The following is a 56,694-nucleotide window of genomic DNA, read 5'->3' on the forward strand; positions in this document are numbered from 1 at the left end:
GGCAACCTCTCTATCCGATGCCGGGCCGGTGTGGCGGGCTAGCGTCTGAATTTCCAGGGTGCAGGGGCCTTTGTGAGGTGCGGAGTGGCCGTTCGTGCGCTCTGGCGTTCACGGAGCAATCGACGAAGGGCCCGACATGTCCAACCACTTCACCGGCCTCAGCCTGGGAGCGCCGCTCGGCGACCAGCGGCTCGACTTGTGCGACCTGTACGCCTTTCAGGCACCCGGCGATTCGAGCAGGACCGTTCTCATCCTCAACGCCAATCCCAACGCCGATGCCCTTCACCCCGACGCCGTGTACCGGCTGAACATCGACAACGACGGCGATTACCTGACCGACGTCGCCTTCAGCTGGGTCTTCAGCCCGGCAGCGGCCGACGGCGCACAGACCTACAGCGTCTTCATGGCGACCGGCACGGAGTCCCGCAGGCCGGAGGCGATCGGCACCAAGATCGTGTCGGAGGCCGACGTGTCCTTCGGCCCCCGTGCCAACGTGGTCAGCAGCGGCGACTACAAGGTGGCCGCAGGCAGCCGCAGTGACGCTTTCTTCTTCGACTTCGACGGCATCACGAATCTGTTCGACACCAGCGGCAAGCGGAATTTCACGGCACCGCATCTGGACGGGAAGTCACCGTGGACCGGCGTGGACTCCAACACCACGGCCAACGTCTTCTCCATGGCCATCGAGCTGCCGACCTCGGAGCTGGCACCCAACCCCGAGCTGCGCGTCTGGGGCCGCTGCAGCGTCCTTCGTGACGGCGAACTCGTCCATGCGGACCGGGCAGGCCACCCCTCGGTCAGCAGCTTCTTCAACACCGACGACACCAAAGAGGAGTACAACGCCAGCGAGCCGGTCAATGACCGGCCCAGGTGGACGGACCAGTTCGTGCATCTGCTGGGCCACACCGGCGACTACTCGCGTGAGGAGTCGATCACCGCACTCGACGAGGAGGGCATCCTGCCGGACGTGCTCCACTTCGACCCGGCCAAGCCTGCCCTTTACCCCAATGGCCGGATGTTCACGGAAGACGTCATCGACATCCGCGTCGCGTTCCTCACCAAGAACGAGGCGCCTCCCACGGGTCTGAGCCCGCACACCGACATCCTGAACCGATTCCCGTATCTCGGCGATCCGCACCCGGCAGCCACCTCCTGAGAGCGCCTTCGGTGACTGCGCCGCAGGTGGGCCAAGGTCAGCGACGAGCGCGACCAGCCGCGTGGTGTGCTACGACCACCGGGACACCGGACGCTCGACCTGGTCCTTCGACGAACAGCCCTACGCCCTCACTGATCTGGCGGACTGGGTCACGCCCTTCCGGAGATCGCCGTCCCGCAGCTCGCCGAGGCGATTCTCGGCCACAGCGCGCCCCGGAGCAACCCGAAGTTCGGCCGCTCCGGCCCAGGTTCGCTCGCACGGAGCTCAACTCCGCCCCGCAGACGCACGGTTGCCCAAATGCCAGAGGCCGTCCCCCTCATCGGGGGGCGGCCTCTGATCTGCGTGGACGATACTGGGATTGAACCAGTGACCTCTTCCGTGTCAGGGAAGCGCTCTCCCGCTGAGCTAATCGTCCTTGGAGGTGGAGACGGGATTTGAACCCGTGTAGACGGCTTTGCAGGCCGTTGCCTCGCCTCTCGGCCACTCCACCGAGGTGGGAGTTGCATGAACTCCCACGCAGAGCGGACGACGAGATTCGAACTCGCGACCCTCACCTTGGCAAGGTGATGCTCTACCAACTGAGCCACGTCCGCAGGTGTTGTCGTCCGGGTCGGCTTACGCGTTCCCGGCAACGGGTTGAACTCTAGCTGATATCCCTGCCAGCTCAAATTCTGTTTGCCCTGCGTGACCGTCCGGTCGGCTCCGGCGAACAGCGCCGCGCCCCGTCCTCAAGCCTCCCCGGGGCGCTCCGAGGTGCCCGGCCGGGAGCCCCGCGGAACTCCGGCCCTCGCACCATAGACTCGGTCATGTGTACGCTCCGTCGCCCTTCGCCCGCTTCGGCTCTCTCCTCGCCACCGACCTGCGCGACGTCACAAGCGACCCCTCGGCCCTGGAATCCGCGGGGTGGTGGGCGGTCGTCGCCGACTTCGAAGGCCGGCTGCTGTGCGCGCGCTTCGGCGACGTACGGGAGACACCGAGGCCCGGCGCGACCGCGGGGACGCCGAACACCCCCGCGGCTTCGCGATGGCGGGGCCCGGCACCCGGTGCGTGGACCAGCTCCACGGACCGCGCCGCCTACACCGCCGGGGTACGGCGCATACGCGAGCACATCGCCGCCGGCGACGTCTACCAGGCGAACCTCTGCCGCGTGCTCAGCGCACCCCTGCCCGATCCGTCGCCGGAGACCTCCGACCTCGCAGGACTCTCGGCCCTGCTGGCGCGCGGCAACCCCGCCCCGTACGCGGGCGCCGTCCGTCTCCCCGCTCACGGCGTGGAGGTGGCCACGGCCTCCCCGGAGCTGTATCTGCGCCGCGAGGGCGGCACCGTCACCTCGGGTCCGATCAAGGGCACGGCCCGTACGGCCGAGGAACTGCTGGAGAAGGATCAGGCCGAGAACGTGATGATCGTCGACCTCGTACGCAACGACCTCGGCCGCGTCTGCGCACCCGGCTCGGTCACCGTGCCGGGCCTGTGCGAGGTCGAACCGCACCCCGGGCTCGTCCACCTGGTCTCCACCGTGCGCGGTGAACTGGCGGCCGGCGCCGGATGGCCGGATCTGCTGCGGGACACCTTTCCGCCGGGATCCGTCACCGGCGCTCCGAAGCTCAGCGCCCTGCGGATCATCGGCGAGCTCGAACCCACGCCGCGCGGCCCGTACTGCGGAGGCATCGGCTGGGTCGACGCCGACCGTGACACGGGTGAGCTGGCGGTGGGCATACGGACCTTTTGGATCGAACGTGGCACCCTTGCCGGAGGTGCCGGGGGGACCCGGACCGGCGGCAGCGCCGTGCTCCGCTTCGGAACGGGCGCCGGGATCACCTGGGGATCCGACCCGGAAGGGGAGTGGGAGGAGACGGAACTCAAGGCATCCGGGCTGCTCAAGGTAGCGTCGGACATGCGGCACCACCAGGTGCCCAGCCCCACGGCGACGAACGGAAGGGGAGCCCTGTGAGGATCTGGCTCGACGGCGGACTCCGGGACGTCGACGACGCACACGTCTCCGTTCTGGATCACGGACTGACCGTGGGAGACGGGGTCTTCGAGACGGTCAAGACGATCGACGGCACGCCCTTCGCCCTCACGCGGCACCTCGAACGCCTCGGCAGGTCGGCCCGCGGCATGGGTCTGCCGGAACCCGACCCCGACGAGGTGCGCCGCGCCTGCGTCGCCGTGACCGAGGCCGAAACGGTCCCGCTCGGCAGGCTCCGCATCACCTACACCGGCGGGCCCTCACCGCTCGGCTCCGACCGTGGCGATGTCCGGCCGACCCTCGTCGTCGTTCTCAGCGAGTCGCACCGGCGTCCCGACAGCACCGCCGTGATCACCGTCCCCTGGACACGCAACGAGCGGGGCGCGCTCACGGGGCTGAAGACGACCTCGTACGGCGAGAACGTCCTCGCGCTCGCCCGCGCACATCGGCAGGGCGCCGGAGAGGCTCTCTTCGCCAATACGCAGGGCCGCCTGTGCGAGGGCACCGGCACGAACGTCTTCGTCGTCCTCGACGGCGAACTGCACACGCCGCCGCTGGAGTCGGGCTGTCTGGCGGGGATCACGCGGGCCCTGGTCGCCGAGTGGTCGGGCGCGCGGGAGACCGACCTGCCGCTGGACGCGCTGGAGCGGGCCGAGGAGGTCTTCCTCACCTCCTCCCTGCGCGACGTCCAGGCCGTGAACCGCGTCGACGGCCGCGAACTGCCGGGCGCCCCGGGCCCGGTCACCCGTGAGGCGATGAAGCTCTTCGCCGAACGCTCCGCGGCCGACATCGACCCGTGACGAGCAGTACCCCTCCCGGTCACGGCCGACTCCACGGCGCGTGACGGGAAGCCGTCCGGCTGGGTAGAACACGAGCGTGACGACGACGCTGCGCCCGACCGGCCCCGATCAGTACGACGCCGACGGCGTCCGCTCCCGTTCGTACGACATCTGCGTCAACAGCCGCCCGGTCGGCCTCCTCCGGCTGACCGTCGACCCGAAGTACGGCCCCGTGACGGGACGGGTGGCACAGCTCGTCGTCGAAGAACGTGAACGGCGGCGCGGGCGCGGTGCGGTCGCCGCCCTCGCCGCGGAAGGGGTGCTGCGCGACTGGGGCTGCCGGGCGGTCGAGATCAGCGTCCCGGCGAAGGCCGGCGCGGCACTCGGACTGGCCGCGGGTCTCGGCTACGGCGAACGCAGCCGCAGCATGCTCAAGGAACTGGGGGAGGGGCCGCCGCTTCCCAGCGGCAGCACCGTTCGTCCCATGACTGACGCCGAGTTCCCCGCCTGGCGCGAGAGCGGACTGCCCCGGCTGCTGGAGACGATGACGGAACGGGGCATGCCCGCCGACGAGGCCGGGCGCAGAGCCGCCGCGTCGTTCGAGCAGCTGCTTCCCCGCGGGGCGTCGACGCAGGGCGCGGTCCTGCGCGTCCTCGTCCACGAAGGGACCGACGCCGGCCGGGTCTGGGTCGAACTCGAACGCAGCCCACGCCCGGACTGCGACGCCTACGTCTACGAGGTGGAGGTCGACGAGGAGATGCGGGGCCACGGCCACGGCCGCACCCTGATGCTCATCGCGGAGCGGGAGGCCCTGGCGGCCGGAGCGCACACGCTCGGACTTCACGTCCTCACCGCCAACACCCCGGCGATGCGCCTGTATTCGTCACTGGGCTACCAGGTGGCCGAGCACCACTTCCGCAAGCCGCTGCTCTGAGCGCACGCGAAGAACCCATCACTGCCGCGGGCAGACGGGACCGCAGAGGTCAGGCGCTGCCGGCGAGCAGACCGTCCGCGATCTCCTCGATGCGGGCCCTCAGCCCTTCCTGGCTCTTCCCGCCGTCCAGCAGCTTCCCTCCGATGACGTACGTCGGAGTGCCCTTGACCCCGATCGCCTTTCCCTCCGCCTGGTCGGCATCGACGATCAGCAGATGCCGCCCGTCGATCAGTGCGCTCTCGAACTCCCCGTCGTCCAGGCCTAGCTCACGCGCCACGTCCAGCAGCAACTCCTCACCCCGTTCGGCGAGTTCGGCATTGCGAGCCAGGACGGCCGCCGCGTAGGCGTCGCCCTTCCCCTGGGCGAGCGCCTCCTCCGCCGCCTGCGCGGCGGCGAAGGCGTACTTGTGCTTCTCCAGGGGGAAGTGGCGCAGCCGGATCTCCAGCCGCTCCCCGTACCTCTCCCGCAGCGTGGCCAGGTCCCCCTGGGCGCGGTGGCAGTCGGGGCACTGAAGCTCGCACCAGTATTCGAGCACGGAGCAGGAGGAGACATCGTCCATGGCGACAGTCTCTCAGCCGCGACCGGACGCGGATGACCCGGAGATCTCCCCTGAATCGGAGGACGGGCATGGCCTGTGACGTGCGCTCGTAGCAAGATGGTGCACATGCTGACCACGACCGTGTGCGCCGCACTCTCCGCAGCCGGCCTGGCCGTCGCCTTCCTCACGGCCTTCCGGCGGCGCTTCGCCGCCGCCGTCCGCATCGCGGCGTTCTCGCTCGTCCCGGTCGGGCTCGCCATGTCCGGCCTGATCGGGCTCGGCGGCAAGATCGTCAAAGCGGTCGGCACCTGGGCCGCGGACCTCGTGCTCAAGCCCTCCGTCTGGGCGGGGTTCGCTGTTCTTGCCGTGGCGTTCGTGCTGTACGTCATCGGCCGCGTCGCGAGCCGGCATTCACGCCGGAAGTCCCGCGAGGCGCCCCGTGCCACCCCGACGTCCCCGGGCCGTGCCGCCGCCTCCGGCACGGCGAACGCTCCCGCCCTCGGCTCCGGCACACCGGCACCTTCCGCCGGACAGGAGCGAAAACAGGCCGCCGGCAAGCAGGAGAAGGCCTCCTCCGGCGGTGACGCCGACGACTTCTCCGACATCGAGGCCATCCTCAAGAAGCACGGCATCTGACGCACCCGCCAGCGCACATCAGTACGTCGCAGCCGCGCCCACCGGGCGGTCGATTACCACGTTCTTCACCACGGCACCGGCTTACCCATGAACTCCACCGTGCCGTGGGCGTGTTGACCCTCGCCGGGGTGCCGGCTGCGTCATCATCACCGCGAGATGGACATGACGCCGAATCCCCCGGCCGAGCTCGCCGAGCCGCCCTCCGCGCCTGCCGCGACCGCCCAGCCCGTCCACGTCCCGGCCCTGCCCGAGGTGCCGCTGACGGAACCGAAGGGCTGCCTCTACGCCCTTTCCCAGCCGCCGCTGATGTTCTTCCTCGCTTTCATCGCCATGCTTCTCGCCATCACCGGCGCTCATGATCTCTTCCTGGACTGAGCGGCGCGGACGCGTCTGGAGGCCCGGAGGCGTCGCTCAGCTATGAGCCGTCTCCGCGGACTCCCGCTGGCGCGCGCGGTAGGCGGCGACGTGAAGCCTGTTACCGCAGGTCCGGCTGTCGCAGTAGCGCCGTGAGCGGTTCCGAGAGAGGTCCACGAAGGCCCGACGGCAGTCGGGGGCGGCGCACCTGCGCAGCCGGTCCCGCTCCCCGGAGACGATGATGAAGGCCAGAGCCATGCCGCCGTCGGCGGCCAGGTGGTGGGCCACCGAGGCGCCCGGCGCGAAGTAGTGCACGTGCCAGTCGTAGCCGTCGTGATCGGTCAGCTGCGGAGTCGTCCCTGCCTCGGCCACGAGTGCGTTGACCAGCTCGGCGGCCGTACGGACGTCGCTCGCGCCGAAGACCTCCGTGAAGCGCTCCCGCACCGACCGCACCGCGTCCAGATCCGCGTCGGTGAGCGTCCCGACGTCGCTGAGGCTGTTGCGCTCCACGTACGCCCTGAGGTGTGTCACCGAGACCAGCAGGTCGGGCTGGTCGCCGTCGGCTGCGGTGTTGAGCAGGTCCACGACGTCATCGAGTGCGCACCGGGTGTCGTGGTTGATCTGCACGGGTCGCTCCTCGGGTCAGCCCAGCGGGTCCGGTGCGCAGAGACTAACGCCTGGGACGCACGGCGACGCCGCCACCGCCGGAGCCCGCTGAAGACGGGTCCGGGGGCGACGGCGTTGCCGTGCGTGCCCTTCTGGGCCGAGGGAGGCGCAGCCGTCGCCCCGAGTCGGACGGCTGCGCGGGACCGGTGGACTCAGCTCTCGGCGAGGATGTGCGAGAGCTCTGTGTCGAGGTCGAAGTGTCGGTGCTCGGTGCCGGGCGGCACAGCAGCGTCGGTTCGCTTGAGGAAGGACTCCAGGGCCCGCGCCGGGGCCTCGAGCAGAGCCTCGCCCTCGGGAGAGCTGAGGGCGATGCAGACGACTCCCTGACCGTGGCTCCGGGAGGGCCATACGCGGACGTCACCGGTGCCTGTGGGCCTGTGCAGCCCCTCGGCGAGGAGATCGCGCGCGAAGACCCATTCGACGGTCTCCTCGGCGCCGGTGTGGAAGGTGGCGTGGACGGCATAGGGATCGGCCGTGTCGTACCGCAGCCCCGCGGGTACCGGCAGTGATGACTCGCTCGAAACAACGAGGCGCAGGTGCAGCTCGCAGCTGACCGTGGTGTTCATAAGCGCCAGGGCCTTTCGCTCAGTGTGCGCTCGGGGGTTCGCACGTCGGCGAAATCGACATGCCACGTACTCGTCGGTTGTAAACCCCTCTGACCGTTTTGCGAGTAATGCAGCCCTTGATATGGCCTGTGACGTTTTTTTGGCGTACGGCTATTCCGGTGACGCCGCCGAGTTCAGTTACGTTGGGGATATGTACGCAGAGAGTGACCAGCGACCGCTGGGGTCTCGGGCCCCGCGGTTCATCAAGGCATCGAGGCCCCTGCACCGAACCTGGCAGGTGCTGATCTTCGTTCTAGGTCTGGCGATAGTGGCCGGCGGGGTGGTGCTCCTTCCGCTTCCCGGTCCCGGCTGGCTGATCATCTTCGCGGGCATCGGTCTGTGGGCGACGGAGTTCCCCTGGGCACAGCGTGTGCTGCGCTGGACGAAGCGGCAGGTCCTGGAGTGGACGCACCGGTTCCAGGCCCGGCGGCACGAGCGACGGCGGCGCAAGGAGATCAAGGAGAAGCAGCACGTGCGGTAGGGGCGGGGAGCTCCCGCGAGGTCAGGAGCACGACTTCACATGCGGTAATCTTGTCCGCGCAGCGGGCGATTAGCTCAGCGGGAGAGCGCTTCGTTCACACCGAAGAGGTCACTGGTTCGAACCCAGTATCGCCCACCGCTTCATGCGGGGTCCGGGTGAAAACCCAGGGCCCCGTTCTTGTGCCGTCGCACGCGAGTGTTCCTGCCTTCTGTCCGCGCGCCCGTGGTGTTTCTCGTCGAAGTGGAGATACAGCGGGAATTCACTTCATCGGTAATTACGGATGGATGTATTCCGCAGAAGCCGGTCGGTGAAGTCCCGCCGGAACAGACGAATTCGGAGACCCGCACTTCGCGGGGACCGCACCGGCCGTGGTGACAGGATGCGGGGAGGGCCGCGGACCGCGGGCGCGAACGGCGGTCCGTGCGGAGGATCGTGAGGAGTGTGCCGATGACGTCCAGGCGCCACCGCTTCGTCTTCCGCAGCGTCTGGCGGCTCGACGAGTCCCCCGGAGCGGTCTACGCGGTGCTCGAGCGGGCCGGTGAGTACCCCGTCTGGTGGCCCCAAGTGCGGGAGGTGCACGCGCTGGACGGGATGTCGGGCACCGCGCGCATCCGTTCCGTCCTTCCCTTCGACCTGTGGATCACGGGCAGGGCGACCCGGCACGATCCCGACTCCGGCGTCCTGGAGATGGAGATCACCGGTGACGTGGCCGGATGGGCGCGCTGGACGCTGAGGAAGGACGAAGCCTCCCGCTCCGGCGGCACTGTCGCCGTGTACGAGCAGCAAGTGGAGGTCCGTAAGCCGCTGCTACGTCAGCTGGCGGTGCCCGCTCGCCCCTTCTTCCGGGCCAACCACGCGCTGATGATGCGGGCGGGGCGGCGAGGCCTGGAGCGGTGGCTCGAAGGGGGTTTGGATGATGACTGAGCCGCACTGTATGGTTCTGCACGTGCCGCGAGCGGGCGATTAGCTCAGCGGGAGAGCGCTTCGTTCACACCGAAGAGGTCACTGGTTCGAACCCAGTATCGCCCACGTGTTCAAGAGGCCGGTCCGTCATATCGACGGCCGGCCTCTTGTATGTGCTGCCCCGGGAGGCCCGCGTATCAGGCGGCGGTCATAGGCCGCAGCGGCCAGATGTGGTCCGCCGCCCGCCGTGCACCGCTGGTGAACCAGGCCGTGGGGCCGCCTGCTTCGGCGGCGAACCAGACCGCCTGGAGGGTGTGCAGGGCAGCAGGTGTGAGCCCGGCGAGCCGTGGCGCGAAGTGGCGGCCGAGCGCTCTCGCGAGCGCCAACGCCGCGGCAGCCTCGTCCTGAACGGTCTCGACCGGGGCGGAGACGCCATAACGGTCGCACAGCCGCGCGAGCCCGCGGTGCGGGTCAGTGGCTCCCGACGTGCGGTCGAGGCGCCGGTCGAGAAGCACCGGATCGAGCACGCACATGCCGCGGCCGCCGAGGCAGCTTGCGAGCGGCATGTTCCTGTGACGTCTCAACTCCCGGTCGAGCAGCGTCAGATCGTACGGAGCATTCATGACGACCAGAGGTCTGCCGACGGCGTGAGCTGCCAGGAAGCGCGCCACGCAGTCGGCCATCGGTCCCGCCGGGAGCCCGGGGACACCGGGCGGGATGTGCAGCTCCACCGGTGCTCCCGGCGCCTGCTGGGTGACGACCACGGCGGCACACAGACGGTCCCGTTCGGGATCGGCGCCCTCTGTCGTGCCCGGCTCCGGCTCGGGGTGGCGGGCCCGGAGCGCGAGTGCCGCGAGGGGTCCCTCGTACCACTGGGTCATGGCAGCACTCCTGTCGGTAAGGGCGCCCGCGCTGGTGATACCGCACTCCGCGGTACGTCAATCACGGTCGCCCGCCCGGGAATCGGCCCGGGGGAGCGGTCGCGGGCGCCGAGGAGCCCGTAACCGTTTCGCGGGAAGGGGACCGCTCTCGGTACGATTCCAGCGGCGCTCGACGCACGTCGGCCGCTTCGCGAAATGAGAGTCAGGAGAGACCGGTGACCGATGTCCGTGTGATCATCCAACGCGATTCCGAGCGGGAAGAGCGCGTGGTGACGACGGGCACGACTGCCGCCGCTCTCTTCGAGGGGGAGCGCTCCGTCGTGGCCGCACGTGTGGCGGGCCAGCTGAAGGACCTGGCGTACGAGGTCGCCGACGGCGACGAGGTCGAGCCGGTCGAGCTGACCAGCCAGGACGGGCTCGACATCCTCCGCCACTCCACCGCGCACGTCATGGCGCAGGCAGTGCAGGAGCTCTTCCCCGAGGCCAAGCTCGGCATCGGCCCGCCCGTCCGTGACGGCTTCTACTACGACTTCGACGTCCCGGAGCCGTTCACCCCCGACGATCTGAAGCTCATCGAGAAGAAGATGCAGCAGATCCAGAAGCAGGGGCAGCGCTTCTCACGCCGCGTCACCACCGACGACGACGCGCGCGAGGAACTGGAGGACGAGCCCTACAAGCTGGAGCTGATCGGCCTGAAGGGCTCGGCGGCCGAGGCGGCGGAGGGCGCTTCCGCGGAGGTCGGCGCGGGCGAACTGACCATCTACGACAACGTGGACGCGAAGTCCGGCGAGCTGTGCTGGAAGGACCTGTGCCGCGGCCCGCACCTGCCGACCACCAGGGCGATCCCCGCGTTCAAGCTGATGCGCAGCGCCGCCGCGTACTGGCGGGGCAGCGAGAAGAACAAGCAGCTGCAGCGCATCTACGGCACCGCGTGGCCGACCAAGGACGAGCTCAAGGCCCACCTGGAGTTCCTGGCCGAGGCCGAGAAGCGGGACCACCGCAAGCTCGGTGCCGAACTCGATCTGTTCTCCATCCCGGAGGAGCTGGGCTCGGGGCTGGCCGTCTTCCATCCCAAGGGCGGCGTCGTACGCAAGGTCATGGAGGACTACTCGCGGCGGCGGCACGAGGAGGCGGACTACGAGTTCGTCAACACCCCGCACATCTCCAAGGAGCAGCTGTTCGAGACATCGGGACACCTGCCGAACTACGCGGAGTCGATGTTCCCGCCGCTGGAGTTCGAGGGGCAGAACTACCGGCTCAAGGCCATGAACTGCCCGATGCACAACCTGATCTTCAAGGCGCGCGGCCGTTCCTACCGTGAACTGCCCCTGCGTCTCTTCGAGTTCGGCACGGTCTACCGCTATGAGAAGTCCGGTGTCGTGCACGGTCTCACCCGCGCCCGCGGCTTCACCCAGGACGACTCGCACATCTACTGCACCAAGGAGCAGATGGCGGACGAGCTGGACAGCCTGCTCACCTTCGTCCTGAACCTGCTCCGCGACTACGGGCTCAGCGACTTCTACCTGGAGCTGTCCACCCGCGAGGAGGGGAACCCCAAGTTCATCGGGGAGCCCCATGAGTGGGAGGAGGCCACCGAGGAACTGCGCCTCGCGGCAGGCAAGCAGGGCCTGGAGCTGGTGATGGACCCGGGCGGTGCCGCCTACTACGGGCCGAAGATCTCCGTGCAGGCCAAGGACGCCATCGGGCGTACCTGGCAGATGTCCACCATCCAGGTCGACTTCCAGCAGCCCAAGCGGTTCGCGCTCGAGTACACCGCCGCCGACGGCTCGCGTCAGCAGCCGGTGATGATCCACCGCGCTCTCTTCGGTTCGATCGAGCGGTTCTTCGCCGTGCTGCTGGAGCACTACGCGGGTGCGTTCCCGGCGTGGCTGGCCCCGGTGCAGGCCGTGTGCATCCCGATCGGCGACACCCACGTGCCGTATCTGGAGGAATTCGCGGCGGAGGCCGGGAAGAAGGGCCTGCGCATCGAGGTCGACTCGTCCTCGGACAGGATGCAGAAGAAGATCCGCAACGCGCAGAAGTCCAAGGTCCCCTTCATGATCATCGCGGGGGACGAGGACGTCTCCGCGGGCGCGGTCTCCTTCCGCTACCGCGACGGTACGCAGAAGAACGGCGTGCCGCAGAACGAGGCCGTGGCGGAGCTGCTGGAGGCCGCCCGCCCCAGCTCGTAGAGGCGCGGCGGCGCGTTCCGCCCGCGCGTGGACGTCGTGCGGGGCGGGGCTCCGGCGAGACCCTGGAGCCCTTCCCCGTACCTGGGAAGTCCTATGCTGGCCCGCATGACGAGCGAGCCGGAAGAGCAGATCGGGGTCGGGACGCCGGATGCGTTCCAGCGCCTGTGGACACCGCACCGCATGGCGTACATCCAGGGTGAGAACAAGCCCACAGGCCCCGGCGAGGCCGACGGCTGTCCCTTCTGCGCGATCCCGGCCAAGAGCGACGAGGACGGTCTGATCCTCGCCCGCGGCGAGCACGTCTACGCGGTGCTCAACCTGTACCCGTACAACGGCGGGCACCTCATGGTGATCCCGTACCGGCACGTGGCGGACTATCCGGGGCTGACGGACGAGGAGACCACCGAGCTCGCCGGATTCACCAAGCGGGCCATGAAGACACTGCGGGTCGTCTCCGCGGCGCAGGGCTTCAACATCGGCATGAACCAGGGTTCGGTCGCCGGCGCCGGAATCGCCGCGCATCTCCACCAGCACGTCGTGCCGCGGTGGGGCGGCGACACCAACTTCATGCCGGTCGTGGGGCACACGCGGGTGCTGCCGCAGCTGCTGGGTGAAACCCGCGTGATGCTGGCCGACGCCTGGCAGGACTAGCTGCTCACCTACGGACCCGGGCGTTGAGCTGAGGGCTCCGGCCCTTGCGAGGCGGCGCCATGCGATCCTGTCCACGCGGCAGGAGGCCGGATCATCTTCCTCAACGGCACGTCCAGTTCAGGGAAGTCGAGCATCGCCACGGAGCTGCTCGGCATCCTGGACGACGGTGTCTTCTTCCACCTGTCGGTCGACAGCTTCAATGCGATGCGCACGAAGCGGAGCCTCACGGAGGAAGACCTGGACACCGCTCTGCGGCGGACAAGGATGGGATTCCACCGCTCGATCGCGGCCATGGCCGAAGTGGGCAACGACGTCGTCGTCGACCATGTCCTCAGCGAGCCGTGGCGCCTGATCGACTGCCTGACCGTGCTGCGCCCGGAGGACGTGCTGTTCGTCGGTGTCCGCTGCTCACCGGCCGAACTGGCCCGCCGCGAAGAGGCCCGTGGCGACCGCCCGTCGGGCCTGGCGGCGCTTCAGTACGGCCTGGTCCATGAGCACGGCGACTACGACTTCGAATGCGATACGAGTACGGCGAGCGCGCGCGAATGCGCCGAGCTGATCAAGGAATTCCTCCCGCGGCGGCCTGCGCCCACGGCCTTCGCCCGTCTCCGCGCACGGTACTTGGCGGCCGGCCACGAACCAGCTGAGCGGGGACACACGCGATCCACGGAGGGCGGCGCACCCGGACGGAGTGCCGCCGTCCCGCCGCCTCATGCGTCGTAGGCGTCGGCCTTCCGGGGTTCGGCCCCCTGCACGAGGCCGCTGAGGATGAGGGAGCGGGCGCCGAACTGCTCGACGTCGCAGCCGTTCTCCTCGAGTACGCGCATCGCCGCCGCGTGAACGACACGCAGCACCGGAGTGGCCGCACGAAGCGCGTCGTCGGCCATGAAGCGGTGCCGCCACGGCTTGTCCGCCCAGGCGTGACGCAGGCCGAAGGGCTCCGGAAGAGTCAGCTTGCCGCCGAGGAAGTCCAGCACCGGGGGGAACCAGGTGAAGGGCGCGCGGGCCGAGAGCCGCACCACCTCCCGGGCCTCCACCAGGGGCAGGTTGACCTCCTTGGTCTCCCAGAACTTGACGCTCTTGGAGACCTCCTTGGTCTTCGCCTTGGGCTTCGTGGTGAAGAGCGGGTGCACGGGCCCGAGGGCGTGACCTGTGACCTCGATGCGCAGCGTGTGGTGGAGCACCGTCACGGTGATGAGCAGCGTGATCACCAACTGGCCGTCCCAGAGCACGAACTGGACGCCGAGATAATGCCTGTTGCCACTGCCGAACTGCTGCTCGTTGCAGATGCGCTGTATCTCGAAGTCCTTGATGCGGTACCCCTCGACCTCCTGGCCCTCGGGACGCGTGACCTCGGTGGCGCCCTCGCCGATGGGGGAGACGACCCAGTGCCGTATCGAAGGCTTGGGGAAGCCGCCGGTGTGCAGCGGGCCGCGCTCGAGCCGGCGCAACTGGTCGTGGATCGCGCGCACCACGTCCCAGCTGCGGAAGGGGTTGATGTCGGCCTCGGGGTCCTTGGGGATCAGCTCCTCGGCGAGCTGCCAGCTGCCCCAGCGGGTGCCCATGCCGAGTATCCCGCGGGGGCCCGCGTAGTAGACGAGGTTGCTGGCCTGCTCGGCGCTGAGCTTGGCGAGGCCGAGCCGGATGCGCTCGGCACCCTTGTCACCCGGGTCCTGCGGGACGGCCTCGGGGATCTTCGCTCCCACGCCGCTGCCGCCCAGCAGCTGCCCCCACTGCCCGCGCAGCATCTTGGCGGAGCGCTCACAGACCTGCTTCGCCCACAGCCAGCCGACGACCGGGACGATGAACATGGCGCGCAGATAGATGGCGAGCATCCCGTGGAAGGGAAGCTTGAGCATGAACAGCACTGCCAGGCCGCCCAGCGCGACCATGGCGGCCATGCCGAAGGCGCCCATCCGCTTGTCCTGCGCGCCGGCGATCGCACGGCGCAGCTGGAAGGCCAGCAGCCACAGCAGCGTCCCCGGCAGGAACACCACCCCGAAGATGACCATGATGACGGTCAGGCGGGTGTCGCGTTCCTTCCGGATGCGGGTGGCCGCCAGACAGTGCTCGACCACCGTCTGCGGCTCGATGCCGAAGGACTGGATGAGTGCCTTGCGGGCTCCTCCCAGCAGCCGCACCTGCACCGCGCGCGAGAAGGCCTCGCCCAGGTTCGGCTCGAAGAGGGAGACGCGCGGGGCCTTCACCTTCGCGCCGTCGTTCGCGGCGATCAGGTCCGTGATCGGGCCGTCCCGATAGGCGGCGGACGCGAGGGCCTGCGTGGCAGCTGTCTGCCCGCCGGAGCCCGAGAGGGGCACCTGGGCGCCCGGACTGAAGTCGGACGCGGCCTCGATCCCCTCGAAATCCTCGAACCCGGCCACTGAGCCCCCACTTCGTCAAGCTTCGGCGCTGCCCGCCCACGTGCGGTGCCGACCACAGCACATTCCCAACTGCCGCGGCCGGCACACCTCTTCACGTGCCTTTTGTCCAGCGTAACCGCAGTCAGCCGCCGTTCTGGGCGGCTTCCAGGATCTTGCCGGCCAGCTGCTGGGGCATCGGTTCGTGGCAGGCGTACGAGCGTGCGAAGCGGCCCGTCCCGTGGGAGAGCGACCGCAGCTCCACGGCGTACCGGCTGATCTCGATCTCCGGGATCTGCGCCCGTACGAGCGTGTGCCCGTCGGTTGCCTGCTCGGTGCCGGAGACCTTCCCGCGCCTTCCGGACAGGTCGCTCATCACCGAGCCGACATACTCGTCCTCGACGTCCACCTGCAATTCCGCGACGGGTTCGAGGAGATGGATGCGCGCCTTGGAGGCGCACTCGCGCAGCGCGAGCGCGCCCGCCGTCTGGAACGCCGCGTCCGAGGAGTCCACCGAGTGGGCCTTGCCGTCGTGCAGCGTCACCCGGAAGTCCACCAGGGGGTAGCCGGCCGCGACGCCCTTGGCGGCCTGGGCACGGATGCCCTTCTCCACCGAAGGGATGAACTGCCGTGGCACGGCGCCGCCGACGACCTTGTCGACGAACTCGATGCCCGAACCGCCAGGCAGCGGCTCGACCGTGATCTCGCAGATCGCGAACTGCCCGTGCCCGCCGGACTGTTTGACGTGCCTGCCGCGGCCGTCGGCGCCCTCGGCGAAGGTCTCCCGCAGCGACACCTTGTGCGGCACGGAATCGACGTTGACGCCGTAGCGGGTGCGCAGCCGCTCCAGGGCGACGCCCATGTGCGCCTCGCCCAGGCACCACAGGACGAGCTGGTGCGTGTCCGGGTTCTGCTCCAGACGCATCGTCGGATCCTCGGCGACGAGCCGGGACAGTCCGTGCGAGAGCTTGTCCTCGTCGGCCTTGGTGTGTGCCTGGATGGCGACAGGCAGCAGCGGATCCGGCATCACCCACGGCTCCATGAGCAGCGGATCGTCCTTGGCGGACAGGGTGTCGCCCGTCTCCGCGCGGTTCAGCTTGGCCACGCACGCGAGGTCGCCGGCCACGGCCTTGGACAGCGGGCGCTGCTGCTTGCCGAAGGGCGCGGACAGCGCTCCCACCCGCTCGTCGACGTCGTGGTCCTCATGCCCCCGGTCCTCCAGCCCATGACCCGATACGTGGACGGTCTCATCGGGACGGAGCGTGCCGGAGAAGACACGGACGAGTGAGATGCGGCCGACGTAGGGGTCGGATGAGGTCTTGACGACCTCGGCGGCCAGCGGACCGTCGGCGTCGCAGGTCAGCGTCGCGCGCGGCTTGCCCTCCGGCGTGGTGACGGCGGGGATCTCGTGCTCCAGGGGCGAGGGGAAGCCGCCCGTGATCAGCTCCAGCAGTTCGAGCGTGCCCAGGCCGTGCCGTGCGCCTTCCTTTGCGGGCGCCGCCGCCAGCACCGGGTGGAAGACGCCGCGCGCGACGGCCTTCTCCAGATCCTGGATGAGCGTCGGGACGTCGCACTCCTCGCCGCCGAGATAGCGGTCCATGAGGGTCTCGTCCTCGCTCTCGGAGATGATGCCCTCGATGAGCCGGTTCCTGGACTCCTCGATCTGCGGCAGCTGTTCGGGGTCCGGGTCCCGCTCGGTGCGCGTTCCGGAGGAGTAGTCGTAGACGCGCTGGGAGAGCAGCCCTATCAGGCCTTCGACGGGCGCGTGTCCGTCGGCGCCCTCATCGCCGCGCAGCGGCAGGTACAGAGGGATGACGGCGTCCGGGTCGTCGCCGCCGAAGACGCTCTGGCAGACCGAGACCATTTCCTCGAAGTCGGCCCGCGCGGCGTCGAGATGAGTCACGACGATGGCGCGCGGCATACCGACCGCCGCGCACTCCTCCCACACCAGCCGCGTCGCGCCGTCGACGCCGTCGGCCGCCGAGACAACAAAAAGGGCCGCGTCCGCTGCCCGCAGACCGGCCCTCAACTCCCCGACGAAATCCGCATATCCGGGGGTGTCCAGTACGTTGATCCGGATGCCTTCCCACTCGACCGGCACCAGAGAGAGCTGCACCGAGCGGTGCTGACGATGCTCGATCTCGTCGTAGTCGGAGAGGGATCCGCCGTCCTCCACCCTTCCCGCTCTCGTCACCGCCCCGGAGGTCAGCGCGAGTGCTTCGACGAGGGTGGTCTTTCCCGATCCGCTGTGGCCGACCAGTACCACGTTCCGCAGCTTGGATGGGTGGTCGGCCGCCGCTGCCCTGCCGGCGGCTCCGGGGTGTGTGCTCGCCTTGTCGCCCATGTGTCCCGCCTTCCGGTCGACACCTGCGGTGTCCGTCTGGCTTCGTCGCGATAAACAACGCGGTACTTCGAGCTTTCCACCGCTCCGGGCACGCGTCCATACGTAGCGCAGGGCAGCGCCGCGGACCCTGGAACCGCGGGCCTGCGCGCCTGGCTAACATGGGCCCGTCGGTGGCCGTATCCGCTGCCGGGCCCGCCTTCGATCAACGGGACGACCATGCTGAACAAGTACGCGCGTGCGTTCTTCACGCGTGTCCTCACCCCCTTCGCGACGATGCTGCTGCGACTGGGAGTGAGCCCGGATACGGTCACCCTGATCGGCACCGGAGGAGTGGTCGCGGGAGCGCTGGTCTTCTACCCACTCGGCGAGTTCTTCTGGGGCACCGTGGTCATCACGCTGTTCGTCTTCTCCGATCTCGTCGACGGCAACATGGCACGGCAGTTGGGGCGCTCCAGCCGGTGGGGCGCCTTCCTCGACTCGACCCTCGACCGCGTCGCGGACGCGGCGGTCTTCGGCGGCATCGCGCTGTGGTACGCGGGAGGCGGCGACAGCGTCCTGATGTGCGGCGTGACGATCTTCTGCCTCGCGAGCGGCCAGGTCGTCTCCTACACCAAGGCGCGGGGGGAGAGCATCGGGCTGCCGGTGAACGTCAACGGCCTTGTGGAGCGCGCCGAACGGCTCGTCATCACGCTCGTCCTTGCCGGCTTCTCGGGCTTCACGACCTTCGGCGTGCCCTACATCGGCGTGCTGCTGCCCATCGCGCTGTGGATCGTCGCGCTCGGCAGCCTCGTCACGCTCGGGCAGCGGGTGGTGACCGTACGGCGCGAGGCGGCCGAGGCGGAAGGGACGGGCATGGCGTGAGCGGCAACGCGCGCGAGCGGCTGACGGACTCGCTGTACGGGCTGGGCTGGGCCGGCGTGCGCCGGCTCCCGGAACCGGCCGCGGCAGCCCTGGGCCGGAGCATCGCGGACACCGTCTGGAAGCGGCGTGGCAGGGGCGTGCGGCAGCTCGAGGCGAACCTGGCCCGTGTCGTGCCCGGTGCCTCGCCGGAGAGCCTCAGGCAGCTCTCACAGGCCGGGATGCGCTCGTACCTGCGGTACTGGATGGAGTCTTTCCGGCTTCCCGCGTGGCGTGAGCAGCACATACAGGACAGCGTGCACATCCACGACGTGAGGCTGCTGACCGACGGCATCGCGTCGGACCGCGGAGTGATCCTCGCCCTGCCGCACCTGGCCAACTGGGACCTGGCGGGGGCGTACGTCACCACCGCCCTGAAGACGCCCTTCAGCACGGTCGTCGAACGCCTCAAGCCCGAGTCGCTCTTCGACCGCTTCGTCGCCTATCGGGAGGGGCTCGGCATGGAGGTGCTGCCGCATTCCGGCGGGAGCGCCTTCGGCACGCTCGCGCGGCGGCTGCGGGACGGCGGCCTGGTGTGCCTCGTGGCCGACCGGGACCTGTCCGCCTCCGGGGTCGAGGTGACCTTCTTCGGCGAACGCACGCGGATGCCCGCCGGGCCCGCCCTGCTCGCACAGCAGACCGGAGCGATGCTGCTGCCGGTGACCCTCTGGTACGAGGAGTCGCCGAGGATGGAAGGCAGGGTGTATCCGCCCGTCCCGGTGCCTTCGCAGGGCACGCGCGAGGAGAAGACCGCCGTCATGACGCAGGCCGTCGCCGACACCTTCGCCGGCGGCATCGCCGAGCACCCCGAGGACTGGCACATGCTCCAGCGGTTGTGGCTCTCGGACCTTCCGGCCCGCCCCGGTCCGGGGGGTGGTGCCGGTGCCCGGCAGGAGGACACGGTGGGAGGGCACGTGAGGTCCGGGGAGGAGCGGGAGGCATGAGGATCGGGATCGTCTGCCCGTACTCCTGGGACGTCCCCGGCGGAGTCCAGTTCCACGTGCGGGACTTGGCGGAGCACCTGCACCGCCTGGGGCACGAGGTCTCCGTGCTGGCGCCGTCCGACGACGAGACGCCGCTGCCGCCGTACGTTGTCTCCGCGGGCCGCGCCGTACCCGTGCCCTACAACGGCTCCGTGGCGCGGCTGAACTTCGGCTTCCTCTCCGCCGCCCGCGTACGGCGCTGGGTGCACGACGGCGGCTTCGACGTGCTGCACATTCACGAACCGGCCACTCCCTCCCTCGCGTTGCTCGCCTGCTGGGCGGCGCAGGGCCCCATCGTCGCCACCTTCCACACCTCCAACCCGCGCTCACGGGCGATGATCGCGGCGTACCCGATCCTGCAGCCCGCTCTGGAGAAGATCAGCGCGCGGATCGCGGTGAGCGAGTACGCACGGCGTACGTTCGTCGAACACCTCGGTGGTGACGCCGTCGTCATTCCCAACGGCGTCGACGTCGACTTCTTCGCGCGCGCCGAGCCCAAGGCCGAGTGGCAGGGCGGCACGATCGGCTTCATCGGCCGGATCGACGAACCTCGCAAGGGACTTCCCGTCCTGATGAAGGCACTCCCGCGCATCCTCGAATCGCTGCCCGGGACGCGGCTGCTGGTCGCGGGGCGGGGCGACGAGGAGGAAGCCGTGGAGGACCTCCCCGAACACGTGCGGGAGCGCGTCGAGTTCCTCGGCATGGTCAGCGACGAGGACAAGGCACGCCTGCTGCGCAGCGTCGACCTGTACGTGGCGCCCAACACGGGAGGCGAGTCCTTCGGGATCATCCTCGTCGAGGCGATGTCGTCCGGTGCTCCGGTGCTCGCCAGCGATCTGGACGCCTTCGCCCAGGTGCTGGACGGGGGAGAGGCCGGCGAGCTCTTCCCCAACGCGGACGCCGGAGCCCTCGCGGACGCCGCGGTGCGGCTGCTGTCCGACCCGGAGCGGCGGGAGCGGCTGCGAGACTACGGAAGCCGCCACGTACGGCGCTTCGACTGGTCCACCGTCGGCGCCGACATCCTGGCCGTCTACGAGACAGTGACCGACGGCGCCGCCGCCGTCTCGCCCGACGAACGCATCGGACTGCGGGCCCGCTTCGGCCTGGCCCGTGACTGAGCGGGCCGGCGTCGCCCGGTGCGTGCGGCGGGCACCGATGGCTCCGAGCGGTCCCGCTGCCCCCGGGCGTGCGGCCGGCGACGGCTGAAGTACCCGGCGACAGCTGAAGAACGAGGGAGAGCGCGGAAGCGATGCCCACCATGACCACCCTGATCCTGCTCGTCGTAGCCGTGCTCCTCATCGGCGTCTACCTCAGCTGGACCGCCGGACGGCTCGACCGGCTGCACGCCCGCATCGACGCCGCGCGGGCCGCGCTCGACGCGCAGCTGCTCCGACGGGCCTCCATCGCGCAGGAGTTGGCCACCGCCGGTGTGCTCGACCCCGCGGCGTCGATGGTCCTCTACCAGGCCGCGCACGACGCGAGACAGGCGCCGGAGGAGCAGCGCGAGGTCGCCGAGAGCGAACTGAGCCAGGCGCTGCGAGCCGTGTTCGACGAGAGCGCGCAGGTCGAGGCCGTACGTGCCGCACCGGGTGGAGAGGACACGGCCGTCGAACTCGCCGCGGCCGTACGGCGGGTGCCGATGGCGCGGCGCTTCCACAACGACGCGGTACGTGCCGCGCGTGCGCTGCGGCGCCACCGAACCGTCCGCTGGCTCCGGCTGGCCGGCTACGCGCCGTTCCCGCTGGCCTTCGAGATGGACGACGAGCCGCCGCCGGCGCTGGCGGACCGGGGCAACGGAGCGCCCGGGTAGGCGCGGCGAGCGGCAGCAGCGGAGCAGCGGCGACGGCGCGACCGGGAGCCGGGCCACGGGCCTCGGGACTGCCCGGCGGGCAGTCCACCGCAGCCGGATTGGCCCTTTTCCAAGGCCACCCCTCTCCGGGACTGTGTACGCAGCGGGCCTACCATGGTCCTGTCGTACTTTTTACCGTCGAGTGAGGTCATACGTGTCCAGCCCGTCTTCCGTGCCCTCTGCCACCTCCGCCGCCCAGGCCCCCGAGACCGGCACCGCGCGCGTCAAGCGCGGCATGGCCGAGCAGCTCAAGGGCGGCGTGATCATGGACGTCGTGACGCCGGAGCAGGCGAAGATCGCCGAGGACGCCGGTGCCGTCGCGGTCATGGCGCTCGAGCGGGTCCCGGCGGACATCCGCAAGGACGGCGGCGTCGCGCGGATGTCGGACCCCGACATGATCGAGGGCATCATCGAGGCCGTCACGATCCCGGTGATGGCCAAGTCCCGCATCGGCCACTTCGTCGAGGCGCAGCTCCTCCAGGCGCTGGGCGTCGACTACATCGACGAGTCCGAGGTCCTCACCCCGGCCGACGAGGTCAACCACAGCGACAAGTTCGCCTTCACCACGCCCTTCGTGTGCGGCGCCACCAACCTCGGTGAGGCTCTGCGGCGCATCTCCGAGGGCGCCGCCATGATCCGCTCCAAGGGCGAGGCGGGCACGGGCAACGTCGTGGAGGCCGTGCGGCACATGCGTCAGATCAACGGCGACATCGGCAGGCTCAAGTCGCTGGACAGCCACGAGCTCTACGGCGCCGCCAAGGAGCTGCGCGCACCGTACGAGCTGGTCAGGGAGGTCGCCGCGCTGGGCAAGCTGCCGGTGGTCCTCTTCTCCGCCGGCGGTGTCGCCACTCCCGCGGACGCCGCGCTGATGCGTCAACTCGGCGCCGAGGGCGTCTTCGTGGGGTCCGGGATCTTCAAGTCCGGTGACCCGGCCAAGCGCGCCGCGGCGATCGTGAAGGCCACGACCTTCTACGACGACCCGAAGATCATCGCCGATGCGTCGCGCGGCCTCGGTGAGGCCATGGTGGGCATCAACTGCGACACCCTGCCCGAGGGCGAGCGCTACGCCTCGCGCGGCTGGTGACCGTCCCGGCGCCGTAGGCCTTCCGCAAGGAACAACACCCGTACGAGAGGCACCCGTTCGTGAGCACTCCCACCGTCGGCGTCCTCGCCCTTCAGGGCGACGTACGTGAGCACTTCGCCGCCCTGGACGCGGCGGGCGCGGGGACGTGCGCCGTGCGACGTGCCGAGGAACTGGCCGGCGTGGACGGCCTGGTCGTCCCCGGCGGCGAGTCGACGACGATCTCCAAGCTGGCCGTCCTCTTCGGCCTCATGGAGCCGCTGCGTGAGCGAGTGCGGGCGGGGATGCCGGTCTACGGTTCCTGCGCTGGCATGATCCTTCTCGCGGACAAGATCCTGGGCACCGCCCCCGTCACCTCCGGTGGGCAGGAGCAGGAGACCATCGGCGGGATCGACATGCTCGTGCGCCGCAACGCCTTCGGGAGGCAGAACGAGTCCTTCGAGGCGCCGCTCGACGTGAAGGGCGTGGAAGGTGGCCCCGTCGAAGGAGTCTTCATCCGGGCACCGTGGGTGGAGTCGACGGGGGAGCGCGCCGAGGTCCTGGCCGTCCACGACGGGCACACGGTCGCGGTGCGCCAGGACGCCCTGCTGGCGACGTCCTTCCACCCCGAACTCACGGGTGACCACCGGGTGCACGCGATGTTCGTGGAGATGGTGCGCAGCGCACGCGGCTGACCACCCGGCGTGCACGCCCCGTTGCGCCCGCCACCGCCCGGACGGCACGGGCCTGGGGCGGGAGAGCGGGGCGGTCGGTGCTCTGAGCCGCTGACGGTAGGATCTCCGCGTCGGTTCATGTCGGTGACGTCGAAGGAGCGAGGCTGTGTCCGGCCACTCTAAGTGGGCAACCACCAAGCACAAGAAGGCCGTGGTCGATGCCAAGCGCGGCAAACTCTTCGCCAAGCTGATCAAGAACATCGAGGTCGCCGCCCGTACCGGAGGAGCCGACCCCGACGGCAACCCGACCCTCTACGACGCCATCCAGAAGGCGAAGAAGAGCTCGGTCCCCAACAAGAACATCGACAGCGCGGTCAAGCGCGGCGCCGGCCTTGAGGCAGGCGGTGCCGACTACGAGACGATCATGTACGAGGGCTACGGCCCCAACGGTGTCGCGGTGCTCATCGAGTGCCTCACCGACAACCGCAACCGCGCCGCCTCCGACGTGCGCGTCGCCATGACCCGCAACGGCGGCTCCATGGCGGACCCGGGTTCCGTCTCGTACCTCTTCAACCGCAAGGGGGTCGTGATCGTCCCCAAGGGTGGCGACGGGCTCTCCGAGGACGACGTGCTCGCGGCGGTCCTGGAGGCCGGGGCCGAGGAAGTCAACGACCTGGGCGAGAACTTCGAGGTCATCAGCGAGGCCACCGACCTCGTCACCGTGCGCACGGCCCTGGTGGACTCGGGCATCGACTACGAGTCCGCCGACAACAGCTTCCTGCCCACCGTGCAGGTGCCGTTGGAGGAGGAAGGCGCCCGCAAGATCTTCAAGCTGATCGACGCGCTCGAGGACAGCGACGACGTGCAGAACGTCTTCGCCAACTTCGACGTCGACGACGAGGTCATGGCGAAGGTCGACGCCTGACGTCCAGCCCGAGGCCGCCGCACCGGCCGCCGCCTGCGGAGAGCCGCACGCGGCGGCCGCGTCGTCTCCGCTGCCCGCAACTACCGCCGGGATCCGAACCGTTCACCGAACCGTTCACCGGCCCGTTCGCGCATCCGTGCCGGTACGTTGCCGCAGGATTGTCGGTGCCTGCCGATAACCTGCGGGAACACAGTCGGAGCGCGAGGCGTGAGCAAGGAGGACGGGCGTGCGTGTGCTCGGTGTCGATCCGGGACTGACCCGCTGCGGCATCGGTGTCGTCGAGGGGGTCGCCGGCAGGCCGCTGACGATGAAGGGGGTCGGCGTCGTACGCACACCGGCCGACATCTCCGTCGCCGAACGCCTCGTCATGATCGAGCAGGGCATCGAGGAGTGGCTCGACCGGCACGACCCCGAAGCCGTCGCCGTGGAGCGGGTGTTCAGCCAGCACAACGTCCGCACGGTGATGGGCACGGCACAGGCGAGCGCGGTCGCGATGCTGTGCGCAGCGCGCCGCGGGCTGCCTGTCGAGCTCCACACTCCCAGCGAGGTCAAGGCCGCGGTCACCGGCGCGGGCAGGGCGGAGAAGGCCCAGGTCGGCACCATGGTCATGCGGCTGCTGCGGCTCGACGAACCACCGCGTCCGGCCGATGCCGCCGACGCCCTCGCGCTTGCGATCTGCCACATCTGGCGCACGCCGCTCCAGCAGCGCCTCAACCGCCTCCAGCAGGCGCACGCGAGGCACGCCGCGGCCTCCTCACGCCCGCCCGGTGCAGGTGCACAGGCTGCCGCCGCGGACGACCCCGCACGAGCCCCGAAAGGCACCTCCCGATGATCGCCTTCGTTTCCGGCACCGTCGCATCTCTCGCCCCCGGCACGGCAGTTGTCGAGGTCGGCGGTGTGGGCATGGCTCTGCAGTGCACGCCGGGCACGCTCGCCCAGTTGCGCGTCGGGCGGCACGCCCAGCTCGCAACCTCCCTCGTCGTACGGGAGGATTCGCTGACCCTGTACGGCTTCGACGACGAAGACGCCCGGCAGACCTTCGAGTTGCTGCAGACGGCCAGCGGAGTCGGGCCACGCCTCGCCCAGGCCATGCTGGCCGTCCATTCGCCGGACGCGCTGCGGGCTGCGGTCTCCAACGGCGACGAGAAGGCACTCACGGCCGTGCCGGGCATCGGGAAGAAGGGTGCGCAGAAGTTGCTGCTGGAGCTCAAGGACCGCCTCGGCGAGCCACTGACCGCCGCGGCGGCACACCTTCCGGGGCAGGGTGCGGGCGCGGCGGGCGGCAGTGGCTGGCGCGGCCAACTGCACTCCGCTCTCGTCGGGTTGGGCTATGCGACGCGGGAGGCGGACGAGGCAGTCACGGCTGTCGCGCCGCAGGCCGAGGAGGCGGCGGCCTCCGGCGCGGAACCGCCCGTACCGCAGCTGCTGCGCGCCGCGCTCCAGACGCTGAACCGGGCGCGGTGAGCCGCGGGTGACGCTGCGCAGGAGAGTTGCCGGGGCGCGAACCCGGACGTGGCAGGGGCCGCCCTGCGCCGACGCCCCGCGGGAGCCGCACAAGAGCCACATGCACGGCCCCGTGCACCACCACAGTCGGAGGCAGACGCCATGAGCGGCGAGGAGTACGCAGGAGCGGGCGCGGCGGACGACGGCACGGACCGCCTCGTCGGCCCCGAGGCGGACAGCGACGAGAGCGCGGTGGAGGCCGCGCTGCGCCCCAAGGAGCTGAGCGAGTTCATCGGCCAGCCCAAGGTGCGGGAGCAGCTCGATCTGGTGCTGAAGGCCGCCCGCCAGCGTCACGGCACGGCCGACCACGTCCTGCTCTCCGGCGCCCCCGGTCTCGGCAAGACCACCCTCTCCATGATCATCGCCGCGGAGATGGGCGCCCCCATCCGCATCACCTCGGGCCCGGCCATCCAGCACGCGGGGGACCTCGCCGCGATCCTCTCCTCGCTCCAGGAGGGCGAGATCCTCTTCCTCGACGAGATCCACCGGATGTCACGGCCCGCCGAGGAGATGCTCTACATGGCGATGGAGGACTTCCGCGTCGACGTGATCGTCGGCAAGGGCCCCGGCGCCACCGCCATCCCGCTGGAGCTGCCGCCCTTCACCCTGGTCGGCGCCACCACGCGTGCCGGGCTGCTGCCTCCGCCGCTGCGCGACAGGTTCGGGTTCACCGCCCACATGGAGTTCTACGAGCCGGCCGAACTGGAGCAGGTCGTCCACCGTTCCGCGCGCCTGCTGGAAGTGCGTACGGACGCCGAGGGCGCCGCCGAGATCGCCGGCCGCTCCCGCGGCACGCCGCGCATCGCCAACCGCCTGCTGCGCCGGGTCCGCGACTACGCCCAGGTCAAGGCGGACGGGTTCATCGACCGGGAGATCGCCTCCCGTGCCCTCGGCGTCTACGAGGTGGACGAGCGGGGTCTGGACAGGCTCGACCGCGCTGTCCTGGGCGCCCTGGTGAAGCTTTTCGGAGGCGGTCCCGTGGGCCTCTCCACGCTCTCCGTGGCTGTGGGGGAGGAGCGCGAGACCGTCGAGGAGGTGGCCGAGCCCTTCCTCGTACGGGAGGGATTGCTGGCCCGCACACCGCGCGGCCGCATCGCCACCCCGGCGGCCTGGGACCACCTGGGGATGGCCCGTCCCCCGCAGACCCACGGGCGCCCGGATTCCCCCGCGGGGCCGGGGCAGGCGGGCCTCTTCGGAGAGTGACGTGCACCGCCGGGGCAGACCAGGAACCCCAGTGGCACCCTTGACGTTGTTCCATTGGCGAGGGCTCGCTTAGACTCCGCCGACGCCGTCCCTTTACGGGCGGCACGCCCACCCCGAAACCCGGCCGCTTCTGTCGCGGTCCGTCGAAGGACTTTCTCCCGCCGTGAATATCGTTACTCTCCTCCCCTTCATCGTGCTCATCGGGGCCATGTTCCTGATGACCCGGTCCGCCAAGAACAAGCAGCGCAAGGCCGCCGCCATGCGTGATGCGATGACGCCGGGCACCGGTGTCCGCACGATCGGCGGCATGTACGCCACCGTCAAGGAGATCCGCGACGACACGGTCCTCCTTGAGGTTGCTCCCGGGACGCACGCCCTCTACGCCAAGAACGCCGTCGGCGCCGTGCTCGAGCAGGAGGAGTACGAGCGGATCGTGAACGGCGCGCCCAGCGACCTCGAGATCGGCAAGACCGTCGTCCCGGACGACGCCTCCTCGCTCACCTCGGACGACGACGCCGACAGCTCCAAGGTCGACTTCGCCAAGGACGACGACGAGTCCGCGTCCGCCGAGGACGCCAAGACCAAGGCGGCCGACGCGAAGGGCGAGTCGGCAAAGGGCGACGACCAGCCCGAGGACGCCAAGCGGAAGGGCACCGACTCCGAGTAAGGTCGGCGCCGCCGGGCCACTGACCGGGCCCGGCGGCGAAGCACGTCCGCAGACCATTTGTGCGCCGCGTGGCGGCCCCACTCAACTCCTGGGCCGGCACAGGCTGCTGGGACAGGAGAGACGAGAAGGTGGCAGCACCGAAGAAAGGCCGCAGGAGCCCGGGCGCACACGCGAAACCTTGGCGTTCGCTGTTGCTGATCCTGCTGGCCCTGGTGGGCCTGACCGGGGGAATGTTCTTCTCCGGTCACAGCACCCCCCGGCTGGGCATCGATCTCGCCGGCGGTACGAGCATCACGCTCGAGGCCAAGAACCAGCCGGGGAAGCCGAACGCGATCAATCAGACCAACATGGAAACCGCCGTTGGCATCATCGAGCGGCGTGTCAACGGTCTGGGTGTGTCGGAGGCCGAGGTCCAGACCCAGGGCGACCGGCACATCATCGCGAACATCCCCCGCGGCACCAATGAGAAGCAGGCGCGCGAACAGGTCGGTACGACCGCCAAGCTGGCCTTCCGGCCCGTGCTGACGTACATGCCGACCACCAAGCAGCCCAAGCCGCCGCAGCAGCAGCCCTCGCAGTCCCCCTCCAAGTCGCCCTCGCAATCCAGCGAGAGCCGGAGCAGCCAGGGCCAGCAGGGCGGCGGCCAGGACGACCAGGGCCGTGCCGTCACCGACGGGCTCAAGGCGAAGGCCGCAGCCGCCGCACCCGGCGACGACAAGCCCAGTCCCAAGCCGGACAAGACCACGCCGCCCACCACGCCTCCGCAGCAGCAGCTGCCGCCCGGTGTCCCGCCGGAGCTGGCGAAGAAGCTGCAGAAGCTGGACTGCAACGGCAAGCAGGCCAAGGCCAAGGTGAGCGAGCGGGCCTCCGCCGCCAAGTCCGGCGAGCCGGTCCTCGCCTGCGACTCCAAGGAGAAGATCAAGTACGCGCTCGGTCCGGTCGGTGTCGAGGGCAAGAACGTCACCGACGCCAAGGCCCAGTTCGACCAGCAGCGCGGTCAGTGGATCGTCACCATGTCCTTCGACGGCAAGGGCTCCGACGACTTCGGTGACACCACGGGCAAGCTCGCCAAGAAGCAGCAGCCGCAGAACCAGTTCGCGATCGCCCTGGACGGCGAGGTCGTCTCCGCGCCCTCCGTGAGCCAGCGGCTGTCGGCCAACGCCGAGATCTCCGGAAGCTTCACCCAGGAGTCGGCCCAGGAGCTGGGCAACATCCTCTCCTACGGCGCCCTGCCCCTCACCTTCGAGGAGTCGGACGTCACGACGGTGACCCCGGCCCTCGGCAGCGAACAGCTGATGGCGGGCCTCATCGCCGGTGCGATCGGGCTGGGACTCGTCGTGATCTACCTGGTGGCGTACTACCGGGGACTGTCCATGATCGCGATTCTCAGCCTCCTGGTCTCCGCGGTGCTGACGTACACGATCATGTCGTTGCTCGGCCCCGCCATCGGCTTCGCGCTGAACCTCCCGGCGGTGTGCGGTGCGATCGTCGCCATCGGTATCACCGCGGACTCGTTCATCGTCTACTTCGAACGCATCCGCGACGAGATCCGCGAGGGACGAACGCTGAGGCCCGCCGTCGAGCGGGGCTGGCCACGTGCCCGGCGCACGATCCTGGTCTCCGACTTCGTGTCGTTCCTCGCCGCGGCGGTGCTGTTCATCGTCACCGTCGGCAAGGTGCAGGGCTTCGCGTTCACGCTCGGACTGACCACGCTCCTGGACATCGTCGTGGTCTTCTTCTTCACCAAGCCGCTGATGACGCTGCTGGCACGCACGAGGTTCTTCTCCAGCGGTCACCCCTGGTCCGGTCTCGACCCGACCAGGCTCGGGGCCAAACCTCCAATGCGCCGCGGCCGACGCGCGTCCGCCGTCCGCACCGACCCGAAGGAGGCATGAGATGTCGCGACTCGGCAACATTGGTGCCCGGCTCTACCGCGGTGACGTCGGCTACGACTTCATCGGCAAGCGCAAGTTCTGGTACGGCGTCTCCATCCTGATCACGATCACGGCGATCGTGGGTCTCGTGGTCCGCGGCCTCAACATGGGCATCGAGTTCCAGGGCGGCGCGGTGCTCACCACGCCCAAGACAACCGCCTCCATCCAGCACACGACCGAGGTCGTGGAGAAGGAGTCCGGCCGCGCGGCGATCGTCCAGCAGCTGGGCAGCGGCGGCATGCGCATCCAGATCGCCGGTCTGGACACGGACAAGTCCACGGAGGTCAAGGAATCCATCTCGAAAGAGCTGAAGGTCGACGCCAACCAGATCGACACTCAGCTCGTCGGCCCCAGCTGGGGTGAGCAGATCGCCAACAAGGCGTGGCTGGGTCTGGGGATCTTCATGGTCCTCGTGGTGATCTATCTGGCCATCGCCTTCGAGTGGCGGATGGCGCTGGCGGCGCTCATCGCGCTGATCCACGACATCACGATCACCGTCGGCATCTATTCGCTCGTCGGGTTCGAAGTCACGCCGGGCACCGTCATCGGTCTGCTGACGATTCTCGGTTACTCCCTCTACGACACCGTCGTCGTCTTCGACAGCCTGAGAGAGAGCAGCCGGACCGCCACCAAGCAGACGCGCTACACCTACAGCGAGCTCGCCAACCGCAGCATCAACTCCACCCTGGTGCGTTCCATCAACACCACGGTCGTGGCGCTGCTGCCCGTAGCGGGGCTGCTTTTCATCGGCGGCGGTCTGCTGGGCGGCGGCATGCTGAACGACATCGCGCTCTCCCTCTTCGTGGGTCTCGCGGCCGGTGCGTACTCCTCGATCTTCATCGCGACGCCGCTCGTCGCCGACTTCAAGGAGCGTCAGCCGGAGATGAAGGCCCTCGCCCGCCGCGTGCGGACCAAGCGCCTCAAGAACGAGGACCGCGAAGCCCGCGAGGACGAGGAGGACGGATTCGAGGGCGACGGACCGTCCGACGGCTTCGAGGGCCCCGGACACGGCAGTGTGCAGGCCCCGGACGCTGCGACGGCGGGTGCCGGAGTCGTCGGCCCGCGCGGCCGGAGCGAGGCATCCGGTTCCCGGAGCCAGCGGCGCCAGCCGCCCTCGCGCAACCGCAGCCGCAACCGTCCGTCCGGAAAGCGCAGGTGAGCCGATGACCGGCATCAGCGAGCCCGAGGCCGCGGTCCCCGGCGCCGTGCGGGACATGCTGCTCGGCCGGATCCGGGACGTGGCGGACTACCCGGTGCCCGGGGTGATGTTCAAGGACATCACGCCGCTGCTCGCCGACCCCGAGGCGTTCACGGTGCTCACCGACAGCCTCGCCGCGATCTGCTCCCGGCGCGGTGCCACCAAGGTCGTCGGCCTCGAGGCGCGGGGCTTCATCCTCGCCGCCCCGGTGGCCGTGCGGGCCGGGCTCGGCTTCATCCCCGTACGCAAGGCCGGCAAGCTCCCGGGCGCCACGCTCGCGCAGTCCTACGAGCTGGAGTACGGCACCGCCGAGATGGAGGTGCACGCCGAGGACCTCACCTCGCAGGACCGGGTGGTGATCGTCGACGACGTGCTGGCCACAGGGGGCACCGCCGAGGCCTCGCTTCAGCTGATGAGGCGGGCCGGGGCACAGGTCGCCGGCATCGCGGTCCTGATGGAGCTCGGTTTCCTCGGCGGCCGGGACAAGCTGAAGCCCTCGCTGCGCGATGCCCCGTTGGACGCATTGGTCACGGTCTGACCACGACAGGACGCCACGAGGCGGTCACCCGGTACGTTCTCCCCAGGAGACGCGGGTGACCGCCTTCGTGCTGTGGCCGCACCGCCGGTGGCGGGCGGGGGCGCCTCCGAGGTCGATACCATGGCAGCAGTCCGACCTGGGGTCCAACGAGGAGTGCTCTTGCCAGACGAGGCCCAGCCGTACACCGCGGCACAGCGTCACGACGCCGAGCCCGGCGGGCCCGGCGCTCTCACCGCTGCCCCGGACGGGCTGCCTCGGGACGGCGCCGATGCCGCGGACCACCGTGAGCCCCGCGGTTCCCGTCCGCCTGCCGGGCCGCAGCGCGGCGGCCGCGGCCCGACCGGCTCCGCGCACGAGGACAGCGGCGCCAATCCCGCCGGCACGGCCGTGGAGGAGCGTGCCGCCGCCGCAGCCGCGGAGTCGGCCGAGGAGGCGCAGAGCGAGCGTGTGGCTCCGGCCCGCGCCGTCTCCGGTGTCTCGGGCCGCTCCGGCTCCTCCAACCGCGTGCGGGCCCGTCTCGCCCGTCTCGGCGTCCAGCGCTCCAGCCCCTTCAACCCCGTCCTGGAGCCGCTGCTGCGGATAGTGCGCGGCAACGACCCCAAGATCGAGTCGGCGACGCTGCGCCAGATCGAGCACGCCTACCAGGTCGCCGAGCGCTGGCACCGCGGCCAGAAGCGCAAGAGCGGCGACCCGTACATCACGCATCCGCTCGCCGTCACCACCATCCTCGCGGAGCTCGGGATGGACCCGGCGACGCTCATGGCCGGGCTGCTGCACGACACCGTCGAGGACACCGAGTACGGCCTGGACACCCTCCGCCGCGACTTCGGCGAGCAGGTGGCGCTCCTCGTCGACGGCGTCACCAAGCTGGACAAGGTCAAGTTCGGTGAGGCGGCGCAGGCGGAGACCGTGCGCAAGATGGTCGTCGCCATGGCCAAGGACCCACGGGTGCTGGTCATCAAGCTCGCGGACCGGCTGCACAACATGCGCACGATGCGCTACCTGAAGCGGGCGAAGCAGGAGCAGAAGGCCCGGGAGACCCTGGAGATCTTCGCGCCCCTCGCGCACCGCCTGGGCATGAACACCATCAAGTGGGAGCTGGAGGATCTCGCCTTCGCGATCCTCTACCCGAAGATGTACGACGAGATCGTGCGGCTCGTCGCCGAGCGGGCGCCGAAGCGGGACGAGTATCTGGCCGTCGTCACCGACGAGGTGCAGGGCGACCTGCGGGCCGCCCGGATCAAGGCCACCGTCACCGGCCGCCCGAAGCACTACTACAGCGTCTACCAGAAGATGATCGTCCGCGGCCGGGACTTCGCGGAGATCTACGACCTGGTCGGCATCCGCGTCCTGGTGGACACCGTCCGCGACTGCTATGCGGCGCTGGGCACCGTCCACGCCCGGTGGAATCCGGTCCCCGGCCGGTTCAAGGACTACATCGCGATGCCGAAGTTCAACATGTACCAGTCGCTGCACACGACGGTGATAGGGCCTGGCGGCAAGCCCGTCGAACTTCAGATCCGCACCTTCGACATGCACCGGCGTGCCGAGTACGGCATCGCCGCCCACTGGAAGTACAAGCAGCAGGCCGTCGCCGGCGCCTCGAAGGTGCGCACGGACGTCCCCAAGGGCACCGGCAAGGGCGACGAGCACGTCAACGACATGTCCTGGCTGCGCCAGTTGCTGGACTGGCAGAAGGAGACCGAGGACCCGGGGGAGTTCCTGGAGTCCCTGCGCTTCGACCTGTCCCGCAACGAGGTCTTCGTCTTCACCCCCAAGGGCGACGTCATCGCGCTTCCCGCGGAGGCCACACCCGTCGACTTCGCGTATGCCGTGCACACCGAGGTCGGTCACCGCACCATCGGTGCCCGCGTCAACGGGCGTCTGGTGCCGCTGGAGTCGACGCTCGAGAACGGCGACACGGTCGAGGTCTTCACCTCCAAGTCCCCGGGGGCCGGGCCCTCCCGCGACTGGCTGGGCTTCGTCAAGTCGCCCCGCGCCCGCAACAAGATCCGCGCCTGGTTCACCAAGGAACGCCGGGACGAGGCCATCGAGCAGGGCAAGGACGCCATCGTCCGCGCGATGCGCAAGCAGAACCTGCCGATCCAGCGGATCCTGACCGGCGACTCCCTCGTGACCCTCGCCCACGAGATGCGCTACGCCGACATCTCCGCTCTCTACGCCGCCATCGGCGAGGGCCATGTGTCGGCGCAGAGCGTCGTTCAGAAGCTCGTGCAGTCCCTCGGCGGGGAGGACGCCGCCAACGAGGACCTGGCCGAGACCGCGCCGCCCATGCCGGCCGCCACACGACGGGCCAAGCGGCGGGCGAACTCCGACCCGGGCGTCGTCGTCAAGGGCGTCGACGATGTGTGGGTCAAACTGGCCCGCTGCTGTACGCCCGTGCCCGGTGACCCCATCATCGGCTTCGTCACGAGGGGCAACGGCGTCTCCGTGCACCGCACGGACTGCGTCAACGTGGACTCCCTCACGAAGGAGCCCGAGCGGATCATCGACGTGGAGTGGGCGCCCAGCCAGTCGTCGGTCTTCCTCGTCGCCATCCAGGTCGAGGCACTGGACCGCTCCCGGCTGCTCTCGGACGTCACGCGCATCCTCTCCGATCAGCACGTCAACATCCTCTCTGCGGCCGTCCAGACCTCACGGGACCGCGTCGCCACCTCGCGCTTCACCTTCGAGATGGGCGACCCCAAGCACCTCGGCCACGTGCTGAAGGCGGTGCGCGGCGTGGAGGGCGTCTACGACGTCTACCGGGTGACCTCGGCACGCAGGCCGTCCTGACCCTCCGGGCGAACCCGGCTGGGGGCTCTGCCCCGGGGTGCCCGGGGCACACAAGAACGGTGCGCTGCCTGCCACCGCAGACAGCGCACCGGCCTTCGGCCCCCGGGTCGGGCTCAGCCTCCGAACTCCTCCAGGCCCTTCATCGCCTGGTCCAGCAGCTCCTGGCGGCCTGCGAGCTCCTTCTCCAGCTTCTCGGCCTTGGCCGTGTTCCCCGCCGCGCGGGCCTTCTCGGCCTGGCCGCGCAGCTTGTCGACGGCGTCCTGCAGTTGGCCCGTCAGCCCCGCCGCGCGTGCCCGCGCCTCGGGGTTCGTGCGGCGCCACTCGGCCTCCTCGGCCTCCTGGATCGCCCGCTCCACCGCGTGCATGCGGCCCTCGATCTTGGGCCGGGCGTCGCGGGGAACATGGCCCACGGCGTCCCAGCGCTCGTTGATGGCGCGGAACGAGCCCCGGGCCGTCTTCAGGTCGGTGATGGGCAGCAGCTTCTCCGCCTCGGCGGCCAGATCCTCCTTACGGGTCAGGTTCTCCCGCTGCTCGACGTCGCGTTCCGCGAACACCTCGCTGCGGGCCTGGAAGAAGACGTCCTGAGCGCCGCGGAAGCGCTGCCACAGGTCCTCCTCGTGCTCCCGCTGCGCACGCCCCGCGGCCTTCCACTCCTGCATCAGCTCGCGGTACTTGGCCGCGGTCGGGCCCCACTCGCGGGAGTCGGAGAGCGCCTGGGCCTCGGCCACCAGCTTCTCCTTGCGCTGACGGGCCTCCTCACGCTGCGCGTCGAGCTGGGCGAAGTGGGCCTTGCGACGCTTGGAGAAGGCCGAACGGGCGTGGGAGAAGCGGCGCCACAGTTCGTCGTCGGTCTTGCGGTCGAGCCGCGGCAGGCGCTTCCAGTTCTCGACCAGGGCACGAAGCCGCTCGCCGGAGGCCCGCCACTGCTCGCTCTGCGCGAGCTCCTCCGCCTCGTTGACCAGCTCCTCCTTGGACTGGCGTGCCCGCTCGTTCTGGTGCGCCTTCTCGGCCTTGCGCTCTTCGCGGCGCTTGTCCACGGCGATCGTCAGGGCGTCGAGGCGCTTGCGGAGCGAGTCCAGGTCGCCGACCGCGTGATGCGCGTCGACCTGTTCGCGAAGATGCTCGATCGCGTTACTGGCGTCCTTGGCGGACAGATCGGTGGTCTGCACACGCTTCTCCAGGAGGCTGATCTCCACGACCAGGCCCTCGTATTTGCGCGTGAAGTAGGCGAGGGCTTCCTCAGGGGAGCCTGCCTGCCACGATCCGACGACCTTCTCACCGTCGGCTGTACGCACGTATACGGTCCCCGCCTCATCGACGCGGCCCCACGACGGGTCGCTGCTCACAGCGCCTCCTCCACAAGATGCCCAGGCTGGGTGCGGGCCCCCCGGCATCGTCCACAGATCTCGTCACTGCCAACATAGGCGAACGTCGCCCACGCTGTCCGCATGCCGACGGAGCGAAATTGTGCATGCGAAGGGCACTGTGCGTATACGGCCGGGCCGGTCAGGACTTGCGTACGGAAGTCCCCTCGATCACCACGGTCGCGATCGGGGCGACGTTCCGGTTCTCCGGCTCCGGCCTCGAACCCGCCGCCGCGATCTTCTTCAGCACACCCATGCCCTTGGTGATCTTTCCGAACGGAGTGAAGTCCGGCGGCAGCTTGCTGTCCTTGTAGACGAGGAAGAACTGGCTGCCCCCGGTGTCCCGGCCCTTGCCGGTCTGCGCCTGGTACCGGTTCGCCATCGCCACGGTGCCGGCCGGGTAGGTGCCGTCCTTCACGCGTGAATCCTTCAGGTTCTCGTCCGGAAGCGTGTAGCCCGGGCCGGACTTGCCGGTGGCCGTGGGGTCGCCGCACTGCAGGACGTAGGGGCCCTGCTTCACGAGGCGGTGGCACTTGGTGTGGTCGAAGAACTTCTCCCCGGACAGGAAGCGGAAGGAGTTGACGGTGCGCGGAGTCTTCGACGCGTCCATGTCGAAGCTGATGTCACCGCACGTCGTGCGCAGCGTCATCGCGTACTTCGCGGATTCGTCGATGCCGAGAGCGGGCTCCTTCTTCCACTTCTCGCCGCTCGGCTTGCCCGGTGCGGCCTCGGTGCAGGGATCGGGGTCCTTGTTCGCGGAGGATTCCTTCTTCTTCCCGTCGCCTTCGAGACCGCCCGAGGCCACGTAGGCCGCGCCCGCCCCGATCACCAGCGCGGCGCCCGCCAGTATCCCGATGATGCGCAGACGTGCCCGGCGCCGGCGCTGCACCCGCCGCTCCTGCTGTCTCAGGTACTTCTCGCGTGCGAGCTGCTTTCTGCGCTGTTCGCTGCTGACCACCGGGCGCTTCTCCTTCGGGCCGTGCGTGCGTGGGGATGCGTGCCTACCTACCAGAGTCCGCCCGTACCGTATACGGGTTCGCGGCTCCGTGGCCGCCGCCGGTAGGCTGTGACCAGCTTGATCGGCGGGGCGATGTGCGCTGACCGCCGCCAGGCTCCCGGCGCTCCCCGGGCAAGATGCCCCGGCCGCCGTGACCGTTTCCGGACGACTGAAGGACGATCGTGCTCGTTGCCGGGTTCCCCGCCGGGGCCTGGGGGACCAACTGCTATCTGGTCGCCCCCGCCGCCGGCGAGGAGTGCGTGATCATCGACCCTGGCCACCAGGCCACCGAAGGCGTCGCCGAGGCCGTCGCCAAGCACCGGCTGAAGCCGGTCGCCGTCGTGCTGACCCACGGCCACATCGACCATGTCGCCTCGGTGGTGCCGGTGTGCGGCGCCCACGACGTGCCCGCCTGGATCCACCCCGAGGACCGCTACATGATGAGCGACCCGGAGAAGGCCCTGGGCCGCAGCATCGGGCAGCCTCTCATGGGCGAGCTGACCGTGGGCGAGCCCGACGACATCGAGGAACTGACCGACGGCGCCACGCTTCGCCTTGCCGGGCTCGAGCTGACCGTCACGCACGCACCGGGCCATACCAAGGGGTCGGTGACGTTCCGGATGCCCGAACAGGCAGATGTGCCACCGGTGTTCTTCTCGGGCGACCTGCTCTTCGCCGGCTCCATCGGACGCACCGACCTTCCCGGGGGCGACCACGAGGAGATCCTTCAGTCACTGGCGCGCGTGTGCCTGCCGCTGGAGGACGAGACGGTGGTGCTCTCGGGCCACGGCCCCCAGACGACCATCGGCCGGGAGCGTGCCACCAACCCCTTCATGCAGCAGGTGGCTGCCGGGCCGGGCGGCGGTAGTACAGGCGCCGCCCCGCGACGAGGAATGTGACGAGACCTTCCGTGACCACGTTCAAGGCCCCCAAGGGCACCTACGACCTCATCCCGCCCGAGTCCGCGGACTACCTCGCGGTGCGTGAGGCGCTCTCGGCGCCGCTGCGCCGGGCCGGGTACGGCTACACCGAGACGCCGGGCTTCGAGCAGGTCGAGCTCTTCGCGCGCGGTGTCGGCGAGTCCACCGACATCGTCACCAAGGAGATGTACACCCTCACCACCAAGGGCGGCGACGAGCTCGCACTGCGTCCCGAAGGCACCGCCTCGGTGCTGCGCGCCGCTCTCGAGGCCAGCCTGCACAAGAGCGGCAACCTGCCGGTGAAGCTGTGGTATTCGGGCTCGTACTACCGCTACGAGCGTCCGCAGAAGGGCCGCTACCGGCACTTCTCCCAAGTGGGCGCCGAGGCGATCGGCGCCGAAGACCCGTCCCTGGACGCCGAGTTGGTGGTCCTGGCGCACGACGCGTACCGCTCGCTGGGGCTGCGCGAGTTCCGCATCCTGCTCAACTCCCTCGGGGACAAGGAGTGCCGCCCGGTCTACCGTGCGGCGCTCCAGGAGTTCCTGCGGCGTCTCGACCTCGACGAGGACACGCGCCGCCGCATCGAGATCAACCCTCTGCGTGTTCTGGACGACAAGCGGGAGAGCGTGCAGCGGCAGCTGACGGACGCGCCGATGATGCGGGACCACCTGTGCGAGGCGTGCAAGTCGTACCACGAGCAGGTGCGCGAGCTGCTGACGACTGCGGGCGTCGCCTACGAGGACGACCCCCGGCTGGTGCGCGGCCTGGACTACTACACGCGTACCACCTTCGAGTTCGTGCACGACGGGCTCGGTTCGCAGTCCGCCGTGGGCGGCGGCGGGCGCTACGACGGACTGTCGGAGATGATCGGCGGTCCGGAGCTGCCGTCCGTCGGCTGGGCCCTGGGCGTGGACCGCACGGTCCTGGCGCTGCGGGCGGAGGGCGTGGAGCTCGAACTGCCCGCAGCCACGGACGTGTTCGCGGTGCCGATCGGCGATGAGGCACGCCGCGCACTCTTTCGGGTGGTGACCGAACTGCGCCGGGAGGGCGTCGCGGCCGACTTCGCGTACGGCGGCAAGGGCATGAAGAACGCCATGAAATCGGCCAACCGTTCCGGCGCGCGCTACGCGCTGCTGGTCGGGGAGCGGGATCTGGCCCAGGGAGTGGCGCAGCTGAAGGATCTGCTCAGCGGTGAGCAGACCGCCGTTCCGCTCGACGGGGTGGTGGCCGAGGTGGCCGCGAAACTCCGCTGACGGCGCGGGCCTTGGTGCACAATGAGCGGCACACGGGGCAGAAGAGGACTGACGACGGGATCAAGGGCTTATGACCATGACGGCACCCCTCGACGACGCTCGCACGGGCACGGACGAGCCCCCCAGGAGCGTCGTCGGCGCCGGACGAGCCTTCGCCTGGATGCTGCTGATCACGGCGGCATCCGGGCTGCTGGCGTCCTGGGTGATCACCCTCGACAAGATCAAGCTGGCGGAGAACCCGGACTTCACGCCTGCGTGCAGCCTCAACCCGGTCATCTCCTGCGGCAGCATCATGAAGAGCGAGCAGGCCGAGGCCTTCGGGGTGCCGAACCCGATGATCGGTCTCGTGGCCTACGCGATCGTGATCTGCGTCGGAATGAGTCTTCTGACGAAGGCCCGCTTCCCGCGCTGGTACTGGCTGACGTTCAACGCCGGCACGCTCTTCGGCGTCGGATTCTGCACGTGGCTCATGTACCAGTCGCTGTACGACATCGGCGCCCTGTGCCTGTGGTGCAGCCTCGCCTGGGTCGCCACGATCATCATGTTCTGGTACGTGACGGCGCACAACGTGCGGCACGGCTTCCTGCCCGCACCCGCTCCTGTCCGGGGCTTCCTCGACGAGTTCCCTTGGGTGCTGCCGGTCCTGCACATCGGGATCATCGGTCTGCTGATCCTCGTCCGCTGGTGGGAGTTCTGGACGGGCTGAGCCCCGAGGGCTCTCCCGCCACCGTTGTCGGAGGGTTGATTTAGGGTTCCTGGCGTGGAACCCGACCTGTTCACCGCGGCCGCAGAGGAACGCCAGGCGAAGGATCCGTCGGCCAGCCCCCTGGCCGTGCGGATGCGCCCGCGCACCATCGACGACGTCGTGGGCCAGCAGCACCTGCTGCGCCCCGGCTCCCCGCTGCGCCGCCTCGTGGGGGAGGGCGGCGGAGGTCCTGCCGGGCCGTCGTCGGTGATGCTGTGGGGTCCGCCGGGCACCGGCAAGACGACCCTCGCGTATGTCGTCAGCCAGGCCACCGACAAGCGCTTCGTGGAGCTGTCCGCCATCACCGCGGGCGTGAAGGAGGTCCGGGCGGTCATCGAGAGCGCTCGCCGTTCCTCCGGTGCGTACAGCAAGGACACGGTCCTCTTCCTCGACGAGATCCACCGGTTCAGCAAGGCCCAGCAGGACTCGCTGCTGCCCGCGGTCGAGAACCGCTGGGTCACCCTGATCGCCGCGACGACGGAGAATCCGTACTTCTCGGTGATCTCGCCGCTCCTGTCGCGTTCGCTGCTGCTGACGCTGGAGGCGCTCACCGATGAGGACGTGCGCTCCCTGATCGGCCGTGCCGTGGAGGAGGAGCGCGGCCTCGGCGGCTCGGTGACGCTTCCGCCCGAGTCGGAAAGCCATCTGCTGCGCATCGCCGGAGGCGACGCCCGGCGTGCGCTGACCGCGCTGGAGGCGGGCGCCGGCGCTGCTCTGGCCAAGGGGGAATCGGCCGTCACCCTCGCCACCCTGGAGGAGGCTGTCGACAGGGCGGCGGTCACCTACGACCGCGACGGCGACCAGCACTACGACGTGGCGAGCGCTCTGATCAAGTCCATCCGTGGCTCGGACGTCGACGCGGCGCTGCACTATCTGGCGCGGATGGTCGAGGCGGGGGAGGACCCCCGGTTCATCGCGCGCCGCCTGATGATCTCGGCCAGTGAGGACATCGGCCTCGCCGACCCGTCGGCCCTGCAGACGGCTGTGGCGGCGGCCCAGGCGGTCGCCATGATCGGCTTCCCGGAGGCCCGTATCACGCTGGGCCACGCGGTCGTCGCGCTCGCCCTGGCCCCGAAGTCGAACGCCGCGTACATGGCGATCGACGCGGCCCTCGCCGACGTAAGGAACGGGGTGGCCGGCCCCGTCCCGGCACATCTGCGCGACACCCACTACCAGGGCTCCGCGAAGCTCGGCCACGGCAAGGGCTACCTGTACCCGCACGATCTGCCGGGTGCCATCGCCGCGCAGCAGTACGCCCCGGACGCGATCCACGGCAAGCGCTACTACGAGCCGACGCGTTACGGCGCCGAGGCCCGCTACGCGGAGGTGGCCGAGCGCGTCCGCGAGCGGCTGCGCGGTAGCGCCCCCGCGTCCGAGGAGCCGCAGCCCGCCCAGGAGTCCAAGAAGTCCCAGGAGGGCTGACCCGGCGTGGGGCCCGGCGAATCCCGGGCCCCACGTAGCCGCACATGCCCCGGTCCTCTTGTGTTCTGCCGCGTCCGCTACTGCGCGGCCGCCTCGAAGAGCAGTCGCATCGCCTGCCGCAGCTGAGCCACATCGTCGACCGGATCCGGGAACTCGAACCTGGCGTCGAAGCACGCCGAGGGCGGCTCTCCCTCGATGCCGCAGAAGCGCACCCGCATCCCGTAGCGGTCCACGGACAGCGGCACCGCGTCGGCGCCGGCCGCCGCGCAGGCCGGCCCGGTCTCGCCCAGAAGCCCGCACAGCGTGCGCATCTGATCGTCGTGCGAGGACGCCAAGTGCTGGAGCAGTTCGGCCTCGTGGGGCGCCAGAGGATCGGGCGTCGCCGCCGCGAAGTCGTCGGGCTCCACTGCCTCCGAACCCCACAGGTCCTCGACGTGTGCCTCACCGACCTCGAGCCGAAGCAGGACCCACGCGACATCGGCGGCCGGCGGTCCGGCCGGGTGCCGGTCCGCGACAAACCGCGCGAGTGCCGCTCGCTCATCGGGCCCGACGGCGGTCAGCCAGCCCGCGACCCAGGCCCTGCCCCGCACGCGATGGGGGACCGCGACAGGCGCGACGTCGGTGATTTCCATCACCGCGACGACCTCGTCGCCACTCGCGTGCTCCGCCAGCTGAGCCGCCGGCGAGGAGGCGGGAACGAGGAGCACCACGTCACCGTCCTTCGTGACGGCCCGGGCCTCCGGACTGCCGTATCCCACCGGGGCGGGCTCCTCCGACCGGGCCGACGGAATGTCCAGCACGGCCGATACGCTGGATTCCACGAGAGTTCGTACGCGCTCCGCGGCAGTTGGTGCCCGGGCGTCTTCCACGGGACGCGGCTGTCCCCCGCCGGACTCGGTGCGGGGAATCCCAGGTCGAAACATACGTTCTCCTCCGCTAAGGTAAGCCTCACCTAACTTACATGGAGGTCCGTTCAGTGAACCAGTCGCGTCCCAAGGTCAAGAAGTCGCGTGCCCTCGGCATCGCGCTGACCCCCAAGGCCGTGAAGTACTTCGAGCACCGGCCCTACCCGCCGGGGGAGCACGGCCGGGGCCGCAAGCAGAACAGTGACTACAAGGTCCGGCTGCTGGAGAAGCAGCGGCTGCGTGCCCAGTACGACATCAGTGAGCGCCAGATGGTCCGCGCCTACGAGAGCGCTCGCAAGACCGGCGGCAAGACCAGCGACGCGCTCGTCATCGAGCTGGAGCGCCGCCTGGACGCCCTCGTTCTCCGCTCCGGTCTGGCCCGCACGATCTACCAGGCCCGTCAGATGGTCGTGCACGGCCACATCTCGGTGAACGACCGGAAGGTCGACAAGCCGTCCTACCGGCTGAAGCCGGACGACGTGGTGCAGGTCCGCGAGCGCAGCCGCACCAAGCACCCCTTCCTGGTGGCACGCGAGGGCGGCTACGCCCCCGACGGCGAGACCCCGCGCTACCTCGAGGTCAACCTGGAGGCGCTCGCCTTCCGTCTGGACCGCACGCCCAACCGCAAGGAGATCCCTGTGGTGTGCGACGAGCAGATGGTCATCGAGTACTACGCACGCTGAGCCCGCGGGCGCGAGGAGGGCCGCACGGCCCGCGGTACGACCGCCTCGCGCCTCCTGCGGCGCCCCCGGCGTCGCGTTGCCCAGACAGCACAACACGACGGCACAGCCCGCCTGCCGCACGCGTCCGGCCCCCGGCCCGGCGCCGGCACGGCGGGCTGCCGTGTACCCGTGAGGGCTCAACCGGGCCCGGATGTGCGCCCGTTCGTCTCACCGAGACCAACCTCCTTGCCGCACAAGCCGTTTCGGGCTGCCTCCCGCTGCATCCGGTCACGTACCGCGGCCAGAGCTGGGCCGCGCGTACGTGCTCCACCGGCGGAGCGCGCGCCCCCCGTCCTGCTCCGATGCCGTCATTTTCGCGGTACGAACGGGCCCTGCGGGCGCGATAGGCTCGGTACAGAGCCTCCGCTGCCCGGACCGGGTGCCGGACGCGGTCCGTGAGCGAGCGCGTCCAGGAGCGGAGGCGGACCCCGAACGACCCGAGGGAAGCGGTGCAGCGTGTCCGGTGGAGAAGTGGCCGGTCTCCTCGTGGCGGTCTTCTGGGCGATTCTGGTCTCGTTCCTCGCCGTGGTGCTGGTGAGGCTCGCACAGACGCTCAAGGCGGCCACCAAGCTGGTGACGGGCGTGACCGAACGGGCCGTCCCGCTGCTGGGAGAGGCGTCCGCGACGGTGCGTTCCGCCCAGACGCAGCTGGCCCGCGTGGACGCGATCGCGACGGACGTCCAGGAGGTCACCTCCAACGCCTCCGCACTCTCCTCCACCGTCTCCACCACCTTCGGCGGACCGCTGGTGAAGGTCGCGGCCTTCGGCTACGGCGTACGGCGTGCGCTCGGCCGGAAGCGGAAGGCCGAGGAACCGCAGAAGCCGCCGCCCGTCGTCGTGACCCGCACCCTGCCGGGTGCACGGCGCGGCGGACGCGGGCGTGAGCGAGGAAAGGGCTGATCCGTAGATGTTCCGCCGTGCCTTCTGGTTCACCACGGGCGCCGCGGCGGGTGTGTGGGCTACCACCAAGGTCCAGCGCAAGCTGCGCTCCCTCGCACCTGACGCGCTCGCGGTCCGTGCAGCCGACAAGGCCGTGCAAGGGGGCCACCGGCTCAAGGACTTCGCCCTGGACGTACGCGCCGGAATGGCCCAGCGCGAAAGCGAGTTGAACGACGCTCTCGGACTGGACTCACCATCGCCCGACCAGGGCCCCGGGCTCCCCGCCCAGGCCCGCAGGCCACAACTGGGCTCCGTACACGACCGGCAGGGCCCCGACCGACCACACGACCGAAACGAGGACCACTGATGGAGTCGGCTGAAATCCGCCGCCGCTGGCTGCGCTTCTTCGAGGAGCGGGGGCACACCGTCGTGCCGTCGGCGTCGCTGATCGCGGACGACCCGACGCTGCTGCTCGTCCCGGCGGGCATGGTCCCCTTCAAGCCCTACTTCCTCGGCGAGGTCAAGGCGCCGTACAAGCGCGCCACCAGCGTGCAGAAGTGCGTGCGCACACCGGACATCGAAGAGGTCGGCAAGACCACGCGACACGGCACGTTCTTCCAGATGTGCGGCAACTTCTCCTTCGGCGACTACTTCAAGGAGGGCGCCGCGGTATACGGCTGGGAACTGATGACCACCCCGCAGGACAAGGGTGGTTACGGTCTGGACCCCGAGCGCCTGTGGATCACTGTCTTCGAGGAGGACGACGAGGCGGAGCGCATCTGGCGTGACGTCGTCGGTGTCCCCGCCGAGCGCATCCAGCGGCTCGGTAAGGACGAGAACTACTGGGACATGGGCGTCCCCGGCCCCTGCGGCCCGTGCTCGGAGATCAGCTACGACCGCGGCCCGGAGTTCGGCCCCGAGGGTGGTCCCGCGGTCAACGACGAGCGCTACGTCGAGTTGTGGAACCTCGTGTTCATGCAGTACGAGCGCGGTCCGGGGGAGGGCAAGGACTACCCGATCATCGGGGACCTGCCCAGCCAGAACATCGACACCGGCCTCGGTTTCGAGCGCCTGGCGATGATCCTTCAGGGCGTGCACAACATGTACGAGATCGACACCTCGCGCATGGTGCTCGACAAGGCCACCGAACTGACCGGTGTGCGCTACGGCGCCGCCGAGCAGACCGATGTCTCCTTGCGCGTGGTCGCCGACCACATCCGTACCGCCGTCATGCTCATCGGCGACGGTGTCACGCCGGGCAACGAGGGCCGCGGCTACGTACTCCGCCGCATCATGCGCCGCGCCATCCGCAACATGCGCATCCTCGGTGCGACGGATCCGACCGTCGCCGAGCTCACGGACACCGTCATCAAGGCCATGGCGCCGCAGTACCCGGAGCTGGAGACCGACCGCAAGCGCATCGAGACGGTCGCCCTCGCCGAGGAGGCCGCCTTCCTGAAGACCCTGCGTTCCGGGACCAACATCCTGGACACCGCCGTCAGCGAGACCCAGGCCTCCGGCAGCTCCGTCCTGCCCGGGGAGAAGGCGTTCCTGCTGCACGACACGTGGGGCTTCCCGATCGACCTCACGCTGGAGATGGCCGCCGAACAGGGCCTCACGGTCGACGAGGCCGGCTTCCGCCGGCTGATGCAGGAGCAGCGCGACCGCGCCAAGGCCGATGCCAAGTCCAAGAAGCAGGGCCACGCCGACCTCTCCGCGTACCGCGAGATCGCCGACAGCAGCGGCGCCACGGACTTCACGGGCTACAAGCACACGGCGGGGGAGGCCTCGATCGTCGGTCTCCTCGTGGAGGGCGTCTCCTCGCCCGCGGCCCACGAGGGCGACGAGGTCGAAGTCGTCCTCGACCGCACCCCGTTCTACGCCGAGGGCGGCGGCCAACTCGCCGACACCGGCCGTATCCGGCTGGAGAACGGCGCGGTCATCGAGGTCCGCGACGTGCAGCAGCCGGTCGCCGGCGTGTCCGTGCACAAGGGCGTCGTCCAGGTCGGCGAGGTGACCGTCGGGTCGCCCGCCCACGCGCAGATCGACATCGACAGGCGCCGCTCCATCGCCCGTGCCCACAGCGCCACGCACCTCACGCACCAGGCGCTGCGTGACGCCCTCGGGCCCACGGCCGCGCAGGCCGGTTCGGAGAACTCACCCGGCCGCTTCCGCTTCGACTTCGGTTCGCCGTCGGCCGTGCCCGGCACGGTCCTCACGGACGTCGAGCAGAGGATCAACGAGGTGCTCACCCGCGAACTCGACGTCTCCGCCGAATACATGGGCATCGACGACGCCAAGAAGCAGGGCGCGCTCGCGGAGTTCGGCGAGAAGTACGGCGAGCGGGTGCGTGTGGTGACGATCGGCGACTTCTCCAAGGAGCTGTGCGGCGGTACTCACGTCCACAACACCGCGCAGCTCGGCCTGGTCAAGCTGCTGGGTGAGTCCTCCATCGGCTCGGGAGTGCGGCGTGTGGAGGCGCTCGTCGGCGTCGACGCCTACAAGTTCCTCGCCCGTGAGCACACTGTGGTCTCCCAGCTCACGGATCTGGTCAAGGGCCGTCCCGAGGAGCTGCCCGAGCGGATCTCCTCGATGGTGACCCGGCTGAAGGACGCCGAGAAGGAGATCGAGCGCTTCCGCGCGGAGAAGGTGCTCCAGGCCGCTGCCGGAATCGCCGAAGGCGCCACGGACGTACGGGGTGTGGCCCTGGCTGCCGCTCGCGTGCCGGACGGCACCGCCGCGGAGGACCTGCGCACGCTCGTGCTCGACGTCCGCCAGCGCATCCCGGGCTCGCGTCCCGCCGTCGTCGCTCTCTTCGCCGTCACCGGCGGCCGTCCGCTGACCGTGATCGCCACGAACGACGCCGCGCGCGACCGCGGTCTGCGGGCCGGCGACCTGGTGCGCGGCGCTGCCAAGACCCTCGGCGGCGGGGGCGGCGGCAAGCCGGACGTCGCCCAGGGCGGCGGCCAGAACCCGGATGCGGTGGACGAGGCCATCGCCACCGTCGAACGGCTCGTGACAGAGAGCGGCAGCGCCTGATGCGTCGAGGCCGCCGGCTCGCCGTCGATGTGGGTGACGCCCGCATCGGCGTCGCCAGCAGCGATCCGGACGGGCTGCTTGCGACGCCGGTGGAGACGGTGCCGGGTCGTGATCTGCCCGCCGCCCGGCGGAGGTTGGCGGCACTCGTCGAGGAGTACGAACCGATCGAGGTCCTGGCCGGCCTGCCTCGCTCCCTCAACGGGGGCGAGGGGCCGGCCGCGGCCAAGGTCCGTGCGTTCGCCGAGGAGCTGGCGAGGAAGATCACACCGGTGCCGGTTCGGCTGGTGGACGAGCGTATGAGTACAGTCACGGCTGCACACGACATGCGTGCTTCCGGCGTGAACTCCAAGAAGGGCCGATCCCGCATCGACCAGGCCGCGGCGGTGGTCATTCTGCAGAACGCCCTGGAGACTGAACGGATGTCAGGCAGCCCACCCGGGGAATGCGTCGAAGTGGTTGTCTGATCGCGATACGGTAACGTTCCCGCGACACGCGCAACCGCCGGAGGGGGTCGGCACACGGCATGAGTGCCGCGGGTGCACTGCCTATTTTGCGTACGGCAGACGGCTGCCGTCCGGCGGATCTAGGGGATCGATGACTGAGTATGGCCGGGGGCAGAGCCTCCCACCGTGGCATCCCGATGACCCTCTCTTCGGGGACCAGGGGTGGGACGGTGGCAGAGACGGCACCCACCCGGGCGACGGTGACCCTTACGCCGGCCAGTACACGGACCCGTACAGCACCGGCCAGCATCAGGTACCGCACCAGCAGGGCTACTACCCGCAACAGCCGCAGCAGCAGTACTACGGGCAGGGTGGCTACGAAGCGCCCGCAGCGGGCGGGCCCTACGACCCCGGCTACGGCATGGGAGCCACGGACCCGAACGGCATGCCGGCCGTCACGGACCCGTACAACACCGGCCAGCAGCCCGGCTACTACGCGGCTCAGCAGGGCTTCCCGCAACAGCAGCCCCCGCCGCAGCAACAGCAGCCGCAGGGCCAGGGCTACCCCGGGCCGTACGCACAGCCGGTCCCGGAGGGCTACGTCGCTCCGCCTCCCGGCCGGCCTGACGCGGACCCCGAGACAGGCTGGGACCCCGGTCCCGACCAGGGCGAGCACGCCTTCTTCTCGGAGCGCGACGACAGCGACGACGACCTCGACGACGACGAGGGACGCTCCAAGCGGTCCGGACGCCGCAATCGCGGCGGAGAGACCAAGCGCCGCAGCGGCTGCGCCTGCCTGGCGGTCTCGGTGCTCCTCGCGGGAGGTCTCGGCACCGCCGGCTACTTCGGGTACGACCTGTACCAGACCTATCTTGCACCGGCGCCCGACTACCCGGGGAAGGGCTCCGGCCAGGCCCAGGTGAAGATCCCGGACGGCGCTTCGATCGCCGACATGGGGACCGAGCTGCAGAAGGCCGGAGTGGTCAAGAGCTCCGGCGCGTTCGTCGAGGCGGCCGAGGCGGAGAACAAGGCGAGCGGGATCCAGCCCGGCACGTACAGCCTCCGCAAGAAGATGTCCGGCGCCGCAGCGGTGAAGCTGATGCTCGACCCGGCCAGCCAGAACGGGCTGATCATCTCCGAGGGGCTGCGGGCGAAGAAGATCTACGAGCTGATCGACGAGAAGCTCGGCAAGGCCAAAGGCACCACGGAGAAGGCTGCCAAGAACGCCAACTCCACCGACCTCGGGCTTCCGGCCTTCGCCAAGGGCAATCCGGAGGGCTTCCTCTTCCCTTCGCGCTACAGCGTCGGACAGAAGAGCGACCCGCTCGATGTTCTGCGGGACATGGTCGGACGCTCCAAGGCCGAGCACACCAAGGTCGATCTGGCCGGCGAGGCGAGGAAGGCCGGCAAGACCCCCGAGGAGATCCTGACAATAGCGTCGCTCATCCAGGCAGAGGCGCAGCAGGACGGCGAGTTCGGCAAGGTCTCCCGCGTCATCCACAACCGGCTGGACAAGAACATACTGCTCCAGTTCGACTCGACCATCAATTACGCCAAGGGCCGCTCCTCGCTGGACACTTCGGTCGAGGACACCAAGCTGAAATCGCCCTACAACACCTACCTGAACCGTGGACTGCCGCCCGGTCCGATCGACAACCCCGGGCACCAGGCCATCGAAGCGGCGCTCAACCCGACCAAGGGCAACTGGATCTACTTCGTCACCGTCAAGCCTGGTGACACCCGCTTCACCGCGAGCAAGGCCGAACACGACCGCAACGTCCAGGACTTCAACAAGGAACAGCGCAAGAAGAAGGAGAACGGCGGCTGATGGACCGGCAGCACCCCGTACGGCCCGCTCCCGCGGCGTCACCTGCCGTACGGCGCGCCGCCGTTCTCGGCTCACCCGTGGCCCACTCCCTCTCGCCGGTGCTGCACAGCGCCGCGTACGCGGAACTGGGCCTGGAGGACTGGGCGTACGAGCGGTACGAGGTGGACGAGGAGGGCATCGCCTCCTTCCTCGGCGCCACCGACGAACAATGGGCCGGGCTCTCCCTGACGATGCCGCTCAAGCGTGCCGTTATCCCGCTGCTGGACGACGTCAGCCCGACGGCCGAGTCCGTCGAGGCGGTCAACACCGTGGTCTTCAGGGGCAGAACGCGCATCGGAGACAACACCGACATCCCCGGCATAGTGGCCGCCCTGCGGGAGCGCGGCATCGTAAGGGTCGAGCACGCCGCCGTCCTCGGAGCGGGGGCGACCGCGTCCTCGGCGCTGGCTGCGCTCACGCAGATCTGCGACGGCGTGGTCACGGCGTACGTGCGTAGCGACGAGCGTGCCCGCGAGATGCACGGCTGGGGCGACCGCCTCGGGCTGAGCCTGCGCACCGCCGACTGGGCGGACGCCGCGGAGGCGCTCACCGCACCCCTGGTGATCGCCACCACCCCGGCAGGGGCCACCGACGGGCTGTCCGAGCACGTGCCCGCGGCTCCCGGCACGCTTTTCGACGTCCTCTACGACCCGTGGCCCACGCGGCTCGCGGCGGAGTGGTCCGGGCGCGGCGGCACCGTCGTCTCCGGGCTCGACCTTCTCGTGTATCAGGCCGCGCTCCAGGTCGAGCTGATGACGGGGCACGCGCCCGCGCCGCTCGAAGCGATGCGGGCCGCGGGCGAGGCCGCACTGCACGCGCGCACGGCCTGACTGCCGCACCCGCCCGTCGGACGGACGCACCGGCACGAGTGCCACGGGTCCCGACGCGCACGTCCGGCCAGTGGACCGAGGCGGGCTCAGGGCCCCGTACGTGGGAAGATCGGGGCAGAGTCGAACACGTACAGAAAAGGCGCCCGCCCAGGCGCGAGATCGAGGAGCACCGTTGAGCAGGTTGCGCTGGCTGACCGCGGGGGAGTCGCACGGCCCCGCACTGGTGGCGACGCTGGAAGGGCTGCCCTCCGGCGTGCCGGTCACCACCGACATGGTGGCCGACGCGCTGGCGCGGCGACGCCTCGGCTACGGGCGCGGGGCGCGGATGAAGTTCGAGCGCGACGAGGTCACCTTCATCGGCGGCGTTCGGCACGGGCTCACCCTCGGCTCGCCCGTCGCGATCATGGTGGGCAACACGGAGTGGCCCAAGTGGGAGCAGGTGATGGCCGCCGATCCGGTCGATCCGGAGGTGCTGGCCGGCCTGGCCCGGAACGCGCCTCTGACCCGGCCCCGGCCCGGCCACGCCGACCTCGCGGGCATGCAGAAGTACGGCTTCGACGAGGCACGCCCCGTGCTGGAGCGCGCCTCCGCGCGGGAGACGGCGGCGCGCGTGGCCCTCGGCACCGTCGCCGGCTCGTATCTGAAGCAGACCGCCGGGATCGAGATCGTCTCCCATGTGGTCGAGCTCGGCGCCGCCAAGGCTCCCTACGGACTCGTCCCGAAGCCGGGCGACGTGGAGCGGCTCGACGCCGACCCGGTGCGCTGCCTGGACGCCGACGCGAGCAAGGCGATGATCGCGGAGATCGACCAGGCACACCAGGACGGCGACACCCTCGGCGGCGTGGTGGAGGTGGCCGCGTACGGCGTGCCGGTCGGACTGGGCTCGCACGTCCACTGGGACCGGCGTCTGGACTCGCGGCTGGCCGGAGCCCTCATGGGCATCCAGGCGATCAAGGGCGTCGAGCTGGGAGACGGCTTCGGCCTGGCACGGGTGCCGGGATCCAGGGCCCACGACGAGATCGTCTCCACGGACGAGGGGATCCGCCGCAGCTCCGGCCGCTCCGGCGGCACCGAGGGCGGGCTCTCCACCGGTGAACTCCTGCGCGCACGGGCCGCGATGAAGCCGATCGCGACTGTGCCGCGCGCGCTGGCCACCGTCGATGTGCAGACCGGCGAGGAGACCCGCGCACACCACCAGCGCTCCGACGTGTGCGCCGTTCCGGCCGCCGGCATCGTGGCGGAGGCGATGGTCGCGCTCGTGCTGGCGGACGCCGTGGCGGAGAAGTTCGGCGGCGACAGCGTCACCGAGACCCGCCGCAACGTGGACGGCTTCCTCGACAGCCTGGAGATCAAGTGACGGGGCCCGTCGTCATCCTCGTAGGCCCGATGGGCGTGGGAAAGACGACCGTCGGCGAACTCCTGGCCGAGCGCCTGGGCGTCGGCTGCCGCGACACCGACCACGACATCGTCGAGGCCGCAGGCAAACCCATCTCCGAGATCTTCCTCGACGACGGCGAAGCGCACTTCCGCGCCCTGGAACTTGAGGCCGTGCGCACGGCGCTGGGCGAGCACACCGGCGTGCTGGCGCTGGGCGGTGGCGCCGTCCTCGCTGCGGAGACCAGGCAGCTGCTGGCGGGCGCCCCCGTCGTCTTCCTCGACATGGACGTTGCGGAGGCCGTCAAGCGGGTCGGACTCGACGCGCCACGGCCGCTGCTGATGATGAACCCGCGCAAGCAGTGGCGGGAACTGATGGACGCACGCCGCCCCCTCTACACCGAGGTCGCCAGAGCAGTCGTCAGCACCGAGAACCGCACACCCGACGAGGTCGTTGGCGAGATCCTCGACGTCCTGGAGCTGAAGCAGAAGTGACCAGCCAGACCCCTTCCCCCATGGCCTCGGACGGGCAGGACGCCCACACCCGCATCACCGTCGGCGGAGGCCCGGGCACCACGCCCTACGACGTGCTCGTCGGTCACCGGCTGCTCGGCGAGCTCCCCGGGCTCATCGGCAACGCCGCCAAGCGAGTCGCCGTCCTCCACCCGGAGGCGCTCACCGAGACCGGCGAGGTCCTTCGTGAGGACCTCGCGGCACAGGGATACGAGGCCATCGCCGTACAGCTCCCGAACGCCGAGGAGTCCAAGACCGCCGAGGTCGCCGCCTACTGCTGGAAGGCGCTGGGCCAGACCGGCTTCACCCGCAGCGACGTCATCGTCGGCGTCGGCGGAGGTGCGACGACCGACGTCGCGGGTTTCGTCGCGGCGACCTGGCTGCGAGGGGTGCGCTGGATCGCCGTCCCGACGACCGTCCTGGGCATGGTGGACGCCGCCGTCGGCGGCAAGACCGGCATCAACACCGCCGAGGGCAAGAACCTCGTGGGCGCCTTCCACCCGCCGGCCGGGGTCCTGTGCGACCTGGCCGCCCTGGAATCGCTGGGCGTGCACGACTACGTCGGCGGCCTCGCCGAGATCATCAAGGCGGGCTTCATCGCGGACCCGGTCATCCTGGATCTGATCGAGGCCGACCCGGAGGCCGCCCGCAGCCCCGCGGGCCCGCACACCGCCGAGCTGATCGAGCGCTCCATCAGGGTCAAGGCGGAGGTCGTCTCCGCCGATCTGAAGGAGACCGGGCTGCGCGAGATCCTCAACTACGGGCACACGCTGGCCCACGCCATCGAGAAGAACGAGCGCTACGAGTGGCGCCACGGCGCCGCCGTCTCCGTGGGCATGGTCTTCGCGGCCGAACTGGGCCGTATCGCGGGCCGGTTGGACGATCCCACTGCCGAACGGCACCGCGCCGTACTGGAGTCGGTGGGGCTTCCGGTCACCTACCGCGGCGACCAGTGGCCGAAGCTGGTGGAGACGATGCGCGTCGACAAGAAGTCCCGCGGCGACATGCTGCGCTTCATCGTGCTCGACGGTCTGGCGAAGCCGTCCGTGCTGGAGGGGCCCGACCCGGCGATGCTGCTCGCCGCGCACGCGGAGATCGCCGCGTAGGCAGCGGCCGTTGGGGCGGCGGCGCGGGGCGAACACCCGTGCCGGTTCCGGATATCGGGCACTGATCGCTGTTCTCCGGCGTTCAACAGGAACGACCTGGGCGGTACCTTCCGGTACTGTCACACAATCATGGCGCTGCGGGGGCAGCGTCGGCGGACCCGAGCGGAGTTGGGGAGCGGATGCAGCAGTACGGGGCGCAACAGCCCGTCCCTCCTCCGGACTCCGCTCCGGGACATCAGCAGGGCCCCCAGTACGACGGACAGTTCAACGGGGAGCACGACGGTCAGGCGCCTCCGCAACCCCCCGCTCCCGCCCCGGGCGGAGTGGTGCCGCAGCCGGCCTGGCCGGGCGCACACTCCCAGCCGCCGCAGCCCCCTGTCCAACCGCCGGCACGGCCGCCCGTGCAGCCGCCGCCGGCCGGACCGCCGATTCCCGCTCAGCCCCCGGCTCCCGGACCGCCGCCCGCACCCGGTGCGCCGCCGCCGGTGCCCACCGCTCCGGCGCAGCCGCCGCCCGGTCAGGGGCACCCCGGCGATCCGGACGCCCACCCCACCGAGTCCACCGGTCATCTGCTGCTCTCCCGCGGAGCCCCCGTCGAGATCCCCACGCCCGACGCGGACCCGGCGCAGCTGGATGCGACGCGGGCGGCCGTGGCCGTACTGCTCATCGGCCCGGCCGGAGCGGGCAAGACCACCGTCGCCCGCTACTGGGCCGACCGGCGTGCCGTGCCGACCTCGCACATCAGCCTCGACGACGTACGCGAATGGGTGCGCTCCGGCTTCGCCGACCCGCAGAGCGGCTGGAACGACCACTCCGAGGCGCAGTACCGGCTGGCACGCCGCACCTGCGGCTTCGCCGCCCGCAACTTCCTCGCGAACGGCATCTCGTGCATCCTCGACGACGCCGTCTTCCCCGACCGCCCCGTCGTCGGACTCGGCGGCTGGAAGCGTCACGTCGGCCCCGGCCTGATCCCGGTCGTGCTGCTGCCCGGACTGGAGGTCGTGCTGGAGCGCAACGCCGTCCGCAGCGGCAACCGCCGGCTCAGCGATGAGGAGGTCGCCCAGATCCACGGCCGGATGGCCGGCTGGTACGGCTCGGGCCTGCCCATCATCGACAACTCCCGGCAGGACGTCGCGACGACGGCCCGGATGCTCGACGACGTGGTGGCCCGCAGCCTGGCGAGCCCGCCGCGCTGGTGACGCCGGGATCGCGTGAGCGGTCCGGGCGTGCTCCGTGGAACGCGGGCGTTCTCACCCTGCGGCACGCCACGTCGCTCGCACGGCCCCGCACGGACTGCCGCCTTCCCTGGCTCTCCGTAGGCTCGGAAACATGTCCGAGGTCCATGTGGCTCGCCGTGCCCTGCTCCGTGAGTGCTGCTCCGCGACTGCGGCGAAGGACGGTCCCCCCGACGCGGTGCTGGTCACCCGTCCCGCCAACATCCGCTATCTGACCGGCCGTCCGCCGCACGGTGCGGCGCTGCTGATCGGTCCGGACGGCATCGACACGCTGCTCGGGCCGGCCTCCGACGACGTCCCGCGCCATGAGTCCGGCAGCCACCACGACGACGAGTTGCGCACCGACCGGCTCTCCAACCCGGAGGGCGACACCGCCGTGGCCGCGGCCGACCTGGCCGCCACCGCGGGCGCACGGCTCCTCGCCATCGAGGAGCACCATCTGACGGTGGCCAGGTACCGGGCCATGGCATCCGTCGCCTCCGGGCTCCGGCTGGCGGCCCTCGACAGCCCTGTCGAGGCCCAGCGCGTCATCAAGGACGACGAGGAGATCGCGGCCCTGCGCATCGCGGCCGAGATCACCGACCAGGCGCTCGGCGAGTTGCTGGAGTCGATCCTCGTCGGACGGACGGAACGGCACCTCGCCCTCGAACTGGAGCGCAGACTCATCGACCACGGCGCGGAGGGCTCCGCCTTCCCCACCTGCGTGGCGACGGGCCGGAACTCCGGTCTGGCCCGGCACCGTCCGACCGACCGGCGGGTGGAGGAGGGCGACTTCCTCTCTGTCCGACTGGGCGCTCAATACCACGGCTACCGCTGCCAGATCGGCCGGACGTTCGTCATCGGCACCGCTCCTGAGGACTGGCAGGTGGAGCTCTACGACCTCGTCTTCGCCGCCCAGCGGGCCGGACGGGAGGCGCTGACACCTGGCATGGCCTGCAGCGACGTCGACCGTGCCACGCGCCAGGTACTGAAGGGCGCCGGTCACGCCGAGGCGCTGGGCCCGGCGACGGGACACGGGGTGGGGCTGGAAATCGGTGAGGACCCTCGGCTGTCACCTGGGGCCATGGGTAAACTGGACGCTTGTGTGCCGGTCACCATCGAGCCCGGGGTCCACATTTCGGGCCAGGGCGGTGTCCGGATCGATGACACTCTCGTCGTCCGCCCTGCGGCGGACGGCGGACCCGAGCTACTCACCATCACGACCAAAGAGCTGCTCGCCCTCTAGCCCCTGACGGGGCGACGGAGCCGGGGCGGCCCTCTGGTCTCCGCAGCAGCAGTCTCAGGAGATTCCGCAACCGTGGCATCCACGAACGACCTCAAGAACGGCATGGTGCTCAAGCTCGAAGGCGGCCAGCTCTGGTCCGTCGTCGAGTTCCAGCACGTCAAGCCCGGCAAGGGGCCCGCCTTTGTCCGTACGAAGCTGAAGAACGTCATGTCCGGCAAGACCGTCGACAAGACGTTCAACGCGGGCACCAAGGTCGATACGGCCACCGTGGACCGACGCGGGATGCAGTTCTCGTACAAGGACGGCGAGTACTTCGTCTTCATGGACATGGAGACGTACGACCAGGTCCACATCACGCCCGAGATCGTCAGCGACACCGCCAACTATCTGATGGAGGGCTTCGAGGCCACGGTCGCGATGTACCAGGGCGAGGCCCTGTTCGTCGAACTGCCCGCCGCGGTCGAGCTCGTCATCGAGCACACCGAGCCCGGCGTGCAGGGCGACCGCTCCACCGGCGGTTCCAAGCCCGCCCGCCTGGAGACGGGTTACGAGGTCGGTGTGCCGCTGTTCATCACCACGGGTGAGAAGATCAAGGTCGACACCCGCTCCGGCGAGTACCTCGGCCGGGTGAACAGCTAGCCGTGGCAGCCCGTAACAAGGCCCGTAAGCGTGCCTTCCAGATCATCTTCGAGGCGGACCAGCGGGGCAGTACGCCGACGGCCGTCATGCAGGACTGGATCCGGCACGCGGGGACCGACGAGCGGCAGCCGCCCGTCAGCGAGTACACGATGCAGCTCATCGAGGGCTACGCCGAGAACGCCGAGCGCATCGACGAACTGATCTCCACCTACTCGGTGGGCTGGACGCTCGACCGGATGCCGGCGGTGGACCGCAGCATCCTGCGACTGTCGGCCTACGAGCTGATCTGGTCGGAAGACGTTCCCGAAGCAGTCGTCATCGACGAGGCGCTGGACATCGCCCGGGAGTTCTCCACGGACGAGTCGCCGCCGTTCATCAACGGTCTCCTCGGACGTCTTCAGGACCTCAAGCCGACGCTCCGCCGCTGACGGGGGCCCGCTTCTGCGGCCCCCGTTCCGCGCCGCCATCGCCTGCCCGGCCGCCGGATCAACCGCTCGCGCTTCGCTGCGCGAGGAGGGCCGAAATCCGGCGTCCCGAGTGCGATGCGAAATCCGTTCGGGGGAATTGGCCCATTCGCGTGAACGGGGCAGTTTCGCCGGATTTTTGGTCACTTTCCGTGGTGGCCTGCTCACGTCCCTAAAGGGGCTCCAGCAGGACCACGGCACAGAGAAACCGCCGCCGGTGGTACGCCCCGAGAGGGCGCACCACCGGCGGCAGTACGTTTCGGCGGAAGCCCGCCGTCAGGCCGTCAGGCGTCCTCGTGGGCCACCGCGCGGCGGGCGTCCGCGTCGAGGACGCCCCAGCTGATGAGCTGCTCCGTCAGCACCGAGGGGGACTGGTCGTAGATGACGGCGAGGGTGCGCAGGTCGTCCTGACGGATGGAGAGGACCTTGCCGTTGTAGTCGCCGCGCTGGGACTGGATCGTGGCCGCGTAGCGCTGGAGGGGGCCTGCCTTCTCCGCCGGCACGTGTGCCAGGCGCTCCAGGTCGAGCACGAGCTTCGGCGGCGGCTCGGCGGCACCGCCCGGGGTGGTGCCGGGCAGCAGCTCCTGCACGGGCACGCCGTAGAAGTCGGCGAGCTCGGCGAGGCGCTGGACGGTGACGGCGCGGTCGCCGCGCTCGTAGGAACCGACCACGACCGCCTTCCAGCGGCCCTGGGACTTCTCCTCGACGCCGTGGAGGGAGAGCCCCTGCTGGGTGCGGATGGCCCGGAGCTTCGCTCCGAGCTGTTTGGCGTATTCGCTGGACATATCGCTCCCCGCGGACGAGAAAGTGGTAACTCACTGTGAGGTTACGCAGCGTAATGTCTGCCGTCAAGCCGAACGCCGATCAGCTTTGCGAGGTAGAGCGGAACTGACGGCTCCGGTTCGGATCCGAACATTTCTCCGATCGAATCCGGCCCCGGTCCGGGTGGACTCCGGCCCCCTGGTACCGTTGCGCTGACAGTTCAGACGTCCTTTAAGGCCCGTCCCGTGAGGCGGGGAAGGAGGTCCCTTTCGCATGGACAGCCGTACGGACGACGGCAGCAGCAGGGGCACGGCAGG

Annotated in this window: 55 protein-coding genes, 5 tRNA genes and 1 pseudogene (1 of these 61 cut by a window edge); 48 read left to right on the forward strand and 13 right to left on the reverse strand. The window is 70.0% G+C overall.

Annotated features, from left to right (window positions below; all coding sequences use genetic code 11):
* Window positions 1-136 precede the first annotated feature (136 nt).
* Complete coding sequence (locus I004_RS0113040) at window positions 137-1,156, forward strand: DUF4331 family protein (protein ID WP_028435864.1); 1,020 nt, start codon at window positions 137-139, stop codon at window positions 1,154-1,156.
* Between the two features lie 46 nt (window positions 1,157-1,202).
* A pseudogene (locus tag I004_RS40305) lies at window positions 1,203-1,301 on the forward strand (alpha/beta fold hydrolase); the annotation flags it as partial.
* Between the two features lie 198 nt (window positions 1,302-1,499).
* On the opposite strand, the gene I004_RS0113045 reads toward I004_RS40305, so the two are convergent.
* The 3 genes from I004_RS0113045 to I004_RS0113055 all read right to left on the reverse strand — a co-directional run bounded on the left by I004_RS0113045 (window position 1,500) and on the right by I004_RS0113055 (window position 1,749).
* Window positions 1,500-1,571 (reverse strand) — tRNA-Val (locus I004_RS0113045).
* 1 nt (window position 1,572) lies between these two features.
* Window positions 1,573-1,646, reverse strand: a tRNA-Cys gene (locus tag I004_RS0113050).
* A 30-nt stretch (window positions 1,647-1,676) separates the two neighbouring features.
* Window positions 1,677-1,749, reverse strand: a tRNA-Gly gene (locus I004_RS0113055).
* Window positions 1,750-1,964: 215 nt separating this feature from the next.
* Here I004_RS0113055 and I004_RS33720 point away from each other — a divergent pair.
* The 3 genes from I004_RS33720 (at window position 1,965) to I004_RS0113070 (ending at window position 4,838) form a co-directional block, all read left to right on the forward strand.
* On the forward strand, window positions 1,965-3,107 hold the full coding sequence (locus tag I004_RS33720) for a chorismate-binding protein (RefSeq protein WP_037976078.1): 1,143 nt from the start codon (window positions 1,965-1,967) through the stop codon (window positions 3,105-3,107).
* Window positions 3,104-3,925, forward strand: a complete 822-nt coding sequence (locus I004_RS0113065) for an aminodeoxychorismate lyase (RefSeq protein ID WP_028435865.1) — start codon at window positions 3,104-3,106, stop codon at window positions 3,923-3,925. Before I004_RS33720 ends, I004_RS0113065 begins: the two co-directional genes overlap by 4 nt.
* Before the next feature lie 76 nt (window positions 3,926-4,001).
* Window positions 4,002-4,838 (forward strand): GNAT family N-acetyltransferase, encoded by an 837-nt coding sequence (locus I004_RS0113070; protein ID WP_028435866.1) that lies wholly within the window; start codon window positions 4,002-4,004, stop codon window positions 4,836-4,838.
* A 49-nt stretch (window positions 4,839-4,887) separates the two neighbouring features.
* On the opposite strand, the gene I004_RS0113075 is transcribed toward I004_RS0113070, so the two are convergent.
* Complete coding sequence (locus I004_RS0113075; RefSeq protein ID WP_028435867.1) at window positions 4,888-5,397, reverse strand: DsbA family protein; 510 nt, start codon at window positions 5,395-5,397, stop codon at window positions 4,888-4,890.
* Between the two features lie 105 nt (window positions 5,398-5,502).
* Between I004_RS0113075 and I004_RS0113080 the strand changes: the two genes are divergently transcribed.
* Together I004_RS0113080 and I004_RS33725 are read left to right on the forward strand one after the other, a co-directional pair.
* Entirely contained in the window at window positions 5,503-6,012 is a 510-nt protein-coding gene (locus I004_RS0113080) for a hypothetical protein (protein ID WP_028435868.1), read from the forward strand.
* Window positions 6,013-6,168: 156 nt separating this feature from the next.
* Entirely contained in the window at window positions 6,169-6,387 is a 219-nt protein-coding gene (locus I004_RS33725; protein ID WP_037976079.1) for a hypothetical protein, read from the forward strand.
* Between the two features lie 36 nt (window positions 6,388-6,423).
* Here the strand turns inward: I004_RS33725 and I004_RS0113090 are convergent, their stop codons facing one another.
* Together I004_RS0113090 and I004_RS0113095 are read right to left on the reverse strand one after the other, a co-directional pair.
* Window positions 6,424-6,993 (reverse strand): CGNR zinc finger domain-containing protein, encoded by a 570-nt coding sequence (locus I004_RS0113090; RefSeq protein WP_028435869.1) that lies wholly within the window; start codon window positions 6,991-6,993, stop codon window positions 6,424-6,426.
* Window positions 6,994-7,184: 191 nt separating this feature from the next.
* Entirely contained in the window at window positions 7,185-7,598 is a 414-nt protein-coding gene (locus I004_RS0113095) for an SsgA family sporulation/cell division regulator (protein ID WP_003959770.1), read from the reverse strand.
* A gap of 190 nt (window positions 7,599-7,788) precedes the next feature.
* On the opposite strand from I004_RS0113095, the gene I004_RS0113100 reads away from it, so the two are divergent.
* The 4 genes from I004_RS0113100 to I004_RS0113115 all read left to right on the forward strand — a co-directional run bounded on the left by I004_RS0113100 (window position 7,789) and on the right by I004_RS0113115 (window position 9,147).
* Window positions 7,789-8,118: a TIGR02611 family protein gene (locus tag I004_RS0113100; protein ID WP_028435870.1), complete on the forward strand. Its 330-nt coding sequence runs from the start codon at window positions 7,789-7,791 to the stop codon at window positions 8,116-8,118.
* A gap of 63 nt (window positions 8,119-8,181) precedes the next feature.
* Window positions 8,182-8,253: transfer RNA gene (locus I004_RS0113105), tRNA-Val, on the forward strand.
* 312 nt (window positions 8,254-8,565) lie between these two features.
* Window positions 8,566-9,042, forward strand: coding sequence for an SRPBCC family protein (locus I004_RS0113110; RefSeq protein WP_028435871.1), 477 nt, complete (start codon window positions 8,566-8,568; stop codon window positions 9,040-9,042).
* Between the two features lie 33 nt (window positions 9,043-9,075).
* Window positions 9,076-9,147 (forward strand) — tRNA-Val (locus I004_RS0113115).
* 71 nt (window positions 9,148-9,218) lie between these two features.
* Here the strand turns inward: I004_RS0113115 and I004_RS0113120 are convergent.
* Window positions 9,219-9,902, reverse strand: coding sequence for a hypothetical protein (locus tag I004_RS0113120; RefSeq protein WP_028435872.1), 684 nt, complete (start codon window positions 9,900-9,902; stop codon window positions 9,219-9,221).
* Between the two features lie 215 nt (window positions 9,903-10,117).
* Here I004_RS0113120 and thrS point away from each other — a divergent pair, with 215 nt between their 5' ends.
* The 3 genes from thrS (at window position 10,118) to I004_RS33730 (ending at window position 13,468) form a co-directional block, all read left to right on the forward strand.
* Window positions 10,118-12,094 carry a threonine--tRNA ligase gene (gene thrS, locus I004_RS0113125; RefSeq protein WP_028435873.1) on the forward strand — a complete coding sequence of 659 codons (1,977 nt, stop codon included), beginning with the start codon at window positions 10,118-10,120 and terminating at the stop codon, window positions 12,092-12,094.
* 93 nt (window positions 12,095-12,187) lie between these two features.
* On the forward strand, window positions 12,188-12,745 hold the full coding sequence (locus tag I004_RS0113130) for an HIT family protein (protein WP_028435874.1): 558 nt from the start codon (window positions 12,188-12,190) through the stop codon (window positions 12,743-12,745).
* A 90-nt stretch (window positions 12,746-12,835) separates the two neighbouring features.
* Entirely contained in the window at window positions 12,836-13,468 is a 633-nt protein-coding gene (locus I004_RS33730; RefSeq protein ID WP_078511132.1) for a phosphotransferase-like protein, read from the forward strand.
* Here I004_RS33730 and I004_RS0113140 read toward each other — a convergent pair.
* Complete coding sequence (locus I004_RS0113140; protein ID WP_037976081.1) at window positions 13,456-15,126, reverse strand: hypothetical protein; 1,671 nt, start codon at window positions 15,124-15,126, stop codon at window positions 13,456-13,458. The genes I004_RS33730 and I004_RS0113140 overlap by 13 nt on opposite strands.
* A 121-nt stretch (window positions 15,127-15,247) precedes the next feature.
* Window positions 15,248-17,446, reverse strand: coding sequence for an elongation factor G-like protein EF-G2 (locus I004_RS0113145; protein WP_028435876.1), 2,199 nt, complete (start codon window positions 17,444-17,446; stop codon window positions 15,248-15,250).
* Window positions 17,447-17,662: 216 nt separating this feature from the next.
* Between I004_RS0113145 and pgsA the strand changes: the two genes are divergently transcribed.
* The 15 genes from pgsA (at window position 17,663) to I004_RS0113220 (ending at window position 33,673) form a co-directional block, all read left to right on the forward strand.
* Window positions 17,663-18,307 (forward strand): phosphatidylinositol phosphate synthase, encoded by a 645-nt coding sequence (gene pgsA, locus I004_RS0113150; protein ID WP_028435877.1) that lies wholly within the window; start codon window positions 17,663-17,665, stop codon window positions 18,305-18,307.
* Entirely contained in the window at window positions 18,304-19,287 is a 984-nt protein-coding gene (locus I004_RS33735) for a phosphatidylinositol mannoside acyltransferase (RefSeq protein WP_051344998.1), read from the forward strand. Before pgsA ends, I004_RS33735 begins: the two co-directional genes overlap by 4 nt.
* Complete coding sequence (locus I004_RS0113160) at window positions 19,284-20,444, forward strand: glycosyltransferase family 4 protein (protein ID WP_028435878.1); 1,161 nt, start codon at window positions 19,284-19,286, stop codon at window positions 20,442-20,444. The genes I004_RS33735 and I004_RS0113160 overlap by 4 nt, the downstream gene beginning before the upstream one ends.
* A gap of 131 nt (window positions 20,445-20,575) precedes the next feature.
* Window positions 20,576-21,136 carry a membrane protein gene (locus I004_RS0113165; RefSeq protein ID WP_028435879.1) on the forward strand — a complete coding sequence of 187 codons (561 nt, stop codon included), beginning with the start codon at window positions 20,576-20,578 and terminating at the stop codon, window positions 21,134-21,136.
* A 211-nt stretch (window positions 21,137-21,347) separates the two neighbouring features.
* Window positions 21,348-22,259, forward strand: a complete 912-nt coding sequence (pdxS, locus tag I004_RS0113170) for a pyridoxal 5'-phosphate synthase lyase subunit PdxS (RefSeq protein WP_037976085.1) — start codon at window positions 21,348-21,350, stop codon at window positions 22,257-22,259.
* A 59-nt stretch (window positions 22,260-22,318) separates the two neighbouring features.
* Complete coding sequence (gene pdxT / locus I004_RS0113175) at window positions 22,319-22,930, forward strand: pyridoxal 5'-phosphate synthase glutaminase subunit PdxT (protein ID WP_028435881.1); 612 nt, start codon at window positions 22,319-22,321, stop codon at window positions 22,928-22,930.
* Window positions 22,931-23,075: 145 nt separating this feature from the next.
* Window positions 23,076-23,834, forward strand: a complete 759-nt coding sequence (locus tag I004_RS0113180; protein ID WP_028435882.1) for a YebC/PmpR family DNA-binding transcriptional regulator — start codon at window positions 23,076-23,078, stop codon at window positions 23,832-23,834.
* 226 nt (window positions 23,835-24,060) lie between these two features.
* Window positions 24,061-24,666 carry a crossover junction endodeoxyribonuclease RuvC gene (ruvC, locus tag I004_RS0113185; protein ID WP_028435883.1) on the forward strand — a complete coding sequence of 202 codons (606 nt, stop codon included), beginning with the start codon at window positions 24,061-24,063 and terminating at the stop codon, window positions 24,664-24,666.
* On the forward strand, window positions 24,663-25,298 hold the full coding sequence (gene ruvA / locus I004_RS0113190; RefSeq protein WP_028435884.1) for a Holliday junction branch migration protein RuvA: 636 nt from the start codon (window positions 24,663-24,665) through the stop codon (window positions 25,296-25,298). Before ruvC ends, ruvA begins: the two co-directional genes overlap by 4 nt.
* 141 nt (window positions 25,299-25,439) lie before the next feature.
* A complete protein-coding gene (ruvB, locus tag I004_RS0113195; RefSeq protein ID WP_028435885.1) occupies window positions 25,440-26,540 on the forward strand; it encodes a Holliday junction branch migration DNA helicase RuvB in 1,101 nt (366 codons plus the stop codon).
* A 163-nt stretch (window positions 26,541-26,703) separates the two neighbouring features.
* Window positions 26,704-27,207: a preprotein translocase subunit YajC gene (gene yajC, locus I004_RS0113200; RefSeq protein ID WP_028435886.1), complete on the forward strand. Its 504-nt coding sequence runs from the start codon at window positions 26,704-26,706 to the stop codon at window positions 27,205-27,207.
* Window positions 27,208-27,335: 128 nt separating this feature from the next.
* Window positions 27,336-29,102 (forward strand): protein translocase subunit SecD, encoded by a 1,767-nt coding sequence (secD, locus tag I004_RS0113205; RefSeq protein WP_028435887.1) that lies wholly within the window; start codon window positions 27,336-27,338, stop codon window positions 29,100-29,102.
* A gap of 1 nt (window position 29,103) precedes the next feature.
* Entirely contained in the window at window positions 29,104-30,300 is a 1,197-nt protein-coding gene (gene secF, locus I004_RS0113210) for a protein translocase subunit SecF (RefSeq protein ID WP_028435888.1), read from the forward strand.
* Between the two features lie 4 nt (window positions 30,301-30,304).
* Window positions 30,305-30,877 carry an adenine phosphoribosyltransferase gene (locus tag I004_RS0113215; RefSeq protein WP_051344999.1) on the forward strand — a complete coding sequence of 191 codons (573 nt, stop codon included), beginning with the start codon at window positions 30,305-30,307 and terminating at the stop codon, window positions 30,875-30,877.
* A 159-nt stretch (window positions 30,878-31,036) separates the two neighbouring features.
* The gene (locus tag I004_RS0113220; RefSeq protein ID WP_106965333.1) at window positions 31,037-33,673 is read left to right on the forward strand and encodes a RelA/SpoT family protein; all 2,637 of its coding nucleotides are present in this window, start codon (window positions 31,037-31,039) and stop codon (window positions 33,671-33,673) included.
* Window positions 33,674-33,786: 113 nt separating this feature from the next.
* Here the strand turns inward: I004_RS0113220 and I004_RS0113225 are convergent, their stop codons facing one another.
* Both I004_RS0113225 and I004_RS0113230 read right to left on the reverse strand, forming a co-directional pair.
* Window positions 33,787-35,019 carry a DUF349 domain-containing protein gene (locus tag I004_RS0113225; RefSeq protein WP_028435891.1) on the reverse strand — a complete coding sequence of 411 codons (1,233 nt, stop codon included), beginning with the start codon at window positions 35,017-35,019 and terminating at the stop codon, window positions 33,787-33,789.
* 160 nt (window positions 35,020-35,179) lie between these two features.
* Window positions 35,180-35,995, reverse strand: coding sequence for a peptidylprolyl isomerase (locus tag I004_RS0113230; RefSeq protein WP_028435892.1), 816 nt, complete (start codon window positions 35,993-35,995; stop codon window positions 35,180-35,182).
* Between the two features lie 221 nt (window positions 35,996-36,216).
* Between I004_RS0113230 and I004_RS0113235 the strand changes: the two genes are divergently transcribed.
* The 4 genes from I004_RS0113235 (at window position 36,217) to I004_RS0113250 (ending at window position 40,374) form a co-directional block, all read left to right on the forward strand.
* Window positions 36,217-36,933, forward strand: a complete 717-nt coding sequence (locus tag I004_RS0113235) for an MBL fold metallo-hydrolase (RefSeq protein WP_028435893.1) — start codon at window positions 36,217-36,219, stop codon at window positions 36,931-36,933.
* An 11-nt stretch (window positions 36,934-36,944) separates the two neighbouring features.
* Window positions 36,945-38,207, forward strand: a complete 1,263-nt coding sequence (gene hisS, locus I004_RS0113240; RefSeq protein WP_028435894.1) for a histidine--tRNA ligase — start codon at window positions 36,945-36,947, stop codon at window positions 38,205-38,207.
* 70 nt (window positions 38,208-38,277) lie between these two features.
* Window positions 38,278-38,913: a vitamin K epoxide reductase family protein gene (locus I004_RS0113245; protein WP_028435895.1), complete on the forward strand. Its 636-nt coding sequence runs from the start codon at window positions 38,278-38,280 to the stop codon at window positions 38,911-38,913.
* A gap of 54 nt (window positions 38,914-38,967) precedes the next feature.
* Entirely contained in the window at window positions 38,968-40,374 is a 1,407-nt protein-coding gene (locus I004_RS0113250) for a replication-associated recombination protein A (protein ID WP_028435896.1), read from the forward strand.
* A gap of 77 nt (window positions 40,375-40,451) precedes the next feature.
* Here the strand turns inward: I004_RS0113250 and I004_RS0113255 are convergent, their stop codons facing one another.
* Window positions 40,452-41,297 (reverse strand): DUF2470 domain-containing protein, encoded by an 846-nt coding sequence (locus I004_RS0113255; protein WP_078511134.1) that lies wholly within the window; start codon window positions 41,295-41,297, stop codon window positions 40,452-40,454.
* 38 nt (window positions 41,298-41,335) lie between these two features.
* On the opposite strand from I004_RS0113255, the gene rpsD reads away from it, so the two are divergent.
* The 14 genes from rpsD to nusB all read left to right on the forward strand — a co-directional run bounded on the left by rpsD (window position 41,336) and on the right by nusB (window position 55,579).
* Window positions 41,336-41,962: a 30S ribosomal protein S4 gene (gene rpsD, locus I004_RS0113260; RefSeq protein ID WP_037976088.1), complete on the forward strand. Its 627-nt coding sequence runs from the start codon at window positions 41,336-41,338 to the stop codon at window positions 41,960-41,962.
* A 495-nt stretch (window positions 41,963-42,457) separates the two neighbouring features.
* A complete protein-coding gene (locus tag I004_RS0113265; RefSeq protein WP_028435899.1) occupies window positions 42,458-42,901 on the forward strand; it encodes a DUF948 domain-containing protein in 444 nt (147 codons plus the stop codon).
* Between the two features lie 7 nt (window positions 42,902-42,908).
* Window positions 42,909-43,247 (forward strand): DUF6167 family protein, encoded by a 339-nt coding sequence (locus I004_RS0113270; protein WP_028435900.1) that lies wholly within the window; start codon window positions 42,909-42,911, stop codon window positions 43,245-43,247.
* Window positions 43,247-45,919 carry an alanine--tRNA ligase gene (gene alaS, locus I004_RS0113275; protein WP_028435901.1) on the forward strand — a complete coding sequence of 891 codons (2,673 nt, stop codon included), beginning with the start codon at window positions 43,247-43,249 and terminating at the stop codon, window positions 45,917-45,919. Before I004_RS0113270 ends, alaS begins: the two co-directional genes overlap by 1 nt.
* Window positions 45,919-46,383 (forward strand): Holliday junction resolvase RuvX, encoded by a 465-nt coding sequence (ruvX, locus tag I004_RS0113280; protein ID WP_028435902.1) that lies wholly within the window; start codon window positions 45,919-45,921, stop codon window positions 46,381-46,383. Before alaS ends, ruvX begins: the two co-directional genes overlap by 1 nt.
* 130 nt (window positions 46,384-46,513) lie before the next feature.
* Window positions 46,514-48,190 (forward strand): endolytic transglycosylase MltG, encoded by a 1,677-nt coding sequence (mltG, locus tag I004_RS0113285; RefSeq protein ID WP_028435903.1) that lies wholly within the window; start codon window positions 46,514-46,516, stop codon window positions 48,188-48,190.
* Window positions 48,190-49,059, forward strand: coding sequence for a shikimate dehydrogenase (locus tag I004_RS0113290; protein ID WP_037976090.1), 870 nt, complete (start codon window positions 48,190-48,192; stop codon window positions 49,057-49,059). The genes mltG and I004_RS0113290 overlap by 1 nt, the downstream gene beginning before the upstream one ends.
* Window positions 49,060-49,231: 172 nt before the next feature.
* A complete protein-coding gene (gene aroC / locus I004_RS0113295) occupies window positions 49,232-50,416 on the forward strand; it encodes a chorismate synthase (RefSeq protein WP_028435905.1) in 1,185 nt (394 codons plus the stop codon).
* Window positions 50,413-50,928, forward strand: a complete 516-nt coding sequence (locus tag I004_RS0113300) for a shikimate kinase (RefSeq protein WP_028435906.1) — start codon at window positions 50,413-50,415, stop codon at window positions 50,926-50,928. The genes aroC and I004_RS0113300 overlap by 4 nt, the downstream gene beginning before the upstream one ends.
* A 20-nt stretch (window positions 50,929-50,948) precedes the next feature.
* Window positions 50,949-52,052 (forward strand): 3-dehydroquinate synthase, encoded by a 1,104-nt coding sequence (aroB, locus tag I004_RS0113305; RefSeq protein WP_028435907.1) that lies wholly within the window; start codon window positions 50,949-50,951, stop codon window positions 52,050-52,052.
* 179 nt (window positions 52,053-52,231) lie between these two features.
* Window positions 52,232-53,251 carry an AAA family ATPase gene (locus I004_RS0113310; protein WP_486579980.1) on the forward strand — a complete coding sequence of 340 codons (1,020 nt, stop codon included), beginning with the start codon at window positions 52,232-52,234 and terminating at the stop codon, window positions 53,249-53,251.
* A 130-nt stretch (window positions 53,252-53,381) separates the two neighbouring features.
* A complete protein-coding gene (locus I004_RS0113315; RefSeq protein ID WP_028435909.1) occupies window positions 53,382-54,512 on the forward strand; it encodes an aminopeptidase P family protein in 1,131 nt (376 codons plus the stop codon).
* A 72-nt stretch (window positions 54,513-54,584) separates the two neighbouring features.
* Window positions 54,585-55,151, forward strand: a complete 567-nt coding sequence (gene efp, locus I004_RS0113320; protein ID WP_028435910.1) for an elongation factor P — start codon at window positions 54,585-54,587, stop codon at window positions 55,149-55,151.
* Window positions 55,152-55,153: 2 nt separating this feature from the next.
* Complete coding sequence (gene nusB, locus I004_RS0113325) at window positions 55,154-55,579, forward strand: transcription antitermination factor NusB (protein ID WP_028435911.1); 426 nt, start codon at window positions 55,154-55,156, stop codon at window positions 55,577-55,579.
* A gap of 320 nt (window positions 55,580-55,899) precedes the next feature.
* Here nusB and bldD read toward each other — a convergent pair whose 3' ends face one another.
* Complete coding sequence (gene bldD / locus I004_RS0113330) at window positions 55,900-56,400, reverse strand: transcriptional regulator BldD (protein ID WP_028431622.1); 501 nt, start codon at window positions 56,398-56,400, stop codon at window positions 55,900-55,902.
* Between the two features lie 250 nt (window positions 56,401-56,650).
* Here bldD and pyrR point away from each other — a divergent pair, with 250 nt between their 5' ends.
* Window positions 56,651-56,694, forward strand: partial view of a bifunctional pyr operon transcriptional regulator/uracil phosphoribosyltransferase PyrR gene (gene pyrR, locus I004_RS33740; protein WP_037976093.1) — the start only. The gene runs 583 nt beyond the window's last position; the window shows 44 of its 627 coding nt (coding positions 1-44); its start codon is at window positions 56,651-56,653; its stop codon lies off the right edge, out of view.

The sequence above is a fragment of the Streptomyces sp. TAA486 genome (genome assembly GCF_000426165.1).

Excerpts from the sequence above, each read along its gene's own strand:
- I004_RS0113165 (WP_028435879.1), top strand. The coding sequence starts at position 20,576 with ATGCCCACCATGACCACCCTGATCCTGCTCGTCGTAGCCGTGCTCCTC.
- I004_RS0113255 (WP_078511134.1), bottom strand. The coding sequence starts at position 41,297 with ATGTTTCGACCTGGGATTCCCCGCACCGAGTCCGGCGGGGGACAGCCG.
- I004_RS0113120 (WP_028435872.1), bottom strand. The coding sequence starts at position 9,902 with ATGACCCAGTGGTACGAGGGACCCCTCGCGGCACTCGCGCTCCGGGCC.
- I004_RS0113270 (WP_028435900.1), top strand. The coding sequence starts at position 42,909 with ATGTTCCGCCGTGCCTTCTGGTTCACCACGGGCGCCGCGGCGGGTGTG.
- I004_RS0113245 (WP_028435895.1), top strand. The coding sequence starts at position 38,278 with ATGACCATGACGGCACCCCTCGACGACGCTCGCACGGGCACGGACGAG.
- rpsD (WP_037976088.1), top strand. The coding sequence starts at position 41,336 with ATGGAGGTCCGTTCAGTGAACCAGTCGCGTCCCAAGGTCAAGAAGTCG.
- I004_RS0113095 (WP_003959770.1), bottom strand. The coding sequence starts at position 7,598 with ATGAACACCACGGTCAGCTGCGAGCTGCACCTGCGCCTCGTTGTTTCG.
- I004_RS0113315 (WP_028435909.1), top strand. The coding sequence starts at position 53,382 with ATGTCCGAGGTCCATGTGGCTCGCCGTGCCCTGCTCCGTGAGTGCTGC.
- ruvB (WP_028435885.1), top strand. The coding sequence starts at position 25,440 with ATGAGCGGCGAGGAGTACGCAGGAGCGGGCGCGGCGGACGACGGCACG.
- ruvX (WP_028435902.1), top strand. The coding sequence starts at position 45,919 with ATGCGTCGAGGCCGCCGGCTCGCCGTCGATGTGGGTGACGCCCGCATC.
- I004_RS0113080 (WP_028435868.1), top strand. The coding sequence starts at position 5,503 with ATGCTGACCACGACCGTGTGCGCCGCACTCTCCGCAGCCGGCCTGGCC.
- I004_RS0113290 (WP_037976090.1), top strand. The coding sequence starts at position 48,190 with ATGGACCGGCAGCACCCCGTACGGCCCGCTCCCGCGGCGTCACCTGCC.
- I004_RS0113160 (WP_028435878.1), top strand. The coding sequence starts at position 19,284 with ATGAGGATCGGGATCGTCTGCCCGTACTCCTGGGACGTCCCCGGCGGA.
- I004_RS33725 (WP_037976079.1), top strand. The coding sequence starts at position 6,169 with ATGGACATGACGCCGAATCCCCCGGCCGAGCTCGCCGAGCCGCCCTCC.
- secF (WP_028435888.1), top strand. The coding sequence starts at position 29,104 with ATGTCGCGACTCGGCAACATTGGTGCCCGGCTCTACCGCGGTGACGTC.
- aroB (WP_028435907.1), top strand. The coding sequence starts at position 50,949 with ATGGCCTCGGACGGGCAGGACGCCCACACCCGCATCACCGTCGGCGGA.
- I004_RS0113040 (WP_028435864.1), top strand. The coding sequence starts at position 137 with ATGTCCAACCACTTCACCGGCCTCAGCCTGGGAGCGCCGCTCGGCGAC.
- ruvA (WP_028435884.1), top strand. The coding sequence starts at position 24,663 with ATGATCGCCTTCGTTTCCGGCACCGTCGCATCTCTCGCCCCCGGCACG.
- I004_RS0113100 (WP_028435870.1), top strand. The coding sequence starts at position 7,789 with ATGTACGCAGAGAGTGACCAGCGACCGCTGGGGTCTCGGGCCCCGCGG.
- I004_RS0113110 (WP_028435871.1), top strand. The coding sequence starts at position 8,566 with ATGACGTCCAGGCGCCACCGCTTCGTCTTCCGCAGCGTCTGGCGGCTC.
- I004_RS0113145 (WP_028435876.1), bottom strand. The coding sequence starts at position 17,446 with ATGGGCGACAAGGCGAGCACACACCCCGGAGCCGCCGGCAGGGCAGCG.
- I004_RS0113310 (WP_486579980.1), top strand. The coding sequence starts at position 52,232 with ATGCAGCAGTACGGGGCGCAACAGCCCGTCCCTCCTCCGGACTCCGCT.
- I004_RS0113075 (WP_028435867.1), bottom strand. The coding sequence starts at position 5,397 with ATGGACGATGTCTCCTCCTGCTCCGTGCTCGAATACTGGTGCGAGCTT.
- alaS (WP_028435901.1), top strand. The coding sequence starts at position 43,247 with ATGGAGTCGGCTGAAATCCGCCGCCGCTGGCTGCGCTTCTTCGAGGAG.
- bldD (WP_028431622.1), bottom strand. The coding sequence starts at position 56,400 with ATGTCCAGCGAATACGCCAAACAGCTCGGAGCGAAGCTCCGGGCCATC.
- I004_RS0113215 (WP_051344999.1), top strand. The coding sequence starts at position 30,305 with ATGACCGGCATCAGCGAGCCCGAGGCCGCGGTCCCCGGCGCCGTGCGG.
- pgsA (WP_028435877.1), top strand. The coding sequence starts at position 17,663 with ATGCTGAACAAGTACGCGCGTGCGTTCTTCACGCGTGTCCTCACCCCC.
- I004_RS0113130 (WP_028435874.1), top strand. The coding sequence starts at position 12,188 with ATGCTGGCCCGCATGACGAGCGAGCCGGAAGAGCAGATCGGGGTCGGG.
- mltG (WP_028435903.1), top strand. The coding sequence starts at position 46,514 with ATGACTGAGTATGGCCGGGGGCAGAGCCTCCCACCGTGGCATCCCGAT.